At 71.6% G+C, this 57671-nt stretch carries 48 protein-coding genes and 2 pseudogenes (1 of these 50 running past the window's edge); 26 read left to right on the top strand and 24 right to left on the bottom strand.

The genetic code is table 11. The annotated features are described in order from the left end of the window. From ACFWP3_RS18910 to ACFWP3_RS18900, 3 genes are all read left to right on the top strand, one after another. Positions 1-126, top strand: the final stretch of a protein-coding gene (locus ACFWP3_RS18910) for a hypothetical protein (RefSeq protein WP_384222212.1). It extends 132 nt beyond the left edge of the window; only the last 126 of its 258 coding nucleotides appear in the window; the start codon falls outside the window, past its left edge; its stop codon occupies positions 124-126. 412 nt (positions 127-538) lie between these two features. Continuing rightward, the gene (locus ACFWP3_RS18905; protein ID WP_384222209.1) at positions 539-2098 is read left to right on the top strand and encodes a hypothetical protein; all 1560 of its coding nucleotides are present in this window, start codon (positions 539-541) and stop codon (positions 2096-2098) included. After that, positions 2095-2478, top strand: a complete 384-nt coding sequence (locus tag ACFWP3_RS18900) for a hypothetical protein (RefSeq protein WP_384222207.1) — start codon at positions 2095-2097, stop codon at positions 2476-2478. The genes ACFWP3_RS18905 and ACFWP3_RS18900 overlap by 4 nt, the downstream gene beginning before the upstream one ends. Here ACFWP3_RS18900 and ACFWP3_RS18895 read toward each other — a convergent pair. After that, a complete protein-coding gene (locus ACFWP3_RS18895) occupies positions 2447-3139 on the bottom strand; it encodes an NUDIX hydrolase (protein ID WP_384222260.1) in 693 nt (230 codons plus the stop codon). The genes ACFWP3_RS18900 and ACFWP3_RS18895 overlap by 32 nt on opposite strands. After that, positions 3139-4320 (bottom strand): pyridoxal-dependent decarboxylase, encoded by a 1182-nt coding sequence (locus ACFWP3_RS18890; RefSeq protein ID WP_384222204.1) that lies wholly within the window; start codon positions 4318-4320, stop codon positions 3139-3141. The genes ACFWP3_RS18895 and ACFWP3_RS18890 overlap by 1 nt, the downstream gene beginning before the upstream one ends. Before the next feature lie 1441 nt (positions 4321-5761). Between ACFWP3_RS18890 and ACFWP3_RS18885 the strand changes: the two genes are divergently transcribed. The 5 genes from ACFWP3_RS18885 (at position 5762) to ACFWP3_RS18865 (ending at position 13273) form a co-directional block, all read left to right on the top strand. Beyond that, on the top strand, positions 5762-7204 hold the full coding sequence (locus ACFWP3_RS18885) for an MFS transporter (protein WP_384222202.1): 1443 nt from the start codon (positions 5762-5764) through the stop codon (positions 7202-7204). Positions 7205-7368: 164 nt separating this feature from the next. After that, positions 7369-7707, top strand: a complete 339-nt coding sequence (locus tag ACFWP3_RS18880; protein WP_384222199.1) for an SH3 domain-containing protein — start codon at positions 7369-7371, stop codon at positions 7705-7707. A 563-nt stretch (positions 7708-8270) separates the two neighbouring features. Next, entirely contained in the window at positions 8271-9986 is a 1716-nt protein-coding gene (locus ACFWP3_RS18875) for a collagen binding domain-containing protein (protein WP_384222196.1), read from the top strand. Between the two features lie 144 nt (positions 9987-10130). Beyond that, the gene (locus ACFWP3_RS18870) at positions 10131-11345 is read left to right on the top strand and encodes an MFS transporter (RefSeq protein WP_384222258.1); all 1215 of its coding nucleotides are present in this window, start codon (positions 10131-10133) and stop codon (positions 11343-11345) included. Between the two features lie 35 nt (positions 11346-11380). Next, positions 11381-13273 carry a hypothetical protein gene (locus tag ACFWP3_RS18865; RefSeq protein WP_384222194.1) on the top strand — a complete coding sequence of 631 codons (1893 nt, stop codon included), beginning with the start codon at positions 11381-11383 and terminating at the stop codon, positions 13271-13273. A 40-nt stretch (positions 13274-13313) separates the two neighbouring features. Here the strand turns inward: ACFWP3_RS18865 and ACFWP3_RS18860 are convergent, their stop codons facing one another. Beyond that, entirely contained in the window at positions 13314-14069 is a 756-nt protein-coding gene (locus ACFWP3_RS18860; protein ID WP_384222191.1) for a hypothetical protein, read from the bottom strand. A gap of 288 nt (positions 14070-14357) precedes the next feature. On the opposite strand from ACFWP3_RS18860, the gene ACFWP3_RS18855 reads away from it, so the two are divergent. Both ACFWP3_RS18855 and ACFWP3_RS18850 read left to right on the top strand, forming a co-directional pair. Then, the gene (locus tag ACFWP3_RS18855) at positions 14358-15629 is read left to right on the top strand and encodes a competence protein CoiA (RefSeq protein WP_384222190.1); all 1272 of its coding nucleotides are present in this window, start codon (positions 14358-14360) and stop codon (positions 15627-15629) included. Between the two features lie 130 nt (positions 15630-15759). Continuing rightward, positions 15760-16029, top strand: a pseudogene (locus ACFWP3_RS18850) (WhiB family transcriptional regulator); the annotation flags it as partial. A gap of 203 nt (positions 16030-16232) precedes the next feature. On the opposite strand, the gene ACFWP3_RS18845 reads toward ACFWP3_RS18850, so the two are convergent. The 4 genes from ACFWP3_RS18845 to ACFWP3_RS18830 all read right to left on the bottom strand — a co-directional run bounded on the left by ACFWP3_RS18845 (position 16233) and on the right by ACFWP3_RS18830 (position 20116). Next, the gene (locus ACFWP3_RS18845; protein WP_384222187.1) at positions 16233-16658 is read right to left on the bottom strand and encodes a DUF6009 family protein; all 426 of its coding nucleotides are present in this window, start codon (positions 16656-16658) and stop codon (positions 16233-16235) included. A gap of 339 nt (positions 16659-16997) precedes the next feature. Beyond that, on the bottom strand, positions 16998-18515 hold the full coding sequence (locus ACFWP3_RS18840; RefSeq protein ID WP_384222185.1) for a phage/plasmid primase, P4 family: 1518 nt from the start codon (positions 18513-18515) through the stop codon (positions 16998-17000). Positions 18516-18518: 3 nt separating this feature from the next. After that, complete coding sequence (locus ACFWP3_RS18835; RefSeq protein WP_384222183.1) at positions 18519-19589, bottom strand: bifunctional DNA primase/polymerase; 1071 nt, start codon at positions 19587-19589, stop codon at positions 18519-18521. 98 nt (positions 19590-19687) lie between these two features. Then, positions 19688-20116, bottom strand: a complete 429-nt coding sequence (locus ACFWP3_RS18830; RefSeq protein WP_384222180.1) for a hypothetical protein — start codon at positions 20114-20116, stop codon at positions 19688-19690. Positions 20117-20722: 606 nt separating this feature from the next. Here ACFWP3_RS18830 and ACFWP3_RS18825 point away from each other — a divergent pair. The 4 genes from ACFWP3_RS18825 to ACFWP3_RS18810 all read left to right on the top strand — a co-directional run bounded on the left by ACFWP3_RS18825 (position 20723) and on the right by ACFWP3_RS18810 (position 24570). Continuing rightward, positions 20723-20956 (top strand): hypothetical protein, encoded by a 234-nt coding sequence (locus ACFWP3_RS18825; RefSeq protein ID WP_384222177.1) that lies wholly within the window; start codon positions 20723-20725, stop codon positions 20954-20956. Then, a complete protein-coding gene (locus tag ACFWP3_RS18820) occupies positions 20953-22419 on the top strand; it encodes a hypothetical protein (protein WP_384222174.1) in 1467 nt (488 codons plus the stop codon). The genes ACFWP3_RS18825 and ACFWP3_RS18820 overlap by 4 nt, the downstream gene beginning before the upstream one ends. A gap of 148 nt (positions 22420-22567) precedes the next feature. Then, a complete protein-coding gene (locus ACFWP3_RS18815) occupies positions 22568-23668 on the top strand; it encodes a hypothetical protein (protein WP_384222172.1) in 1101 nt (366 codons plus the stop codon). 104 nt (positions 23669-23772) lie between these two features. Further along, complete coding sequence (locus ACFWP3_RS18810; RefSeq protein ID WP_384222169.1) at positions 23773-24570, top strand: hypothetical protein; 798 nt, start codon at positions 23773-23775, stop codon at positions 24568-24570. A 95-nt stretch (positions 24571-24665) separates the two neighbouring features. Here ACFWP3_RS18810 and ACFWP3_RS18805 read toward each other — a convergent pair whose 3' ends face one another. From ACFWP3_RS18805 to ACFWP3_RS18795, 3 genes are all read right to left on the bottom strand, one after another. After that, positions 24666-25325 (bottom strand): hypothetical protein, encoded by a 660-nt coding sequence (locus tag ACFWP3_RS18805; RefSeq protein WP_384222166.1) that lies wholly within the window; start codon positions 25323-25325, stop codon positions 24666-24668. A gap of 1235 nt (positions 25326-26560) precedes the next feature. Then, the gene (locus ACFWP3_RS18800; protein ID WP_384222163.1) at positions 26561-26824 is read right to left on the bottom strand and encodes a DUF6225 family protein; all 264 of its coding nucleotides are present in this window, start codon (positions 26822-26824) and stop codon (positions 26561-26563) included. 240 nt (positions 26825-27064) lie between these two features. Further along, the gene (locus tag ACFWP3_RS18795) at positions 27065-27349 is read right to left on the bottom strand and encodes a hypothetical protein (protein WP_384222160.1); all 285 of its coding nucleotides are present in this window, start codon (positions 27347-27349) and stop codon (positions 27065-27067) included. A 192-nt stretch (positions 27350-27541) separates the two neighbouring features. Here ACFWP3_RS18795 and ACFWP3_RS18790 point away from each other — a divergent pair, with 192 nt between their 5' ends. Next, positions 27542-28402, top strand: coding sequence for a hypothetical protein (locus ACFWP3_RS18790; protein ID WP_384222157.1), 861 nt, complete (start codon positions 27542-27544; stop codon positions 28400-28402). A 121-nt stretch (positions 28403-28523) separates the two neighbouring features. On the opposite strand, the gene ACFWP3_RS18785 is transcribed toward ACFWP3_RS18790, so the two are convergent. Further along, complete coding sequence (locus ACFWP3_RS18785; RefSeq protein WP_384222154.1) at positions 28524-29756, bottom strand: hypothetical protein; 1233 nt, start codon at positions 29754-29756, stop codon at positions 28524-28526. Positions 29757-29762: 6 nt separating this feature from the next. After that, the gene (locus ACFWP3_RS18780) at positions 29763-30155 is read right to left on the bottom strand and encodes a hypothetical protein (protein WP_384222152.1); all 393 of its coding nucleotides are present in this window, start codon (positions 30153-30155) and stop codon (positions 29763-29765) included. 409 nt (positions 30156-30564) lie between these two features. Between ACFWP3_RS18780 and ACFWP3_RS18775 the strand changes: the two genes are divergently transcribed. After that, positions 30565-30957 (top strand): hypothetical protein, encoded by a 393-nt coding sequence (locus ACFWP3_RS18775; protein WP_384222149.1) that lies wholly within the window; start codon positions 30565-30567, stop codon positions 30955-30957. Positions 30958-30967: 10 nt separating this feature from the next. Here the strand turns inward: ACFWP3_RS18775 and ACFWP3_RS18770 are convergent, their stop codons facing one another. Continuing rightward, on the bottom strand, positions 30968-31258 hold the full coding sequence (locus ACFWP3_RS18770; RefSeq protein WP_384222147.1) for a hypothetical protein: 291 nt from the start codon (positions 31256-31258) through the stop codon (positions 30968-30970). A gap of 330 nt (positions 31259-31588) precedes the next feature. Beyond that, positions 31589-32425 carry a hypothetical protein gene (locus ACFWP3_RS18765; protein ID WP_384222144.1) on the bottom strand — a complete coding sequence of 279 codons (837 nt, stop codon included), beginning with the start codon at positions 32423-32425 and terminating at the stop codon, positions 31589-31591. 538 nt (positions 32426-32963) lie between these two features. Here ACFWP3_RS18765 and ACFWP3_RS18760 point away from each other — a divergent pair. Beyond that, complete coding sequence (locus ACFWP3_RS18760) at positions 32964-33980, top strand: LuxR C-terminal-related transcriptional regulator (RefSeq protein ID WP_384222141.1); 1017 nt, start codon at positions 32964-32966, stop codon at positions 33978-33980. Positions 33981-34088: 108 nt separating this feature from the next. Here ACFWP3_RS18760 and ACFWP3_RS18755 read toward each other — a convergent pair whose 3' ends face one another. From ACFWP3_RS18755 to ACFWP3_RS18735, 5 genes are all read right to left on the bottom strand, one after another. Next, positions 34089-34460: a hypothetical protein gene (locus tag ACFWP3_RS18755; RefSeq protein WP_384222138.1), complete on the bottom strand. Its 372-nt coding sequence runs from the start codon at positions 34458-34460 to the stop codon at positions 34089-34091. Between the two features lie 226 nt (positions 34461-34686). Then, positions 34687-35640: a hypothetical protein gene (locus tag ACFWP3_RS18750; protein WP_384222135.1), complete on the bottom strand. Its 954-nt coding sequence runs from the start codon at positions 35638-35640 to the stop codon at positions 34687-34689. A gap of 4 nt (positions 35641-35644) precedes the next feature. Next, the gene (locus ACFWP3_RS18745; protein WP_384222256.1) at positions 35645-38431 is read right to left on the bottom strand and encodes a DEAD/DEAH box helicase; all 2787 of its coding nucleotides are present in this window, start codon (positions 38429-38431) and stop codon (positions 35645-35647) included. Positions 38432-38685: 254 nt separating this feature from the next. Continuing rightward, positions 38686-39825, bottom strand: coding sequence for a protein-L-isoaspartate(D-aspartate) O-methyltransferase (locus tag ACFWP3_RS18740; RefSeq protein ID WP_384222253.1), 1140 nt, complete (start codon positions 39823-39825; stop codon positions 38686-38688). Positions 39826-39868: 43 nt separating this feature from the next. Beyond that, positions 39869-40744 carry a radical SAM protein gene (locus ACFWP3_RS18735; protein ID WP_384222133.1) on the bottom strand — a complete coding sequence of 292 codons (876 nt, stop codon included), beginning with the start codon at positions 40742-40744 and terminating at the stop codon, positions 39869-39871. Between the two features lie 337 nt (positions 40745-41081). Here ACFWP3_RS18735 and ACFWP3_RS18730 point away from each other — a divergent pair, with 337 nt between their 5' ends. The 4 genes from ACFWP3_RS18730 to ACFWP3_RS18715 all read left to right on the top strand — a co-directional run bounded on the left by ACFWP3_RS18730 (position 41082) and on the right by ACFWP3_RS18715 (position 44197). Further along, on the top strand, positions 41082-41771 hold the full coding sequence (locus ACFWP3_RS18730; RefSeq protein ID WP_384222131.1) for a hypothetical protein: 690 nt from the start codon (positions 41082-41084) through the stop codon (positions 41769-41771). Between the two features lie 392 nt (positions 41772-42163). Continuing rightward, positions 42164-42631: a hypothetical protein gene (locus ACFWP3_RS18725; protein ID WP_384222129.1), complete on the top strand. Its 468-nt coding sequence runs from the start codon at positions 42164-42166 to the stop codon at positions 42629-42631. Positions 42632-42949: 318 nt separating this feature from the next. Then, entirely contained in the window at positions 42950-43360 is a 411-nt protein-coding gene (locus ACFWP3_RS18720; RefSeq protein ID WP_384222126.1) for a hypothetical protein, read from the top strand. Between the two features lie 357 nt (positions 43361-43717). Then, a complete protein-coding gene (locus ACFWP3_RS18715; RefSeq protein WP_384222124.1) occupies positions 43718-44197 on the top strand; it encodes an NUDIX domain-containing protein in 480 nt (159 codons plus the stop codon). Between the two features lie 46 nt (positions 44198-44243). On the opposite strand, the gene ACFWP3_RS18710 is transcribed toward ACFWP3_RS18715, so the two are convergent. Together ACFWP3_RS18710 and ACFWP3_RS18705 are read right to left on the bottom strand one after the other, a co-directional pair. After that, positions 44244-45257: an XRE family transcriptional regulator gene (locus ACFWP3_RS18710; RefSeq protein ID WP_384222250.1), complete on the bottom strand. Its 1014-nt coding sequence runs from the start codon at positions 45255-45257 to the stop codon at positions 44244-44246. Between the two features lie 135 nt (positions 45258-45392). Beyond that, a pseudogene (locus ACFWP3_RS18705) lies at positions 45393-45530 on the bottom strand (helix-turn-helix domain-containing protein); the annotation flags it as partial. A 232-nt stretch (positions 45531-45762) separates the two neighbouring features. On the opposite strand from ACFWP3_RS18705, the gene ACFWP3_RS18700 reads away from it, so the two are divergent. Together ACFWP3_RS18700 and ACFWP3_RS18695 are read left to right on the top strand one after the other, a co-directional pair. Further along, positions 45763-46674 (top strand): NAD-dependent epimerase/dehydratase family protein, encoded by a 912-nt coding sequence (locus ACFWP3_RS18700; protein ID WP_384222121.1) that lies wholly within the window; start codon positions 45763-45765, stop codon positions 46672-46674. Between the two features lie 99 nt (positions 46675-46773). After that, entirely contained in the window at positions 46774-48078 is a 1305-nt protein-coding gene (locus ACFWP3_RS18695; RefSeq protein ID WP_384222119.1) for a UDP-N-acetylglucosamine 1-carboxyvinyltransferase, read from the top strand. Between the two features lie 116 nt (positions 48079-48194). Here ACFWP3_RS18695 and ACFWP3_RS18690 read toward each other — a convergent pair whose 3' ends face one another. Both ACFWP3_RS18690 and ACFWP3_RS18685 read right to left on the bottom strand, forming a co-directional pair. Further along, positions 48195-48422 carry a hypothetical protein gene (locus ACFWP3_RS18690; protein WP_384222116.1) on the bottom strand — a complete coding sequence of 76 codons (228 nt, stop codon included), beginning with the start codon at positions 48420-48422 and terminating at the stop codon, positions 48195-48197. 100 nt (positions 48423-48522) lie between these two features. Then, positions 48523-48864 (bottom strand): hypothetical protein, encoded by a 342-nt coding sequence (locus tag ACFWP3_RS18685; RefSeq protein ID WP_384222114.1) that lies wholly within the window; start codon positions 48862-48864, stop codon positions 48523-48525. 131 nt (positions 48865-48995) lie between these two features. Between ACFWP3_RS18685 and ACFWP3_RS18680 the strand changes: the two genes are divergently transcribed. The 3 genes from ACFWP3_RS18680 to ACFWP3_RS18670 all read left to right on the top strand — a co-directional run bounded on the left by ACFWP3_RS18680 (position 48996) and on the right by ACFWP3_RS18670 (position 54463). Then, complete coding sequence (locus tag ACFWP3_RS18680) at positions 48996-49976, top strand: TnsA-like heteromeric transposase endonuclease subunit (protein ID WP_384222248.1); 981 nt, start codon at positions 48996-48998, stop codon at positions 49974-49976. Between the two features lie 330 nt (positions 49977-50306). Beyond that, a complete protein-coding gene (locus tag ACFWP3_RS18675; RefSeq protein WP_384222112.1) occupies positions 50307-53180 on the top strand; it encodes an SNF2-related protein in 2874 nt (957 codons plus the stop codon). After that, the gene (locus tag ACFWP3_RS18670; protein ID WP_384222110.1) at positions 53177-54463 is read left to right on the top strand and encodes an SWIM zinc finger family protein; all 1287 of its coding nucleotides are present in this window, start codon (positions 53177-53179) and stop codon (positions 54461-54463) included. The genes ACFWP3_RS18675 and ACFWP3_RS18670 overlap by 4 nt, the downstream gene beginning before the upstream one ends. Before the next feature lie 117 nt (positions 54464-54580). On the opposite strand, the gene ACFWP3_RS18665 is transcribed toward ACFWP3_RS18670, so the two are convergent. Beyond that, positions 54581-57178: a DEAD/DEAH box helicase family protein gene (locus ACFWP3_RS18665; RefSeq protein WP_384222108.1), complete on the bottom strand. Its 2598-nt coding sequence runs from the start codon at positions 57176-57178 to the stop codon at positions 54581-54583. Positions 57179-57671 lie beyond the last annotated feature (493 nt).

Here is a 57671-nt window from a genome sequence, read left to right as displayed (position 1 = left end):
GATCTGCCCCACCGTGAACTCGCCCGTGGCGGTGGCCGCCTTCACCAGCTCGATCGCGGCTTCGGGATCGTCCGCGAACGAGGTGAGGAAGTCCCCGCTGATCGCGGGGAGCGCCATGGCGGCTGACTGCGAGGGGGTCGGAAGCGCGATCGTGCCCGGTGCGCGATGGCCGTCCGTGTCCGGGCCGATGACGGCATCGGCGAGGACCTGATCAGCCTCGGCCGCCGCGCAGCGGGCCTCGAAGGTGCGCTGTCGCGGGCAGGGCGCCTGCCTGCCGCTGTTCCGGGCGAACTTCACCGGATCCGGCGCCGCGCCGCCGCGGGCGACCCGACTGCGCGAGCAGGCCGTCCGTCAGGGCGGACCGGGGCGGGTGCGTCCCGCAGGGCGGGACGGATCCGCCGCTGCCGCGCCGGGTGCTCCCGCCCTGCGGGAGATACGGGCTGCCTGACGTACGGCGTTCATGACCGCGGGCATGCTGCGGCGAGCCGCCGTCCCCGGACCTGCGCGGCGCCCCCACCGCCGAGCAGAAAGTCCCTCGATGAGCGAGCCCACCTCCCCTCTGCCCGAGGCCCTGTCCTCTCGCCTGGCCGCCGCCGGACCCGGTGCCGTCGCTCTGGTCGAGACCGGCCCTGTTCTCGATCCGCTCACCTGGGAGGAAGCACCGGTGCCCGTGGTGGGGGAGACCGGCCTGGCCCGGACGCCGTCGGCGGGGGAGGGCGTATCAGTCCTGCAGGTCTGCCGGGGGCGGCGCGAGGCTCTGCTGAGGTGGCTGGAGCTGGACAGCGCAACGGGACAACTGGCCCTCGTCAGTACCGGCGAGGGCCCCTTCGAGCACACGCCCGGTGAGCTGGCGGCGCGCCTGCTGCAGGATTCCGCGTCCGGCGACGCCGACCTGGTCGAGGCGATGGGCCACTGGCTCGCGCGCCGCTTCGGCCCGCGACCGCAGAGCCCGGAGGCGGGATGGGCGGCCGCGGCCGCCGCCTGGACCTGCCACATGCGTGCACTGGCCGAGCTCCCACTGACCGCTGTGCTCACCGCAGCCCGGGACCGCGCCGGCGACGACAGCCCGGACACCGGCGAGCTCATCATGCGCACCAGCCTGACGCTCACCGACCTGATCGACCGGATGAACGCACCGCACCGCACCCGGGCCGACCTGGTCGCGGACTGGCGAACCCTCCAGCCTCTGGCCGCGACCATCCCCGCACTGAGGGCGGGAGCCGACTGGCTGCTGGACCAGATCGCGCTGCGCGACGCTCCCGCGCAGCAGATGCGCGCCGTCCTCGAGCCCGACATCAGCGACCACCAGCGCGACCACCGAGCGGCCGGCAGTTCCGTCCCGGCTCTCGACGCGGCCCGCACCTCCCAGCTGGCACAGGCCCGCCACACCGTCCGCTCCTACACCGCCGCCTTCTACTCCGGCCGCACCGAGGAAGCCGAGCTGCTGCGCAACGCGTTCCCCGCGCCAGCCCGCTCGCTTCATGCCAGCGCCCAGGCACAGGCATGGCGGCAGGCCTCGCTCACCGCCCGCCACGCCCTGGACGCGGTCGCGGCCCGCCGCGCCGCCGCGAGTGCCGAGGACGACACGGCGTACTTCGCCGACCCGGAACGCCTCCATGCCGAGTCCGCCTACCTGAGTACCTGGCAGGGCAGGCTCGACCTGGTCCACGACGCTCTGGGCCGCCTGGCCTCGCCCGTAGCGCTTCCCCACGAGGTGTCGGAAGACCTGCGTGCGATCGCGGCCCAGGTGCCCGGGCGCCGTCTGGCCGAGGCCTTCGGAACCCGTGAGCGGGCGCTGGCGGCTCTGGACGGGCAGATCGGCTATCTGCAGCAGGAGCCCACCCCGGAGCACCGGCGCAAGTCGACGCGCGGCGAGCTTGCTCTGCTGACGGCAGTCCGGGACAGCGCCGTTCCCCGCCTGCCCGCGGGGGAGGAGCACGGCAAGTCAGGCCTGGACGAGGACGCGATCCGGCGGAGGGTGGAGCAGATCATGGACGCCGCCAGGGCGCCCCTCGTCCCGCAGGCGCCCCCGACGGCCGCCCTCCAGGACCACGGTGTGAACCTGCAACAGCCCGGCACGATCGGCATGCAGCCGTGACGGGCGTCCTGACTCTGCTGGCGAAGCTGGTGGCGCCGCTGGCCCGGCGCGGCCTGCCCCGCCTCGCCCTGTCCGTCATGGCGCTGACGGTATCCGCGGCCGCGCTGACGGCTTCGAGTGCCGTACTGATGGCAGGCCGGGGCCTCGTTGCGGTGCGGCCCGACGCGGGCACCGGCGGCACGCCCGCCGTTGTTGGGCTGCTGGCGGTGGTCACCGTGGCGGCCGCGCTGCTGGCCATGGCGGGGAAGGCGGGACTGGCTGTGTTCGCCGTCCTCACCCCGTGCGCCGCCTGCGCCGACCTCGCGGCCCGCTACCGGGCCGCGCCCCGCCTGGTAGCTGCTCGGCCGGTCATGCGGCAAGTCCCGCGCGGCGGGCCCTGAAGAGCGTGGCGATGGTGAAGGCGTCCGTGATCCGGCCGCTTCCTGCCATCTGTTCGGCCTCCGCGAAGGCGACGGTCCGCGCGCGCCGGATCCCCACGCGGCTCTCCAGCTCGCCGACCGAGTCGATCCGCGCGGCGTACAGCTCGACCTCGCTGGCCAGGATTCCGGTGTCGGGATGGAGAGTTCCCAGGCTGATCAGCTCCCGGGGCGTGGCGCCGACTTCCTCCTGGCACTCCCTGGCGGCGTTCTCCTCGCCGTCGAGCCCGGCACTTCCGCCGCCGCGGGGTATCTCCCAGTGCCAGGACCGGGTGGCATGCCGGAAGTGCTCGATGAGGACCACCGCCCCCTCGCCGACCAGCGGCAGCACCGCCACCCCCGGTTCGTTACGGGGAGCGAGCATGCGCAGGTAGCGGTCCGGCGTTCCGTCGGGGAAGACGACCGCGTCCTGCAGCAGCATCCACCACTGGTCCCGGTAGACGACCTGCCCCTCGGGCGTCGGCCAGCGAGCGATGCTGATGCTCCCCTCCCCGGGCGGGGTGAGGAACCAGTCCGGCCGGACATCGCGCAGGTGCGCGTAGGCGGACTCCGGGGTGTGGTCCATCCTGTCCCCCACCGTCGCCGGCAGCGCGAGCAGGGAAGAGGGAACCGGCACGGCAGGCATCATGCGGCAGCCTCCCAGCGGGCGGCGGCCAGGTCGGCGGCGAGCTCGTCGACCGCCGCCCGGGTGACGTGGCCGACCGCGACCAGGTGGGCCATCGGCCCCGAGCACGCCAGATGCCACTTCTTCACGATCCAGGCGGGCGGCCGGTCGAAGGTGACCGTCAGCGAACCGGGCACCCGCTCGGGGCGGACCCCGGCCTCCTCAAGGCGCTCCACCGCGTACGCGGCGACCTCCTGACAGCGCATCACCAGAGCCGCCATGCCGCTGCGCCCCAGAGACCGAAGCCGCGCCCACAGCAGCAGCGACGTCAGGCCGGAGCGCGAGCAGGCCAGGGTGCGGTCGGACGTCCCGACGTACTCGCCGCCCATGACCTGCGGCATCCACTCGCGCCGGGACAGGGAAATCCCGGCGGGCACCGGCAGACCGAGGATCTTGTGCCCGGAGATGTTCAGGCTGTCGGCGCCGTGGCCGAACCCCCAGCGGGGCTGAGGACTGGTGTGCGCGGCGATGAGCCCGCCGGCGGCCGCGTCGACGTGCACATGGACCGGACCGGCCGCGGCGGCCGCGCCGCGCAGCAGCACGATGTCGTCGACCGCGCCGCGCATCGTCGTCCCGCAGGTCGCCGCCACGATCGCTCCGGCGGCCGTGCCCCGGCGCAGCAGGACCTGCAGGCGCAGATCGGCTGCGTCCATCGCTCCGTCGGGCAGCGACGCCACGGTCACCAGCTCCATGCGCAGCAGCTCGCACGCGCGGCCGACGCTGTAGTGCGCCTGGTCGGAGGCGTACACGGGGGCATCGGGCAGGCGGCGGCGGGCAGCGGCCAGCCCGTGCAGGAGTGCCTCGCTGGAGGAGGACGCCACGTACCCGTAGACGTCGGACGGCAGGGCGCCCGCGAGCCGGCTGATGTACTCCAGCACGGCGAGCTCGTAGGGCTTGGCGCCGATGTCGGAGGCATCGGCGCAGTCCGGGTCTCCGACGTTGTTGAACAGCATCCCGAGCAGCGGCGCGAGCTCCTCCAGCGAGAAGTCCAGGTTCCCGGGAAAGCCGAGCACCTGCCTCTTCTCGCCGCGCATGACACCGGCCAGCGCATGGAGCCGGCCGACGTCCGCGGCTGTGTCCGACGGCAGGTCCTCGATGGCCAGATCCGCATCCAGCGGGATCGGGGCAGGATGTGCGCTCACGTCAGCGGCTCCACGCAGGTCGACGGCAAAGGGGGCATCCCATCTACGCCCGGCCCGCGCCGTCGTGGGCGTCATGGCGGCCGCGGGCACCGCCGGGCGGGAGAACGGCGCGCGCCAACACCGTGCGGCTCCCGCCCCGCGGGAGACCCCACCCCCGAGAGTGCCGCGCCGCCGGCGGCCGCCATGCGAACACCCACAGGACGGCCTGCCCGAGCGGCGGCCGCAGGCACCAGCGCCCGCCCGGGCCCGTACGACGGGACACCGGGTGAAGTCACCGACCCGGCAGACGGGACAGGCCACCGGCCGCCCGCGATACGGCCGCACTCCGCACCAGCATCGGCCTGGTCAACCTGGCCGGCTGAGCCACTCGCTGCAGCCCGCTACCCGACGATGGCAGCGGACACCGGTCGTGCCCGGGCCGCCCCCCAGACACAGGGGCGGATGACGGTGGAGCAGGCCCTGCAGTTCGACGAATCCCTCTGGCGCCGCTTCACCGCACTCCACGAAACCGGACACGCCATCGTCGCCCTGGCCACTGGCGAGGCCTCCGTCTCCACCTGCGTGATCGCCCCGGCCAAGACCACGTCCGGGGATGACGCCTCCGCGTACACGGAGCTCAGCTGGGACTCGCCCGATGCCTACCGCATCCTGCTCTACGGTGGAGCCGCCGCCCAGATGCGGTGGCTCCACGAGCAGCAGCTGTGGACCCCGTTGAGGGAGTCCGCGGTGGCAACCCTGGCGGGCCACGACTACCAGGCGCTCGCGGCAACAGGGGCGACTCCCGCCCAGCTCCGGCAGGCACAGACCACCGCCCGGGACCTGCGTGACCGCCACTGGCCGGCCATCCTCGCCGCCGGCGCGCTCCTGGAGAAGAACGGCACGGTCACCGGCGAGGACCTCGCCGCGCTGCTCCACCGGATCCCGGCAGCCGCGCAGACGCAGCTGCCGCCACCGGCCCCCTCCTCAGCCACTTCATGGACCGGGCCCGGCAGATCGCGGCAGAGTCACAGCAGCGCGCCTCACACACCCCGCAGACCACCACACCGCTGGCACACGCCCAGACCGAATCCCTCGGCAGCCAGCAGCAGCCTGGCCACAGCCACCACCGGTAGCAGCCAGCACCCTGCCGCCCTCTCCGCCACGACCTTCCCGGGCACCGGGGTCACCGCTGTCCGGGGCGGGCGAGCCCAACCGCCGGTGCCACCTGGCGGACCGGCCCGGCCGGTGGCAGCACCAGATGCTGGGACACAGGCACCACAGCCGCCCGCAGGCAGGGAAGCGCCGTTGAAGCCCGGCCACGGCCCTGTTGGGCTTGCCGACACAGCGGATGAGCCCCCCGCCCCCGCTGCCGCCGCCCGCACGCCGCGCGCCAGCCATGAGCGACCCGGCGTGCGGGCGGCCTCACTCGACAGACCCCCACCCGCACCCAGGCAGGCAGCTGATGGCCCACGCGCAGGTCCGCGACGTCCCCCGCACCGCCTCGGCACGCGGGCCCTTCCCGAAGGCGTCGGACTACCGCCGCCGGGTCCACCCGACACCCGCTCCAGCCCACGCCGTTGAGCACCCGGCCCCGGCCCCGGCCCCGGCCCCGGCCCCGGCCCCGGCACGGGGGCCCTTCCCGAAGGCGTCCGACTACCGCCGACCCACCCACCCCCAGCCCACACCGGCACCTACGCCCGCTCCGGCCCCCCTGCCTGCGCCCACCGGCACTCCGCCGTCCTTCCGCGCCGTGCTGCGCCACCGATATTGCAGCCGCCTGCTGATCGCCTCCGTCACCGGCCGCCTGTCACTGGGCATGGCACCCGTCGCACTGATCCTCGCGGCGCAGGCCGACGGCCACTCCCTGGCCACCGCGAGCATCCTGGCCGCGCTCTACGGCATCGCCCCCGCACTGGGACTGCCGCTGCTGGGCCGCCTCGCCGACCACCGCGGACTGCCCTTTCCCATCTACCTCGGAGCGGGCCTGGTCGCCGCAGCACTGACCGTGCTCGCCCTCGCCGGCACCGCCAACCTCCCGCTGACCGCCGTGTGCGTCCTGCTGGCGGGCGCCGGATGCCCGCCCCTGGAAGGCGGACTGCGCTCCCTGTGGCCCACCGTGCTCCCCGACGACGCCCATGTCCGCACCGCCTACACCCTGGACTCCTCCACCCAGGAGATCGTCTACGTCACCGGCCCCGCCCTGGCCATCGCCCTGGCGGGCGCGGTCTCCCCGGCCGCCGCCCTGGCCCTGGCCGCCGCGGCGACGCTCGCCGGATCTCTCGCCTTCGCCACCGCCCACCCCGCCCGCACCTGGCGCGCCGAAGCCCGCAGCTCCGACCGGCTCGGCGCGCTGCGGCCGCCCGCCATGCGCCCGCTGCTGGCCGCCCTGGTCTTCCTCGGAGCCACCGTCGGCGCCCTCGACGTCGCCGGGATCGCCTCCGCCGAGCAGCAGAAAGCGGCCTGGCTGGCAGGCGCCCTGCCCGCGACGTTCTCCGCCGCCGGGATCCTCGGCGGCATCGTCTTCGCCCGCTTCCAGCCCGCAACGGCCCCGCGCCCCCGCCACCTGGCCCTCATCGCCGCCCTGTACGCGGCCTGCTGGCTCCCGCTGCTTGCCCCGCTGCCCGCCCCGCTGCTCTTGGCCGCGGCCATGCTCCCGGGCGCCCTGTTCGTGCCGCTGCTCACGGTGGCCAGCCTCACCCTGACCTCGCTGGCCCCGCCCGGCACCTCCACCGAAGCCGTCGGCTGGCTCTCCAGCGCCATGCGCCTGGGCCTGGCAGCCGGCACCGCCCTCGCCGGGCCCCTCGGCGGCCACTTCGCCGTACCGCTGCTCGCGGCCGCCCTGTGCACGCTGCTGCTCAGCACCCGCCTGTCCCTGCGCCCCGCGGCCGCCGCAGTCACGGCCTGACCGGCCCCCGAAGCGGCCCGGTCCCGCGTGCCGGGACCACACCCCAGATGCCCGTGCCGAGCCCTGACACCGCGCCCCCCGCGCGCCGTTCGGCCCCGCGGCGGGCCCGCAGGCTCCCCGTGAACAACCTCCCCGCACCCTTCTCACCCAGGAGAGACATCACCATGAAGATGCGCACCCGCGTGGCCGCGACCGCCTCCGTCGCTCTCGCGCTGACCGCCGGCGGCCTGGCCACCGCGACCTCCGCCAGCGCGGCCAGCGGCTGCTACATCACCGCCTCCGCCGCCAACGTCCGCTCCTCCCCGTCGACGAGCGCCCGCATCAACGGCGTCGCCTACCGCGGCTGGACCTGCTCGACCTGGGACTCCGCGTACTCCAAGGGCCAGTACTGGTACAAGGTGAAGATCAACAGGACGGGTGTGACCGGGTGGGTCCGCAACGACCTGATGCACCACCCCGACGAGGACATCCGCACCTGCATCCCCGAGCTGCCCTGCCGCTGACCACAACGCACGTCTCCGCCCAGCAGCATGATCTCCCACCCGCCCCTGCATCGTGAGGCCCGCTCCCCGTCCGGAGCGGGCCTCACGTCCGTATGCCGACGGACCAGGCCCCGGTCCGTGGGACGGACCGGCACCCACGGCACCCGCGGGTTCCTCCCGCCTCCGAGACCGTCCGGCCAACTCCTTTCCCACCCCTAGGGATAAGCGGAATATGCCCCTTTATGTCCCTGGCGGAGTGGTGGCGTCCCTGCTGAGATCACTGCTGTCCGACCACACACGATCCTCTTCCCGAAGGAGTCCCCCCATGACCGAGCGCCCGCTGAAGTCCCGCCCGTACCGCTCGATCCGCCCGTACGCCGCGGCCCGCCCGTGTCTGACCGGCGGCCTCGGCGAGACGCTCTCCGCGCGCCCCTGCTAGCCGGCCGCCGACGCCCGTAGCGACCACGGCGCGTCCCACCCCTCAGCGCCCGCCCGGGCCCTCCGTCCAGCCAGCCCGGGCGGGCGCTGTCGCGTCCGGACCGCCCACCCCTCCTCCCAGCCAGCACAAGGAGCCCCCTCTCCCCATGCACGTACCTCTCGCCCGCGCGACCACGCGCCTGACTGCCATCACCATCACCATCGCCGCCGCCGCAGCAGGCACCCTGTCCTGGTCGGCGGCGGCCGCCCCCGCCCAGGCCGACAAGTACGGCCCCGGCTACGCCATCCCCGACAGCGACGGCCATGCCGCCACCTCCCACATCGGCGCCTACGGCCCCCCGGGCATGACGGTCCACGGCCAGTGGGAGACCTACTGCGCCGACCCCGAGCGCAAGGGCCCCGACGCCGCGGGCGGATACACCGGACCGGCCACCGTCGAGCACTGGACCTCCTCCGTCACCGGCAAGCAGGTCCCCGACGCACACCTCGCCTACGCCTCCTACATCGTCGGCAAGTACGGCCAGACCACGGACGCCGCCCAGGCGGCTGCTGTCGACGCGGTCGTCTACGAGTGGCTGGCCGGCGGCACCTACGGCATCGACGGCACCCGCGGCAAGCAGCGCCTCGGCTACCCGAACGTCTCACCCACCGCCCGGACCCTTGCCACCGGCTACCTGGAGGAGGCCAAGAAGTACGCGGGCCCCTACCGCCTGACCCTCACCTCGAAGGTCACCGAGACCCCGGCGGGAAGGAAGGTCGCGGTCACGGCCACCGTCACCGCCACGCTCTCCGGAACCAAGGTCCCCGGGGTGAAGGTCCACCTCACCGAGTCCGGCACCGGCGGCGAGAAGGGACAGGTCACCACCGGCCAGGACGGCACCGCCACCTGGGAGTTCACCGCCGACGCCAAGGGCACCACCACCGTGGGCGCCGAAGCCGACGGACTGCCCGGCTCCCAGCTCAAGGTCCTGGCCCCCCGCGACAGCACCGCCCAGCGGATGCTCCTGGCAGGCGACACCACCACGGCCAAGGACCAGACGGCCATCAAGGTCACCGCCGCGCCGGGCGGCGTCACCATCCGCAAGAAGGACCCAGGCGGCGAGGCCCTGGCAGGCACCTCCTTCCAACTCCTCGACCCGGCCACCGGCAAGAAGGTCGCCGAGGGCAAGACCGGCGCCGACGGCACCCTGGTCTTCGACAACCTCGCCCCGGGCACCTACCGGCTGCGCGAGACCGACAGCGGCAGCCCCCTGCACGCCACGGTGCCCGACCAGGACATCACCATCACCGAGGGCAAGACCGCGACCGCCACCATCGTCGACCCCTTCAAGCAGGGCGAGCTGCTGGTCAAGAAGGTCGACAAGGCCACCGGCAAGCCCCTGGCCGGAGCAGTCATCGCCATCAACACCGACACCGTCGACGCCTCCGGCAAGCACACCAAGGGCAAGGAGGTCACCCGGCTCACCACCGGCAAGGACGGCACCGCCAAGGTCAAGCTCGACGTGACCCTCAAGAACGGCACCACCTACTGGGCCACCGAGGCCAAGCCGCCCGCCGGCTACGAGGCGGACGCCGCCGCCCAGCAGTTCACCGCCACGCCCGGAGCCCAGGTCACCGTCACCCTCGCCGACACCAAGACGCCCACCCCGAGCAGCCCGCCTCCCACCACACCGCCTCCCACCACCCCGCCGCCCGCGGCCAAGCCCCCGGCCGCCCAGCCCCCGGCCCCCTCCGCACAGCTCGCTCACACCGGAGCCTCCACCACCTGGCTGATCGCAGCCGGCGGCGCGCTCCTTGCGGCCGGAGGCACAGCCGTATGGGCCGGAAACCGGCGCCGCACCGCCCGCACCAACAGCAGCTGACCCCACCCCCGGCTTCGGGCCCCGCACACCGGGGTGGGGCCCGAAGCCACCCGCAGGGCACCAGGGAGGCCACCCCTCCCAGCCACTACGCCCACCGGAAGCGACCCCGCTCACCACCCCACCGGAGCCACCCCGTTGTCCCAGATGACCCTCACCGGCCGCCGCCCGGCCCCGGCCCCGCCCACGGCCCTCACAGACGTGATGGCCACCCCGCACGTCGCCCGGCTCCTCGCCGGCACGCTCCTGGGACGCCTGCCCAACGGCATGGCCCCCGCCGCGCTCGTCCTCCTCGTCACCCGCTCCGGCGGCTCCGTGGCCTTCGGCGGCATCCTCAGCGCCCTCTACATCCTCGCCTCCGCCCTCTCCCAGCCGGTCAAGGGCCGCCTGCTGGACCGCCACGGACAGACCACGGTCTCTGGCCCAGCCGCCCTCATCAACGCAGCGAGCCTGCTCACCCTCGCGTTCGTCAGCGCCCGAACCCAACCGGCGCTCGCCACCGCCCTCGTCGCCCTCGCGGGAACCTGCACACCTCCGCTGGAAGCCGGCCTGCGCGCGCTGTGGTCGAGCGTGCTGCCCGACCCCGGCCAGCGCCGCGTCGCTCTCGCCGCCGACACCGGCAGCCAAGGCCTGCTGTTCGTCGCCGGGCCGATGCTGGCCGCCTTCCTGGCCAGCCAGTACGGCACCGGAGCCGCACTGGCCGCGACCGCCGCAACCGGGCTCACCGGCTCCCTCATCGTCCTGACCTCCGCACCCTCACGGCACTGGAGAGCCCCGGCCCGGCACCCGGCCTCCCGCAGCACCCTGGCCAACCCCGCCCTGCTGCGGCTCCTGCTGGCCCTGACCGGCATCGGCGTCGCCACCGGGGCCGTGACCGTATGGGCCGTCGCCATGGCCGAGCAGCACGCCACCGACATGCTCACCGGCCTCATCCCCGGCGCCTACGCCGCCGGCTCCCTCCTCGGCGGCCTCCTCTACGGCCGACGGCCCTGGCCGGGGAACACCACCGCCCATCTCCTCGCCGGAACCGCCGCCTTCACCGTCGCCTGGCTACCCCTGCTCACCCTGCCCGGCCCCGGCCCGGCCGTCGCTCTCGTCCTCCTGCCCGGCCTCTTCCTCCCCGTCGTGATCACCAGTGCCTTCCTCACCGCCGACCGCCTCGCACCCGCGGGCAACCTCACCGAGACCTGCGCCTGGATGATCCTCGCCCTCGGCGTAGGCACCGCCTCCGGCACCGCCCTGGGAGGCGCGCTCGCCACCCACCCACTCCCCGGGGCCGCACTGCCCCTGGCCGGAGCCGCCGCAGCCCTGACCGTCCTCTCCACCACCCGGCGCCACCGCGCCCCGACCACCACCCGCTGAAAGGCCCGAACGAACCCCGGAGAGAAGGACAACCCGTGCCCGACACCAGCCGCCTGTACGCCCTCACCAGCACCTACACCGGACCCTGGTGGCCGTCCGAGCCCGGCCCCTCCTTCCTCATCAACGACCCCGTCATGGCCATGCGCTGGTACCTCGACAACGAGCGAGAACAGAACCTCGCCGTCGCCCTGCGCAGCAGCACCGACGACGACGGCGCCACCTGGAACCCCCTGCCGCCCGGTGAGCTGTGGGCCCACACCCTCCAGCACCTCGACGACACCGCCCAGACGGCGGACGAGTCCGGCCAACGAGACGCGGCCGCCCTGCGCGCGCAGGTGGAGACCGACGCAGCCACATGGATCGACCACCGTATCCGCTTCGTCGAGCCCGACGACCCCTCCCCGTACCGCCCGGCCACTCCGGCCCTCTTCTCCTGGCAACGAGGGGGCGACGTGTGGGCACTGGCCCTCGGTACCGTCCCCCCGGACCCCGTCCTGGACCAGCTCGTCGCCAGGTACACCGACCCACAGCGCGAAGGCCCCGTCCAGGCGCGCGCCGCGGCCCGCGAGACCCTCGCGGCCCTCGCGACCGCGAGATCACCCGCCGACGCCGCTGTCCCCGAACTCCTCCAGGCCTACCAGCGACTGGAACTGCTGACGTTCACCGCCGGCCAGCTCACCTACCTCACTCATGCCGCACAGGACCGCCTGCTGGGCGAACTGGCCACGCGCCTGCCCGAGACCGCCGAGGCCATCGCCTCCCACCCCGACCCGCAGCACCCCGTCCACCAGGCCACCCGCACCTACCTGCACCAGCTGGCGCGGCTGGGCCCCCACCCCGCTCCCGAGACCCGGGAGCTGTGCGAGAGCCGCGACAGGCTCGCCGCCGCCACCGGCGCAGGCCTCGAAGCAGCGCCGCCCGTCCCCGCCGAGCAGTCCGCGCTGCCCGGATATCCGCAGCTGATGAGCGACATCGAGGCCGCGGCCGCCTGGCGGGCACGCTCGCCCAAGGCCCGCCACGACGCCGAGATGTACATGGAAGACCTCGTCCGCGCGCACACCCGCCTGGTCGCCGCCCACGCCACGGCGGCCGCACAGGGGGTGCACTGGCTCGGCGGCCGCCCTCGCGATCCCGACGAGGCCGCCGCCCTCCAGACCCGTGACTACTTCGTGGGGCAGCTCGAAAGGATGAACGCCCACCACAGCGTGCTGATGCACGGTGCCGTCCTGGCCGAGGCCGAGGCAGCCGCCGAACAGGCCAGACACCAGGCCGTCGTAGCGGCCGCCCAGGCCACCCTGCCGCGCACGCCCCGGACCACCGTCGCCGAGACCGAAGCCGACCACGAGGCGTTCATGGCTCACGTCACCACGGCCGAGGCACGCGTCGACCAGGCACTCGGCGAGCAGCGCCAACACGCCCGGGACGCCCTGCACCGGCACTTCCCCAAGGCGGGCGGGAGCTACGGCATGCACGTACGCACACGGCTCCTGGACCGCTCCGGCCTCGGGCTGGACGCCTACAACCGGGCCTACCAGGCGATGGGCCAGACCGGCCGGCGCCTGGATCAACTGGAGCGCCGGATGGCCGGCGGAGCAGTGGAGTTCGGCCAAGAACGGGTCACTCCAGAGCAGGTCGCCGAGGCCGCGAAGCGGCACAGCGATGCCAAGCAGCACTTCGAGGACCTCGGTGTGAGCCTCCCGGCCACCCTCGCAGCCCTCAACGCCCTCGACCGGGCGAGAGAGCTGCCCCCGTCCGGCCCGGCCGGGACGGCAGCCCGGTCCGCACAGATCACCGCCCAGTCACGCGAGCGCACCCTGCAGGCCCACACCCCGCCCGGACCCGGCAGCGCGGCCCACACGACGCAGCAGCCCCGGCCGGACCAGAGCGGCCACCTCCCGCAGAACGCCCCGCGCCCAGGCATGCGCTGAGGAGGACGGCTCCGCGACCGGGGCCGGGGCGCGGATGGTGTCAGACCGCTGCCGGAGCGGGATCTGCTGCCTGCACCTCGCCGGCGGGCACCGAGGTGTCCTCGGGCTTGGGCCAGGTGTAGAGCACCATGTCCTTCTGCTTGTCCTTCTCGAGCCCGTCGGTTTTGACGAGCCGGTCCAGGGCGTTGCGGATCGTCTGGACCGACGTTGCGCGCTCGGGATGCGCTGCCTCCAGCTCGCTCTGGATCTCGCTGACCTTCTTCGGCTCACCAGGGTGCTTGGCCAGGATGGCGGCGATGAGTTTGCCGAGAGTGGGCTCCGCCGAGGCGGTCTTCGTGGCCGCGGCCGCGGCCGGCTTGGCGGCCTGCTTCTTGGCTGCTGCGGTCTTCTTGGCCGGAGCCTCACCAGTCTTCGCAGCCGCGCCCCGCCCTGCCGTGACCTTCCCGGCAGCACCCTTCTTGGCAGCGGTCTTCTTGGCCGGGGCCGCCTTCTTCACCGGCGCCGTGCCGACGTCTTCGGGCTTCTCCGCCCGCGGCGGCGGCACGGCCGCGGCCTCCGTCACAGCGTCCGGCGTGGGGCTGGCCGCCACCGGCTGGGCCGCCTCCGGCAGCGCGGACTCGCCTTCGGAGCCCAACGGCGTGCGCTCCAGAGCCGAGAGGAGCCACTTCTCGTCTGCCTGGAGCTGCTCCACACGTCCGGCGAGGGTCGCCTGCTCGGCCTGGTTGGCTTCGAGGGCAGCTGCCAGGTGTTGCGCGTATGAGTTCTGGATCGAGGTGTCGACAGGCCCGTTGGCCAAGGCAGTCACGCTCCTTCTGAAGGGCTGTGCGTCGGTGCCGGATGCTACTCGGCCCAGTCAGGGGTGGTTGATGTATCCCACTTCCTCACGCCTGCGTGGGTGTATGCCCAGGGTCTGCCGGTTGCCCCGAACCCGTGCAGCTCTGCACTCTCCTGGCAGGGGGTAGCCCGTTGCAGGTGTTCCGCCGGACGCCACCAGCATGACCTCTGCGGCCCTTTCGCTCCCGGCCCGCGGGACAGTCGCGGGAGGGCTCGGCCGCAGGTCACCCGGCCCGCTGAGACTGGGCGGATGAGCGTGGACCAGCCCCAGGAACAGGCCGTTGCACTGCGAGCCTTCCAACAGGAGAAGCGCCAGGTGTGGGCGCGTGACCGGGATACCGGGGCCCTGCTGTATCTGCCGGACGGCAGGGCCGACGGGGAGGTCAGCCCGGGTGTGACATGGCGGTCGCGTACGGCGGAGGGCAGGCTCCTGTGCCCGATACCCGGCTGCGGGCCGTTCGCGCGGGTGGTCGCCAGCCCTTCGCGGCGGCACCACTTCGCCCACCGCTCCGGAGCCGACCACGCCAGGGGCACCGGCCCGGAGACCTTGTGGCACCTGAGCGCGAAGGAACTGCTGGCCCGGTGGGCCGCCGAGGAGCCGACCCTGCGCGGGTGGCGGGTCCACATCGACGACACGCCCATCACCGTGCCCGACGGATGGCGGCGGCCCGACGTCCTGGCCGTCTCGCCGGACGGTGCCACGCGCGTCGCCTTCGAGGTCCAGTACTCCGAGCTCACCGGCGAGCAGTGGCGCGAGCGGCACGGCTTCTACGCCCGGGCCGGGGTCGTCGACATCTGGCTCTTCGCCCACCACGGGCCCCAGTGGCGCAGCCGGGCGGCCACCGGCTCCGCGCGCCGGGCGGAACTCGCCCACCACGACCCGCGATGGGCCGCAGCTGTCGGGCTGAGAGGCCTGCACCAGGCCATGCTCCAGGACGGCGTCACTCCGTTGTGGCTCGACCCGACTGCCCGGACGGTGGGAACCGCCACCGCGCTGTTTGCGCCCGCCGCGCCTCCGTGCGGTCGGCCCAGCCGCCTCGTCCGCGATCCGGCTCTCTACGTCCTGCCCCCGCAGCAGGACTTCCGCGCCTGCTACGTCGAGGCCGACCCCCTGGAGGAGTGCCGCATCGACCTAGCGGCCGGCGAACTCCTCACCCCGGCCCGCGTCCGGCAGCGTCTGGAGCACGAGAGGCTGCTCGGCGACCAAGCGGCGGCCCGGGAGCGGCTGGCTGCCCTGCAGGAGCAGCGCAGCCGGGACAACGAGGTCCGCCGTCAACAGGAGCAGCAGCGGCGGCGGGAGAAGGCGGAGGCGTACGCCGCCGAACAGGAGGAAGCGCAACGGCAGGCGGACCTGCGCGCGAGTCAGGAGCAACGCCGCCGCGACGAGGAGCGGGCCGCGGCCCTGGCACGGCAGCAGATCCCGCTGCTGGACCAGTACCCCCTCCTGTTCAACGAGGGTCCGGCGCCGGCGCCTCCGCGCAAGCGCGGCTGGTGGCCGATCAGGCGACGACGGCAGAGGTGACCTGCAGCAACACCACGGGCACATGTGCCAGGCCCGCAGTGGGGGCCAGCGGCGAAACACATCAGCGGAACGCCCTCACCACGACTTAGGGTCGTCATGGGGAGAGCGTCTCGACGGGGGAGGAGCAAGGGTGCTGAGCAGGGAAGACCACTGGGGGGAGAACGCAGTCTGCCGGAGTGCCGATCCGGAAGAGCTGTTCGTCCAGGGCCCGGGCCAGAACCGTGCCAAGGCCGTGTGCACCGGATGCCCGGTCCGCACCGAGTGCCTGACCGAAGCCCTCGACAACCGTATCGAGTTCGGCGTGTGGGGCGGCATGACCGAACGCGAGCGCCGGGCACTGCTGCGCCGCCGCCCCAACGTCACGTCCTGGCGCAAGGTCCTTGAGAGCGCTCCTGATGAGCAGGGGCAGCCGCAGGCGAGCTGAGGGGCTCACCAGACTCGTGGGGTAGAGCCCCGGCCACGGGCGGCCCCTCCTCGTCTGGGCTGGTCAGAGCGTTGCCGCTCTCTGGGAAGGGGCTGAAGGGGCCGAGGGCGTGCAATCCTCCCCGGGGATGGTTCAACGGCGGCAGTGGCTGAAGGGGCCGGGTTCCGCCAAAAGTGCGGTCAGAACAGCATGCCGTCGGAAGGGCCGGACTCCGCATTGCCGGAATCGGGCTTGCTCGCGCGCCGGCCCCGGGCGCGGTCGGTGAGTTCGCCCTTGGCTCCAGGCCGCAGTGTCCGTGGGTCCACGGCCTCGTGCGGGGTCGCGTCCTGGTACTGCCCGCCGGGTTCGCTTCGGTCGTTGTCCTTGACGTAGAAGACGCGCCGCCGGTAGCGCCGTGACGGCTCCGTGGGCTCTGCGGTCTCCTCGAGCTCGGCGTACCCCACGATGCGTCCTGCCCTCATCGATCCGCGCGGCTTGCCCGTCCGGTTCCGGGTCTTCTCGAACATCCAGCGGACGTAGTCGTACTTGGTGTCGACGGTCTCCCAGCCCTCGACCCAGACGATGTTCACCTCCTGGGAGAGGCTCGTCGCCCCTGCGTCGGACATCGGTGTCACTCCCGGATACGTCAGTTCGTGGCGGGGGCCCGGCACAGGGGCCGTGAAAGGGGCTGACTCGCGCCCTGCACCCCTGCCGCCCTCTTGTGAGGAAAACAGCAGGTCAGAGAGGTTCTCAGGCGTCATTGGAAGGCTCGCAGGGGCTGAAAGGGGCCGACTTCTTAGATTGTTGAGCTGCAAAGGTGGGACTAGTAGTTGGAGGAGATTCCTCAAAGTCGGCCCCTTTCAGCCCCTGCGGGAGGGTCTGGAAGGGCTCTGACCTGCGGTTCTCTGAGGGCAGCACGGGGGGTGCGGACAGCCCCTGCGCCGGCCCCTGGATGAGCCCCTGCCTCATGCTCCAGTCCTCTCGTCCGCGCCAGGGGCCAGCAGCCCGAGGCCGGGGAAGTAGCGCTGCCCGTTGGACTTGGGCAGCTCTCCGGAGGGAATGTTCAGCTTCTGCCGGACGGCGCCACCGAGGTCCCGAGGGGACACGGGCGTCAGGCCCTCCGACTGGCACCATGCCCGGTAGGCCTTCCCCAGATGCGGCTGGAGCACGCGGTACTCGCTGCCGATCACGCAGCAGTCCTTGAGGAACCGGCCGACGGAGTCCTCCGACTCCTCGTAGTCCTGCGTGGCCAGCCTCACCCGCTGGGGGCCGTTGAGCTGGAGATCCTTGCCGTTGAAGTACTGCTTTGCTCCGTCGATTAGCCACTGCAGGATGCCGGGCCCCTCGCTCTCCACCAGCCGGTGGCCGAGGTTGTCGACGACCAGCTCGCTGGGGACGATGCGGTTGAACTCGATGATGCGCATCCGTCGCCAGAAGCCGAATCCGCCAGCCTGTACGACAGGTCTGTGGTTGCCGACGAGCCACAGCTTGTGCGTGGGCGCGAAGCTGTAGAAGTTCTCGTACATGCGGCGTGCCTTGATGCGGTCGCCGCCGGTGAGCAGCTTGAACTTGGCCTCGTCGAACCTGGAGCCCTGGTTGATCTCCGAGCACACCACCAGCCGCCGCCCCTGGAGGTCGGCCAGCTCGGTCGGGTGGTCGGCGTAGGGGGAAGCCATGAGGAAGTTCGGAGGTGCGGAGTCGGCGTACTCCCCGAGCAGCGACAGAAGGACGTCGACCAGCACGGACTTGCCGTTCTGGCCCAGGCCGTAGAGGAAGGCCAGGATCTGCGCGGCCTGATCGCCGGAGATCGAGTACCCGCACAGGCTCTGCAGGTAGGTCTTCATCTCCTCTCCGGCGTCGTCGTCGCCGAAGGTGTCGGTCAGGAAGCGGTTCCACATGGGTGTGGGCATGACCCGCGGCGTGACGGCGGTCGCGTGGGTGTGGCTCTGCGAGGGGGAGGCGGGCACCATCCCGCCCGTGCGCAGGTCGACCACGCCGCCAGGGGTGCACAAGGCGTACGGATCTGAGTCCAGCTCCTCGGGCTCCAGGGTGAGCTCTGGCAGCGTCTCGGCCATCTTCACCAAGGCGGCCGCCCCTGCGGCACTGAGGGCGCGCTTGCGGTAGCGAGCCATCTCGCCGTCCGGGTAGCGCACGTTCTCATCGGTCCGGGGATCCCTGCGCGGCATGCTGTTCGCCAGCTGCATGGCGGAGTACCGGATGCCGGTGGTGTTGCTGTCCGGGAGCCACCGGTAGTCCGCCCACCGGTACCAGCCCATGTCGCGCACGTACCGGTAGTAGTCGCCGTACACGGACAGGAACAGGTGGGCCATGCCCCAGTCGGTGAGGCTGTCGGGAAGCAGGAGCTGAGGCTGCGCGAGCGCAGTCCCAGCCGTCAGCTGGTGGCTGGCACGGCCCGGCTGGTAGGACGCGTCGCCTGGGACCCGGCTCGTTGGTACGGCCGAGCTGGCGCTTGTGTAGCTCATGACTCAGCGGTCTTTCGTCGGGTTCAGGGGGCGTCGCTGCCCAGCGACCAGACCGGACTGGATGATCCGGTGCGCTTCTCGTTCACGGTTCGGGCGAGCCTGCACAGCTGCCTCGATGAGGGCGTTCCGGGCTTCCGCATCGCTCGGCACCAAGCCGGCCGCGACCAGACCCCCCATGGTGAAGGCAGCCTTGTTGAGCTTGCTGCTCCAGCCGCTGCCCTCCGACAGCCGCTCGCACTCGGCCACCTGCGCGAGTGCCGTAGTCACCACCGCGCTGGCCCATGCGGACTCCGACTGCGGAGCCGCGATCCGCCGGGCAAGGTTCGGCACCCGGGCCGCGCGCGGTCGGGGAGCGGAGCCAAGTAGGTGGCCGGTGCGCTGGAGGGCACCGGCCAGCCAGCTCGGCAGCAGGGCGGGAACCCGGACGTCGCCGAGCGCCCGGTATACCCCGGCGCCGGTACGGGTCCCTGGGGCCACGATGTAGCCGCCCTGAGCACGCACGTCCAACTGCCAGCCCAGTGCCCGTCCGTCGTGGTCGCCGCCCGCGGAGCTGGCCCAGCGGGTGTTGCGGGGAGCGGTGAACCAGAGGTGTAGGCCGCCGGACGGCGTCTGTACCGTCAGCGTCCGCATGTCCTCCACCGTCTCAGGCCCCCCGGCCAGGCGGGCCAGAAGCATGAGGGTGTCCAGCCCGGTGCGTACCTGGCGCGCGTCCTCCGCCGAGACGTCGAAGCCGGGAAGCACGCGATCTGCCTCCACCGGGCCGTCGACGTGGCAGTCCACGTCGACCACCACGAGACCGGCCGCCCCCGTGGAGACCCCCACGCCGGGGACCGGCTGCTCGCTCCACCATCGGGCGATTCGCTCGGGCTCGACCGTGGCGGCATAGAAGCCGTGGCACCAGCGCCCCTGTTCGATGCAAGGGCACCCGGCCGCGGCATGAGGCACGTACTGGGTGCTCGACAGCCGGCACCGGCCGCAGCCGGGCCGGGGCGTCTTGTGGCCAGCGCGCAGAGGGAAGACCGGCCACCCCCGCCGGGCGCACCAGGCGGCGACTTCGCTTGCCCTACTCTCCACGGCCGCCCGCCTTCCCGTACGGCAGCGCGCCGCCGCTGCTGGCTCCGGCGCCGGGAGCGCCTTCGGGCCGAAAGGCCGTCGTCGCGGGCGAAGAGTGGTCAGCCGACCAGAGCGGGAACGCTCGCAAGGTCACCATCCCCTTCCTCAGCCACGACCTTCAGCATGGACGTGGCCCACCGGCCGAGGGGGATCAGGACCAGGGGCTCGGGCGCCTCCACGTCCTGGTGCATCCAGTCCGCGACCGCCTCCAGGGCGTGCTGCGCCTCCACCCGGTTGCCGTCGACCACCAGGGTCGTCCGCGCCTCGACGGAGCCAGCCTCCAGCATCTGCCGCGCCAGCGCCATCACCTGGTGGTCGCGCGCGAGAGCCTCCTCGGTCCGTGCGCCGGCCTTCGTCCTGCGGTTCGTGGAGCGGTTGGCACTCAGGGTGGTCGCACAGAGCGCCAGGACGGCGTCAACGGCCTGCAGTTCCTCGGCGGCGGGCATCAGCCCGATCCGATGCAGGTTGCGCAGAGTCTGCGTTCCCACCCCGGCGCGCGCAGCGACCCACCGCTGCGACCGCGGCCGCATCAACTCAGCCAAGTCCAACATCACAAAAGCCCTTGATCTGCGAGCAGCCGCTACCGGCCGACCGTGAAACGAACAGGCCCGAGAGTGAGTGACCCTCTGCCACCTGAAGCTGCGCGTCACTTAACTCCAGAAACGCATGTCTGGTCAAACAACACGCGGTAGATGAGCACACAAGTCCTGCGGGGATGAGGAACCGGCAGGTCAAAATACTTCAATCCGCAGGAAAAGCGGCAACTGGATGCCGGTGGGCTCTCCTGGAAGGCAGGTTGCGGTCAGTCGGCAAGTGGATGACCGTCACCCGGGCAATCAAGATCAAATGCCACCGCCCGGCCCGAGACACCGCCGGAACCGGCGCCCATCGAGAGCAAGATCCGGCCTGCCCCAACCGGTGCCCGGCCCGCTCCCGTTCCCGCCCTGCGCAACCGGAAGTACATCAACCCGCCCCCTCGTCCCGCCTGACGGGACGAGGGGGCCGCCAGGGCTCCCGGTCGGCACACCTCTGAGCACACTCGCCGTGAAGGACAGTGCCAAAGGCGCCTCGGACCCGATCGGAAAGCCCTCCTCTTGATTCACCACACCCCCGAAGCCATCCAGGCCGAGATGCAGGAGCGGCTGCGCGTCGCCGGCCATCAGCGCCTCGTCGCGGCCGCGGCTGCGGAGCGCCGCCGCCAGCGCCGTGCCCGCCGCGCCGCCCGTCCCGGCTGGATGCGTCGCGCGGTGCGGACCCTGCGCCGGGCCGCGGCCGAGGGCCTTCGCGTGAACGACAGCATCAAGCAGCAGGAAGGCGCGCCCCGATGACCACCCGCTCCCACGACAACCCCCGGCTGGCCCCCGGTGCCGGCCAGGCCCGGAGGAGCGCACGCCGCCGCGGCGGGCGCCGGGCCCTCGCCGCAGGCCTGGGCGCAGTCGTCCTCGCTGCCGCGCTCACGGCCTGCGCGAGCAACACCGCCCCCGGCTCCGGCAGCAAGAAGAAGTCCACGGCGGCACCGAGCACGAAGGCGAAAGCCCCGAAGGGCCCGTTCGCGCCCTCGATCCTCGAACAGGCATGGAAGAGCGCGCCGGTCACCGGTGACCTCCTGCGTACCAAGCTGCTGGGCAGCTGGCGCACCGACACCGCGCTCTACGTCGGCCGCGGCACCGGCATCACCGTCCTCGACCCGGTCACCGGAAAGCAGTTGGGCACCATCGAGCCGCCCGAGCCCGGGATGAGCCCCTGCGGCATGAGCGACGGCCTGAGCAAGGACGGCCTGGGCGCGCTCGCCTGGCTCAAGGGCGACCCCGACAGCGCCAAGGCCACCTGCGACCACATCACGCTCATCGACACCCGCAACCACAACACCGCCCGGTGGACGACCACCGTCAGCGCCGAGCTCTTGGGGGGCAAGCCGCTGACCGACGACACCACCCGCCTCGGCTTCACCGGTGACGTCCTCGCCGTCATGACCGGCAACACCGTCGTGGGCCTGCGCTCCGACAAGACCACCGCCTGGACCTGGAAGAACCCCGGCGTCCGGCCCGACACCTACGTCCTGAACTGGGACATGGCCATCGGCCCCGACCGCATCGCCGTCCTGCTCGGCACCGAGCACGGCGCCACCTGGAGCTACGACATCGCCACCCTCGACGCGAACGGCAAGCAGCTCTCCGCCACGCCCGAACCGATGCCCACGCCCAAGGACGGGAGCATCGACCTGGTCTCGGCCGCACCCATGACCGCACTGGTCCGCCCGGAATCCTTCGACCACACCACACCGCCCGAGCTGGTGACCTTCACCCGCGAGGGCGCCGTCGCCCGGCGCATCAAGCTGGCCACACAGGACGGGCCCGCGACCATCAGCCAGTTCAACCTGCTGGGCCGGGCGGAGAGGTACAACATCCAGCTCACCGACACCACCGCCTACGTCGCCGCCGGCGACAGCCTGAGCATGGACGGCGCCCCCACCCAGGTCGCCGCCTTCGACCTGGCCACCGGAGCCCACCGCTGGACCCGCCCCGTCGGCGAGGCCGCACAGCCCCGCTTCGCCGGCGCGGACGACGACACCGTCTACGTCCTCGGCGGCAAGAGCATCTCCGACATGGAGCTCTACGCCTACTCGGCCAAGACCGGCGACCGCACCAAGATCAGCACCGTCAAGGCACCCGACAGCCTGTTCATGCTGAGCTCCGCGATCATCGACTACGCCTCCGGCAGCCTCGCCACGATCACCACCGGCTCAAGTCCCGGCCCCGGCGTCTTCATGTTCCGCGCCCCCTCCAGCTGACCCCCCAGCGCCAGCCGCGCCACGGGGCCCGCGGGCACCTGCAGCCTCCTGCGCCCCGCGGCGTTTCCGGGGGGCCACCGCAACAACCCCGCCCGCTCGGCGGGATGCCTTCAACAGCACGTACCCGCAAGGACCTTGGGCCAAGCCGGTGTCATGCGCAACGTCCAGCGGCCAGCGACCGCCGCACCCTACCCACCTTCCGGAGACCGACATTCCCGCCATACGCAAGACCCTCGCCGCCACCGCTGTCGCCGCCGCCGTCCTCGCGGGCACCGCCGCCTGCGGCACCGCCGAGAACCTCACCGCCGCGCAGAAGCTCGACCAGTCCGTCGACAAGCTCGGCCGACAGAAGGCCATCTCCCTCGAACTCGGCCTCGACACCGACGCCGCCACCCTCAAGAAGCTGGACTCCGGCTCCGCCCCCGGCAAGGAGATGCCCGACCAGGTCGCCCAGCTCCTGGCCGGCGCCCGTGTGTCAGTCTCCGTGCAGTCGAAGAAGCCGCTCCAGGACTCCTCCGACACCGACATCACCGGCATGGCGGTGAAGGTCTCCGGCCCGGACGGCGACCTGCTGGAGTACCGCCAGGTCGGCGACTGGGCCTACCTGCGCGCCGGGGTGAAGGCGCTCGAGAAGGCCGCCGGCAGCAAGCTCCCCGCTCCCAGCCAGCTGCCCCCGGACGCCACCGCGCTCAAGGAGATCCTCGGCGGCGGCTGGGTGAAGATGCCCGCCGACAGCCTCACCAAGGATGCCCCGGGCAAGGACACCGGCCCCTCCAGCGACCCCGCCGCCGACGCCCGGAAGAAGAAGGCCATCAAGGGCCTGCAGGACCTGATCACCCGCGAGGTTCAGCTCAAGGACACCGGAACCAAGGACGGCGCCGACCACATCACCGCCACCGCCTCCTTCAAGACCCTGCTCACCGGCCTGGTCGACGAACTCCGCCCGCTGGCGGGAGACCTCCCGCCAGGCGCCAACCTGCCGACCAGCCAGGACCTCAAGGACGCCCCGGACAAGCCCGTCACCGCCGACTTCGCCATCAAGAACGGTGCCCTGAGCACGGTATCGGTGGACCTCGCCCCGCTCGCTGACACGGCCAAGAGCAACAAGTTCGCCCTGGTGCTTCGCGTCGGCAAGGGCGAACAGGCCACCGCTCCCGACCAAGCCGCCCAGATCGACCCGGGCGCCCTGTCTCAGCAGCTGCTGGGCGGCCTCGCCCCCCAGCACATCACCGGCGACGGATCCGTCTGATCCAGCCCAACCGCCGCGCCGGGTGCGGCACCCCCGCACCCGGCTGGCCCCGCACACGCAGCACGGTCCTGACCCCAGGCATGCCTGACCACAAAGAGGCCCCCATGACGCGTCTGTTCGACCGGCAACTCGCCCAGCCCCAGCCGCCCTCGCTTTACGACTTCCTGCAGACCGTGCAGGCAACCGGTGACGACAGCCCCCGAGCGATGAGAGTCCGCAGGCTGCTGGCCTCCCCGGAAGCGGCGCGTCTGGCCCGCCAGGTCCGGCCCGGCGGCACCGGCTTGTCCGTACGCGAACTCCACGGTGCCCGCGTCGTCGCCGCCGAAGCGGTCCACGACAAGGTCTCCCGTACCCCGGCACCGGAGCTGTTCGCACGCCTGCGCCACCAATCCGTTCTTCCCCGGCACCAGCTCACGTTCATCGAAGCCCAAAAGCTCAACTCGCTGGGACCGGTCACAGCCATCGGCTGGCTCGTCACCAGCCGCCCGACCGAGCACGGGTACGCCATGGAGGCCTACTTCTCGACCGAATGGGGCAGGGGCAAGCTCTTCTCGCCCCTTGCCGCCTTCCACTTCGCCCTGGACCACAACGGCCGCTACCGACCCGAGGCCGGCAGCGACCTCCCGCACGTCGCGATGGCCACCCCGGAGGATCCTCAGCGGCCTGGGCTCCTCCCCGAGATCCTCGACCCCATCGCACAGAGCCTCTTGGGCACCACGGCCACGCTCCTGACCACGCTGGCCGTCCTCGACAAGGCCGTGCACCTGCCGGAGACCATCCCGGACCCGGCGCAGTCCGCCGCCTACCGGCGCCGAGCCGGCCAGGCCCTGGTGTCGTACCGCAGGATCTCCGCCGACACCCCGGCACTGCTCGATCTCATCGCCCCTCATCCCGCCGCCTAACCTGTCACGGCAGGCGCCCGGGCCGCGCCTGCCGTGACATCAACTGCCGCGCCCCGGCCTCGGCAGGACCACGCCGCCGGACCGGACCGCGGCAGCTACGGCACCTGCCACGCCAGCGGGTCCTTGTAGTAGCCCTGGGAGTAGGTCACCTTCCCCACCTTCGCGCCCGCGGGGATCAGGTACGGCGCGCACATGCTCCGGCTCTCGCCCTCCTTGAAGACCGACTCCAGGTCCTCATCCGTGCAGTCCGCCGGACGGCTGCTCAGGTCCCCGAAGACCAGCAGCCGGGTCGCCTTGATGCCGTCGGTCGTCTCCGCGCCGATGTTCGTCATGACCATCGGGCCTTTGACCGGCTCCCCGCCCACGTGCCGGGCCTCCACGTACACCCACGCCACCTTCTGGCCCGCGAACTTGCCGTCCTCACCCAGCCCCTGCAGATCCTCCGGCTTGCCCTCCACGACCCTCTGCGGAGTGATCAGGAACTTGCCCGTCGTGCCCCACCGGGTGATCTCCTGCTCCTCCTGGCTGGGCTGGCCGAGCACGAGCTCCTGCGCCCCTGCCGCGCCGCCGGGCCGGGCGCTCTTCGCGGCCCCGCCCGGCGAGCCGCCCGCAGTGGGGCCACACCCCACCGCGAGAGCCAGACCGCCAAGGAGAGCCGCCGCCACCAGGGGGCGGTACCGCCGGGACCGAACACTGCGCTGCATCGTCATCGCTTCCTGCCATCCGAACACGGAGAACCACTGGGTCGCGGCCATCGTGGGCACCGCGCCCCAGCCCAGCCCGCGCCCGCCATTACTCCTCCCGCCCCGCGGGCACGAAGCATCCAGTGGCTCACTCCGCGTCCCGCCTCACGGGCCCGCCCCGGCCGCACGGCGCCGACACCACCCCCGCGGCCGCGAGCAGACTTCCCGCACCACGCAACGCCCAGCGGGCCCGCGTCCCACCCCACGGGAGGTGTCGCTGCCGGACCGCGCCGGAGCCCACCGCCGGCCCTACGCTGCCTCGAGGGGCCCGGCACCCCAACCACTGGCAGCGGGAGGACTCTTGGACACCAGCATGCTGCGCACCCCCCTGATCGCGCAGACTGTCGAGGCGCTCGTCGAGGACGGCGGCGGACTCATCACCTACGAGCAGGGCATGGGCGGACGGGAGACGCTCGTCGCGGCGGCAGCTGCTCTCGCGGCCCGCAACGGATCCCCGCTGACCATCGTGGAGTCAGTGGTCCTGCACGAGGAAACCCGCGCGGCGATCGCCGCGCTCCAGCCCGGCGTGCAGTGCACAGTCATCTCCGCCCGGGACGCCGCGCTCCAGCCGCCTCCCGCCCCCGGCAGCGTCCTGGCCGTCCACGCCGATCTGCTCAGGGACCCGATCGCCCGCGAGCCTCTGCTCGAACTGGCGCGAGCCGCTGACCACCTCCTGGTGGCCCCGCCACGACTACAGCGACCCCAGCCTCGACAGCCTCGCCGGCACCGCCTACCGACTGGACCAGCCGTCGTTCATCGCCGCCGCGAACAAAGCCTCCACCCGCTGGGCCCAGACGTTCACCCCCACCTACGTCCCGCCGCCGGAGGGGCAGCGCGACGGACGCCTGACACGCCAAGGGACAGCCGGAGGCGACAGAATCGACCTCACCGAGCACGTCGAGCGCAAACAGCGCTTGATCGCCCAGCTGAACCAGCGGACTGCCGACAGCCCGGCCCCGGAGGTCCCGGACAATGTCGAGTACTTCGACCTTGCCGACCTCGAGGCGGCCATGCACGCGGACACCGGTCAGCTTCTCGCTCAGGCAGAGGAGAGGGCATCAGCCGTTCAGCGTGCGGCCGACCAGCGGGCCACAGAGGCGCGCGACCGTCTGCTCCGAGGCGACCAGGAAAGTGCGGCGGAGCCTTCCCGACCCCCTGCTGTCGCTCGGCACGACCAGCGGCAGGCCGCAGCCCACCAGCACCAGGCCCCCGGCGGGCGGACGCCTGGCCAGTAGCACCGCCCAGGACTACTCCACGTCGAGGTAGTACGCACCCGCAGCGGCGTCGGCGAAGAGGGTGAACCGGACCTGAGGCGGGACTGTCTTGCTGCCGTCTGCCAGCTCCACGGGCTCGGCGTTGACCAGCACGAACTCCTCGTACCCGCCGACGAAGTCACCCGGCCCGTCAGCCACCCCGACATGGATTGGGGTCTCGTCGGGAACTGCGGTGAGAGCGTTCCGCAGCTGCCCTGCCGTCCACACCTGCGGCACGTGATCGAACATCTCAGCCATGGCCAGAGGCTAGGGCGCCCACAGCCCGGTCATGGCGCGCCGCGCCGGTGAGAGCAGCTCATCAGCTCCGAAGCCGGGTCGCCTCGGCGCCCGCGGCGGCCAGGCCGTACGCTGGCAGGGCCGATGGCCAGGGTTTCTGGTCCCGTGGGGCCCGCCGAGTGAGATCCGGGTCCCACAGTCGTTTCCAGACCAGTGCGGGTTCCGCGCGCGCCTGACTGCCTGCGCCGCGCGTGGTTGGCCTTACTCGCCGTCCGTCCCGTCCTCGCCCGGCAGGCGCACGAGCCAGTAGTCCACCTGTGCCGACGGATGAGAGCGGCGTGCCGTCCACGCAAGGCCGTCCACGTCGTGGCCCCAGCTCTCCAGGAGTTCGGACGCCCATGCCTTGGCGGAGTCCTCCGCGTCGGCGTCCAGCCTGTCCTCCATCACGGCGGTGTGATCGCTGTCGCCGACGCGGTGCAGTACCCACGCCGCGTGTTCGCTGCCTTCCATCGCGTACGCGAGGATCAGCTTGCCCTCATCCTGCACCGTGGCCTCCAAGCCCGAAGGTGTTCCGTATCGGGGCCAACCATGCCATCGGGTACTGACATCGCTGCTCGGGCCGCAGACCCCTTGCATGACGCAACGCCACCGCGCCAGTCCTGGAATTCACCGGCGCGCGAGCAGCTCGGCGGCGGACAATCACCCGGAACGACAGGAGGCGGCCCGATGGTTGCGGACATGAAATTCGAGGACGGCACCTGCCTCAGGCTGCGGGCGCCCGAGCAGCACGGCGCCCCGGCCCTGGGACTGCTGCCCGGCCTGGGCGCGCACCGCCTGGCCGTCCGCATGGAAGCCGAGCCGCTCCATGTCGCCGACGGCGTCAACCACCTCGCGCTTGCCGGTGAACTCCGCGCGGCCGAAGGCATCGGCTGGATCGGCTCCATCCTGCCCACCCTCGTACCGCTGCGCACCAAGGCCTCCACCGTGGCAGTCGAACTCGTCGTCCCCGTCACCTCCGCCCAGCTCCTCGCCTTGGAAGAGCACCGCGACGGCCGCGACCTCTCTGTGGTCGTGGACCTGCAGGGCTCCCTGCCGCAGAGCACCGCGCACCCCGTCGCCCACTTGCAGGAGACCCAGCAGGTCGCCGCGAGCACCTGGGAGCGGCAGCTCGAGAGCGTGGGCCTGACCGCCTCGTTCACCATCACCGTCCCGCTGCCGATGGCATCCGGCCCGATCCGGAAGGCCGCCGAGCATCTGCGCACCGCGGACCGGCAGATCACGGCAGGCGAGTACATGGACGCGATCCGCGAGACCCGCCTCGCCCTGACGCTGATGCGGGCCCTGGGTGTCTGGCCCGCAGGCGGCACCAAGAAGCGGGATGACCAGGACCAGGCCGACCGGTACGGGCTTCTCCAGGACCGAATCGCCGCGCAGGCCGACGGCTACGCCGACATCATCCAGGCGGCCTTCAGCCAGGCCAGCGGGCCCCAGCACAACGACGGCGCCATCGCCTCGGCCGCATGGACCCGAGCCGATGCCGTCACCCTCAATGCCCTGGCGGCCGCCCTGCTGCACCGGATCAGCAGCGAGACCGAATAGACGCGACAGCCTGCCCGAGCCGGCCGAAGCTGCGCCGCCGTCCCGAAGCAGTCCGCCCCGCAGCGGAGCCGGCCGTCGACAAGGTCCTCGCCCCGGGCGTGCGCCTGTGCATGCTGTCGCCCTACCGCAGTCGAGGTGACTGGGGTGACGGGGTCTGCTGGGGCGCCCGCAGGCTCTCGAACACCTCCCGAGCCGGCGCAGGCAAGGAGGCGGCGACGCGCTGGCGGCTTGCCTCCTGGAGCCTGGCGGCCATGGCCGCGATGTCCGCCTCCCGGCCCGCGAGCGGATCACCGTCCCCGGCCCGGCGCGGTCTCTGGCCCGGCCGCAGCTCACCGATCTCGTCGAACCGCGCCGCGTACTGCGCACTGGCCTGGCCCCAGTACTCGGGCGCGATGGCCGCATCGATCGGCTGGTCGAACTCGGCGGTGTGCGTGGCCCACGGTGTCTGCGGAGATCGCCAGGACATGCCGGTCAGCTCCACCTCGATTCCCGGCGAGTCGGTGTAGGAGACCCAGGTCGCCCGCAGATCGTGCCGCGGCGCCTCCTGGCCGGGCGCCAGCCGAACCCGGAACGCGACGTGAGTGGCCTCTTCCGCAGGCGCCGGATCGAAGACCTGCTCGTGCGCCATGTCCTCGAACGCGGCCCTCAAAGTGGTGTGCCAGCCGGCGGCGTACGGGAGGCTGCCGTGCCCAATGTGGTCCAGTAGCTGCTCGGCCCGCTCGCCCGCGTCCCGCCGCTCGTCGTTCATCACCCGGCGCAGCTCGTCCGGCAGCACCAGCCGGAGCCCACCGTGCAGTTCAGCGGCCGCCGGGTCCGGCCCCTGCGCCCGGGCTTGCCGGTACGCCGACGCCCACTGGGCCCCCAGCACCTCCAGCCGCTCCCCGTACCGGTACTCGGCCGCGCCGTGCCCGTCCAGCCCGTTCACCCTGTTCTGGTAGGCGTTGCGGGCCCGTTGCGCCATCACCACGGGGGCATCGAAGTAGCGGGCCCACTCCTCCGGCGGCCGGTTGTGGATGTTGCGCTCCGGGGCAGGTGCGGCATACCGGTTCCACCAGCGTGCCCCGTCCTGGGTCCTGCCGCCGTGGTCGATCCACGCCGTCGGGTGCGCCGCGTACAGCGCGTCCATCATCACGGAGGCCAGGTTGCGACGCTGGAACCCCGGCTCGACCTTCAGCATCCACACCGACAGAGCCTGTCCGTCCGGGTGGACCAGGAAGTCCAGCCGCCCGGCCTGCACGCCGCCCACCAGCGCCAGCACACGCCGGGGCGTCCACCCAGGGTAGGCATCGGTATACCAGTCGGTCAGCCACAGGGCGGTTCCCGCGTTGTCGAGCTGCGCCTCGGCCCCCGCCATAGCGGCCTACTCCCGCGTTGTGGGCAGCCCCACCGCGGCGACGAGGCGGCCGCTGGCTCCCCGGACGCCCGGCAGCGTCGACACCGCAGCGGCCACCGCCTTCTCCACCTGCTCCGAAGCTGCCGCAGCCGGTAGACCCGCAATCGCGCCCGGCTCGACCTCAAGCCCTACCTGCACGGTCAGCAATGCGCTCTGCCCGTCAGACACAGGCCCGGGGGAGGGATGGGCGACCAGCTGAGCGGTGCACGAGACCTCTCCCGCACGGTGGGGCTGCGTGATGGGTCCGAAGATCACCTCTGCCGCGCCACTGAGCAGCTGCATCAGCCGGGCCACCTCAACGGCGGGGCCGGTCAGCTTCACCTCCGTGAACGCCGGACCGGGCGAGGGCATGTCACTCATCACTGCTCCTGCGATCGTCCAACCCCGCCCCCTTCGGGCCGGGTTACCCAAAGGGGGCGACGACCTGCGCCCCCGCAGTCAGTCTCGCAGGGTGCCGTGGCCGCTCCGAGGTGAGTCTGCCGCGCTTTCGGGCCAGGCGGCGCGACGTCGGCCACCGGATGCCAGGCCCAGGCATCCCGACCGTGCCGCGCGTTCCGCCAGACGGGAAACGACCGCGCGCCCGGCTATCCGCCGAAGAGGGCCGCAGCGACAGGCGGCCGTGAACCGTGTCCCGTCGGGCGGACCGGTGGACCACCCCGGGAGGCCCCCGCTCCCGCCTGGCGGAACAGCTTCCCTCTCCCTCGCCCACGGCCGATGCCACCGACGCAGTCTCGTGGCGTACAGGAACGAGGCCGTGGGGAGGGCGAGGGTGTCACCAGCCCGCAAGAAGAAGAACCCCGAACCCCACGCCACGGGCGGTATCCACGGGACACAGCTCATGCTCACGGCCGAGTCCGACGACATCACGGCCATGCGCGAAGAGGGCGATCTGGGAGCGTACATGCGAGTCCTGATCAGCCCCGCCCCCGCAGCACCCGCCCCCACCCCCGAGGGCTACCGCGATCCGGCCCACATCCCAGGGGCCTGGCCGGCGCCCCGCCCCCTGCCTCCGGGGCACGTGCGGGCCCCGGGAGAGCCCGCCTACTGCGCCTGCCTCCAGTGCCAAGCCCTCGGGGAGCACGTCGAGTCAGACGCATGCGCGTGCCCGTCCTGCGCCCACCGCAAGTCGCAGCTGCTGGCCGCCCGCTGCGTCGCGGAGTAACGGCGCCCGCCTACGGCACGGACGCTGCCAGGGCGGGGTCCCCAGGGCGCGGTTCCGGCAGCCCTTGAACGACGCCGGCGGCCGTCCAGCCGCCGCCCGCCCCCTGGACGGCCAGACCATGCCCGGCCAGGCCCTCCAGGTGCTTGGCCACCGTGCGCTGCGCGAACCCAGCCGCCTGGCAGAGCTCCTCCACCACGATCTCCCGCCCGGCGGCCTTCAGCGCGCTCCACGTGCGCTGCGCGGGCTGGCCGAGGCCTCCGTCCGCTTTGCTCGCGAAGACCGACGCCTCCGGCTCGTGCACCGGACCGTCAGAGGTGGCCCTCCCCTGCGAGGGCAACGCCGTGCTGCCCGAGCCGTCCGAACCCGGGGCCGGATTACCCGCGACCGAGGGCGACCTCTGGGCGGCCCGGTCCGCGCCGGACCTGCTCACCGGCCGAGGCGTCCGGTTCACACGGCGGTGCCTGCGGCCCTTCTCACGCTTGCCCACGTCGGCTCCTCCAGCGACTTGCACTCGGCTCCTGATCTCAACGAGCCTGCCAGCCCGCGGAACCGACATGGGCCCAGGCGGCCCGGAGAATCACTGACACGGCTCATCACGAGGGCCTGCGACATGACCTTGCGGCGGCTGCCGTCAGCTGGAGCCGGTCAGCTCGTACCGGTAGTCGAGGAGCGTCGCCGGTCCGGCATTGCTCAGGAGCACGACGCCCGTGCCCTGAAACGTGCTGACCACCACGGGGCGGGACGTCTTGTTGTACACCCGTTCCTGAGGTCCGGGGGTGATCAAGAGGCTGGGATCGGTCACGCGGCTGTCCTGGGTGTGCGCCAAGGGCACGATCGCCACAACGCCGCTCTCGGTCCGCAGCGCGTAGACCCTGCTGCTGCCCGGGGGGACAGGCCGGAAGGAAACCTGTGCCTGCGGGCCCAGATTGGAGCCGCGCTCGGCGTACTTCTTGAGGATGCTCTTCGCGCTCTCGTTCTCATGGGAGAGCTGCGCGCCTTCCCTCGCCCCGCCCGTTGCGAAGAGGTCCTCGACCGCCGCGCCCGCCTTGCTCGGCGCCAACGGTCCCACCGCCGTGCCCGCGTCGGCCGTGAGAGCGAGGCCCTGTTTGACCTCCACGGCCGGCATGGGCTTCTCCGGGTAGTTTGCGGCAACCTTCTTCCACGTGTTCGCCGTGTCGGGGGACTTCTCGAAGACCATGAGTTGGCGCGAGGTCCCCTCGGTGATGGCTTCAGCCGCGAACCAGTTTCCCCCCTCGGGTATGTAGAAATTCCGCTGTGTGAAATAGAAGGGCTTGTCGTACTCCTGCTTATCCTTCTCGCTGAGCGTGCCGTACTGCTCGTACTGAGCCTTGCTCCGCGCGTACAGCTGGCCGGCCTCCACGCTGGAAATAAGCTCCGCGTCCCGTGCTGCGTTCGCCCGGTTGTTGACGTCCTGGTAGTGGTCGACGATGGCGTTCGCCTCAGCCACGGTCACCACGCCAACAGGAGCCGCCGGGGCGCTGGAACTGGGAGGAGCAGCAGTCGGCTCTCCGGTTCTGCCCGAGGGTCCCCCGCAGGCGGAAGCCAGCGTCAGGCAGGCTGCGACCACGGCGCCGACAGCAACGGCCCGCGATGCGCGGGAGCGACGCAGGGAAGTGTCGGACATGGAGAGCTCATTCCTGTGGAGAGGCCGGTGCCGTCCAACCTGATGCACCGCCGGCTCCTCGAACCGGCCCAGCACCCGGATTGCCCGGCAGGCGGGAAGCCGCCTGCCCCCCGAGTCCTTCCTGGGGGATCCGTCCGCCGCACGGCAGTCCTCTGCGCCCGGACGAACAGCTCCCAGCAGCCCGCCAGGAACGCAGCCGTCACCGTTTGGACCGCCGTATCCAACGGAAATGGGAACACCTGACATTTCGTGCGTCGCAGGTGGTGGGAGGTGCGGGGGTGAGATCAATCTGATTTCCGAACGCGGCCAGCCTTCTGGATACTGAGTTCACCTGTGCTTCAGGAAGGTGAGGGGGGAATTCGTGACAGACCAGGAAATACCTTATGCTGGAACGACTCCGACCCGGATGTGCGACGTCGAGACGGAGACTTACCGACGGGCGCTTCGAGGCGAGCTCCTCCAGGAAGACGAGCCCGGCCTCAGCAGTCTTCTGGCCAGGGGGGTCCTGGTTGCCAACCCCTTCCACCACGGGATCTACGTTCCAGCGCCCCCGCGTTACCTGGAGACTCAGCTCCACGCGAGCGTGCTCAGGAGCCTGACCGCCACAGTTGAGGAGTTCGCCCAGATTCCCGCCTTCGTACGAGAGCTCGAAGCGGAACAGCAGCGACACGGCGAATCCCTCAGTCCGGCTGCTTCCGTACACCTGCGCAGCGTGGACGCCGTGAATGCCGAGATGATCCGTACCACGATGGGCGCCCGGCGCGAGATCCTCACTGCCCAGCCGGGATTCCGGCCGACGAAGGTCCTCAAAGGGGCTCTGAGCCGGCATATGGAGCCCGCGAAGCGCGGTGTGACGGTTCGTACGATCTACCGGGCCAGTGAGCGCAGCAATGTGGTTCAGAGCCAGTGGGTTGCCGATGTGACGGCTGCTGGCGCGGAGGTTCGGACCCTGAGTGAGAGCTTCCCCCGGCTGATCCTCGTTGATCGGGCGCACGCCTTCTTCGAGGCCTTCGACGAAGAGGGCGTCCTGATCCCGAAGACTGCCTGGTACAGCCAGGACCGGGCAGTCTGCGAGGTGCTGGCGCTGTACTTCTACACGGGATGGGAGCGGGCAGATCCGTGGCTGCCCGACGCGAAGGACGGGCACGCCGGGCACGCTGGGGGCGCAGGGGCAGAGCACAAGACGACGAAGCTCCAACGCACGATCTTGCGCAGCATCGTCGCCGGCCGAGGCTACGACCAGATCGGGAAGGATCTCGGGGTGAGTGAGCGGACGGTGACTGTGCACGTCTCGAAGCTCAGGACCGCGCTCGGCTTCAAGACAGTGCCCCAGCTGACCCACTGGTGGGCGACCTCACCGGAACGGCTGCTCTCGTAGACGGCACACGACGGTGAACCGGCGCAGAGCGGTGACGCTCGCTGCCCGGCGCTTCAAGATGCCCGAAGGCCGGTGCCGCAGCTGCCCGCCGGGTCGGGCACCACGTTCCTACGAGACGACCCGTACGACGTGGGGCGCCACTACATGGGCGACGTGATGGACTCGTCGCTCGTACGTCCAGGCGGCCGGATCAAGGCGAGGGCCGCGGGCTCCGATGCCAGCCGGGAGGGGAAGCTCGAAGCGCGTGCAGACGGCACACCCGCGGACAGGACCGGGATCCGCTTCGTGCACGTCGATCCGGTGGTCGCACAAATTGACCAGGGCCACGAGCATCATCGCCGCAGTGATGCCGGGCTGCTCCGGATCCTCCGCGTCCCCGGACCCGGCCGCGAACCGCTCACGTGCCCGCTCGAACGACCCCTGTAAGACGGTGCCGAGCGAGCAGCACTGGCCCAGGATTTCAGGTTGGTAGACGACCACGGCACGAATGTAGGCAGGGCCGCACGGCGGCCGGGGGCGAATCGTGGAACCGGCCTGAGCCGCTTTGGCCTCGCCGATCGTGACGATGCGAACTCGCACCGGAATCAGTGTCGGTGCGAGTGCTGTCAGTCCGGAAGGATGAGGAGGGCATCCGGCCCGCTTCCGTCCGACGGCTACTCAGCAACCCGGAGTTGAACGACGTCCTGTCACCATGCGGCCAGGACGATCAGCCGCGAGGCGCCGCTGCTTTGCCGGGGTTCCGGAAGGCCTCCAGCCTGGTCGCGTCCTGCTCGGGCGTCAGCTGTCCAACTGGGTCGACGAGCGGGTTGCGGCGGCGGCGCAGGGCCTGGCTCAGCAGATCAGCCGCGCGGGTGGCAGCACCGCGGGCCAGGACTTGGTAGCCGGGATCACCAAGGTCGGGCAGTGACGCGGAGCCCGTTGGCTCGGGCGACGGCCTGGGTAGGGCCGGGAGGGGCGGAGCGGCGTGCCATTGGCGCCGGTAGTAGAGATCGCGGGCGTCCGCCGCGGGAGTCGGGAGGCTCTCGGGCCGGTGGTACGGCTGTGCGCTGGGGTGCTCGGGGTCGTCCACCAGGGCGAAGAAGTCGGTGGGGGCACATCCGCCCAGCAGAAGCAGGGTGAGGGGCTCGTGGTCCAGGGTCCGGGCGTAGCACTCGATGAGGGCGGCGATGTGGTCGCAGACGCTCTTGCGGCTGCGACAGGGGCAGTCGGAGTTGCTGATCTCGCTGAGCGTGGGGAGCAGGCTCACACCAAGGCTGAAGGCGAGGTCGATGATGTGGAGCATCGCGTCGTGGCTGGTGGAGGCGGCGAGGTGGTGGGCGTGGGGGCGGGTGGCGGCGGCGAGCAGGAGCCACTTCTCGCCCGGCAGGCGGGGCCAGAACACGTCGAGTGTGCGCGAGCGGGCGTAGCCAGCGCCGGGATGGGCGGGCTGCACATCCTCGACGGGAATGAGGCCGTCGAGCCGACCAGGCCACACGGTCAGGTCGGTGATCGTCTCGACGAACGGCATCCCGGCGTTCATGCGCTGCTCGTCGCGGCGCTGCTGCATCAGCTCCCCGTACCAGGCCTCGCGGACACGGTGATCGTCCCCGGCGGTGACGGTGGTCGGGCGGTGCACGTAGACGGTGCCGTGGAGCTCGTTGTAGGTGTGGAAGAGGACCATCGGTTCAGTGCCTCCGAAGCGCGACAAGGTCGGCGAGCTGGTCATCGCCCAGCTCGGTCAGGCCCAGCTGTTCGGCGCCCAGGACCATGTTGGCGGTTTCCCGTTTGGCGGCCAGGAGCTGGAGGACTTTCTCCTCCAGGGTGCCTTCGGCGACGAAGCGGTGGATCTGGACCGGCCGGGTCTGTCCGATGCGGTAGGCGCGGTCTGCGGCCTGGTCCATCACAGCCGGGTTCCACCACTGGTCGATCTGCAGGACGTGCTCCGCGCGAGTCAGTGTCAGGCCACTGCCGGCCGCACGCAGCGAGAGCAGGAAGACGGGGAACTCACCGTCCTGGAACCGCTGAACGAGCTGATCACGCTGTCCGGTGGGAGTCTTCCCGGTCAGTACCTGGTGAGGGATGCCGCGCCGGTTGAGGTGGCTGGCCAGCAAGTCGAGTACCTGCGTGTACTGGCTGAACACCAGCACGGACTGCCCCTCGGCGAGGATCTGATCCAGGAGGGTGTCCAGGAGGTCGATCTTTCCGGAGCGCCCCGCGATGACCGGATCGGATTCCTTGAGGTACTGGGCCGGGTGGTTGCAGATCTGCCGCAGCGAGGTGAGCAGCTTCAGCACCAGGCCGCGCCTGTTGATGCCGTCAGCTGCCCGGATCTGCTGCAGGGCCTCGCGCGTGACAGCCTCGTACAGGGCGGCCTGCTCGCGGCTGAGCGGCACGAACGCGTCCGTGTCGGTCTTGGGCGGCAGTTCGGGGGCGATGCCGGGGTCGGTCTTCCTGCGGCGCAGGACCAGCGGGGAGATCAGCGCGGCGAGGCGGGCGGCGGCCGCCGTGTCGCGGCCGGCCTCGATCGGGCGGGCGAAGTGCTCGCGGAACGCGGGCCATGAGCCGAGCAGGCCGCTGGTCGCCCAGTCCAGCAGCGCCCACAGGTCCGCGAGGGAGTTCTCCATGGGGGTGCCGGTCAGCGCGACCCTGCTGCGGCTGTCGATCTCCCGCAGCACCCCGGCGGCGCCTGATAGGGCGTTCTTGACCGCCTGGGCCTCATCCGCTGCCAGGAGCGACCACGGGGTGTGGGCGAGGCGGTCGGTGGAGCGGCGCAAGGTGGCGTAGGTGGTCAGGACGATCGCGTCGGTGGGCAGGAGCTCGAGGCTGCGGGCGGGACCGTGGAAGCGGCGGACCGGCACGGTGGGGGCGAAGCGCGCGATCTCCCGCTCCCACGCACCGAGCATGGTGGCCGGACACACCACCAGCGTCGGCCCGGCGGTGGCCGCACTCTCCTGGTTCAGCAGGTGCAGAGCGATCAGCATGAGCGTCTTGCCCAGGCCCATGTCATCCGCCAAGACTCCGCCACCAACCGGTCCGGTGGTCAGATGGTGGAGCCAGGCGAGCCCGCGGCGCTGGTAGTGGCGCAGTTCCGTCTTGAGCCCGGCCGGCGCCGCCACCTCGGTGTCCGCGGCGCCGGTCAGAGAGGTGCGCAGGTCGGCCAGCCAGCCGGTGGGATGGACCTCGACGCGCTCCTCGCCGATCTGTGCGGCGCCGGTCAACGCGCAGACCAGGGCCTCGCCGGCGCTGACCTGCCCGAGGCGGCGTTCGCGGACACGCCGCAGCAGGGCTGCATCGACGCGCACCCAGCGGTTGCGCAGCCGTACGAACGGCCTGCGGGCCTCCGCGAGGACGTCCATCTCGGCGTCCGTCAGATCGTCGTCGTCCACGGCGGCGCGCCACTGGAACTCCAGCAGCTGCTCCGGGCCGAAGAGGCGGTTGGGCGCGACAGCCTCGGGGCGCGGGGCGATGACGGTGCGCCCGGTCAGGGCGCGGACCATGTCGCGGGGCCAGTGGACGGCGCAGTCCGCCCGGGCCAGGCGCGCGACCGCATCGCCGAGCAGCTCGTCGATCTCGGTCTCGTCCAGTTCCAGAGCCCCGCACCGTCCCGGGTCGTCGAGGAGGCGGGCGAGCGGCGGCCAGGTGCGGGCGGCGCGGCGCAGGGCGAGCAGGGACTCCATCTGCCGGGTGGCGTCCGGTGTTCCGGGCGCGGGCACGGCACGCCACAGGGATTCGGCGTCCTCGACCCGGTGCCCGCCGGCGGCGTCGTGGACCTGGACGACCGCGCGGACCGCGGTCTCACTGTCGTCGGCGTCGAGCTCCAGCCGCAACGACAGCCGTACGCCGAGCGCGGCCTGGCCGGCCATGCGGGGGCCGGCCAGCCGCAGGTGCGGTACGTGCCGGGCGGGACGGTCGGCGAACGCGGCCCGGCCGGTGACCACCACCGCGCCGGGGGAGCGGGGCAGGAAGTCAGCCATCGCGTCGAGATACGCGGACAGCAGATGACCGGGGTCGCTCATGGTCGGCCCACGGCCCGGGGAAGAGTGCGAGAGCGCGCGTGCGTGTGCTTCCGGCGGCATGGCCGCCAGCAGTGCGTCGAGCTGGTTCTGCCACGGCTCGGGATCGGTGGTCTTCCACGCGTCGTACCCGCGCGCGGTGAGCGTCGGAGCCAGCCGGCCGTCGGCCACCAGTTGCAGCGCCGTCAGGGCTGCGGCACCCCAGAACCGGCACGCCTCGTGTCCGTGGTCATGGGTTCGGCAGTGCACCAGCAGCGGCCAGGCATCTTCCAGCCCGAGGCTGTAGTACGGGACGCTCCCGGTCTTGGCCTTGCCGCCGGACCAGCGCACAACGGTGGTGCCGTGCTCACTGAGCCGTGCCTGGGGCGGCACGGCGAGCTGGTCGGCCGGGCCCATCGCCGCGGCCGGACGCCAGAACACGAAGCGGCCATCGCGCGGCGGATCCGCGGGTACGAACATCGCCGGGTAGTCCGTGAGCTGATACCGACCCAACGACCCTTTCCCTTCTTCCATGTTGCGCCACCAGCGCCTTTCCCAGCCTGGCAGTACCTGCCGGCACCCCCCGCGCCCCGGCGGCGATTACGTCCGAACGAGTGAATGGTGTGGCCGGAAGGCTATGCGAGCGGGTATCCGGCGCTGCACGACGGTCAACTGCCGAGTTGGGAACGGGCAGAGCGGTATCTCGGGCAAGGGCAGCAACCGGCCAGCGGCGTCTACAGGGTGGTTGACCACCGGCCGCGGGACAGCGTGGTCTGTCCGTCGGGAGTGATTGTGACGCGGGCCCCGGTCACTGGCAGCTCCCCGCCGATGATGAGGCGGTCGAGGATGCCGGTCAGCAGGTCCCACAGGCGGCGGGAGCCGCCTTGGTGGACCGTCGGCAGGTCCCGGGCTTTCGTGGTGCTGGCGCGGGCCCAGGAGCCGTCGGGGTGGGCCATCCACACGGTGCGGCCGCCGTCTTCGTGCTGCTCGGTGCGGTGTTCGATGCCGGGCGCTTCCAGCTCCAGGGTGGCCTGCACGGCCCAGGAGTCCGGGACGTAGGTGAGCGGGTAGCGGCTGACGGATCTCTCCCCGTCCTCGTCCGCGGCCTTCCATACCTCGGCGGCCGCCACGGCGTCGTCGTAGTCGTCGCCGTGGCGGGTGCGCATGAAGGTGGCCTGGTCGGAGGAGATGAAACCGCGGGCGCCGCCGTCCGGCGTCTTGTCGGCGACGAGGATTATCGCGGTGCCAGTGATGGTGGTGACCAGCCGGCCCCCGGGGCGCAGCGCGGTTAGCCACGAAGCGGGCACGGGCCGGACTGAGACGGTGGACACGATGCGGTCGACGTCGGCGGGCAGCGTCTGGGTGATGTCGCAGACGCCGGTGCGCGGGTGCAGGCCGATGCCGGCCAGCCGGTCGGTCGCGACCTCCACGAGGTAGGGGTCGACGTCCACGCTCGTCACGAGCTGGTCGTCGCCCAGGCGTCTGCAGGCGAGGGCGGTGCCGTACCCGGTGCCGGTGGTCACCAGGGTGCGGGAGCCGTCTGCGAGCATCGCGTGCCGGTACATGGTGGCCATCAGGCTGGGCAGGGTCGAGGACGAGGTCGGCCACCTGCCGTACGGCACCACCGTGCCCGGCTGGACCCGGTCGGCGTGATCGGCGCCGATCCGGGTCACGAGCGTCTGGTTGCGGTAGGCAGCCTTGAACCAGGCCGAGGGGTCGGCAGGCCCGTTGCGGGCCACCCGGCCGCCTGTGCCACGCTCCCACCAGTTCGGCACGAACAGGTGCCGGGGAGTGGAGGCGATCGGCTTCCACCACGGTGACTCCGGCCGAAGGTGCCCGTCGGCAAGACGGCGTGCGTGGATCTCCCAGTCCAGGTCCAAGTCCCTGCGCGTCCTTCCGTGTCCGCTCGGTCGAAGGTCAGGAATCGTCGGCCGGCCCGCACGGCCCGGAGTTGTCCGGTCCGCACGCGCTGTCGTCATTCGGCGCGCAGTCGGGAGGGCACAGGGCCGCCCCGGCGCGACGCGGGATGCTCGCGGTCACCTCGGCCCACCGGTCGCTGGCCAGCACCGACGCCAGGCTCGTGTTCTTGACGCTGCCCGCGGTGAGGAATCGCCCCATCTCGCACACCGACACGTTCCCGTTCGGAAGGACGGCCGCCTTCTGGCCCCCGCACCGCCCGCACAGCGACGCGGTGGAGGGGATCGCTGTGCCCGCGGCGTTACCGACGGCCCGCACGTCGCTGACGTGGACCTCGTGGACGCCGAGGGCTTGCATCTCGGCGCGGGCCCGTTCAGCGCGCTCGTGGTCACCCCTGTCGAGGACGGCGACCTTCAGCCTGATGCCGCGCCTGACGGCCTCGGCGATGTTGGCGCGCGTCGCCTTGTGTGAACCGGTCCGGCCGGTGACCGCGTCGTGCTCGGCCGCGAGGCTGCTGTGGTACGTCGTTGCCAGGCGCACGTTGGGGTGCTCGAACAGCCGCCAGTGGTCGCTGCGGATCTGGAGGAGATTGCTGTAGACCCGGACGCGGAGTCCTGCGTCGACGGCCCGCTGCAGCATCCGAGCGAACGCTGGATGGAGGGTGGGTTCGCCTCCGATGAGCTGGATGTCCTTGGCGCCGAGGGTGGCGGCTTCGTCGATGGTCCGGTTCCAGTCCTCCTCGGTCATGCTGCCGTGGTCCCGGGTCGGCCCCGAGCCCGCGTAGCAGAGCGCGGGGCATGTGAGCTGGCAGCGGCCGGTGATCTCCAGCGCCAGGAACCGCAGCGTGGTGGTGGGCGCCTCCGGAGCAATCGTCATGACGCGATCGTAGGCCGCGTGCCGTCAACCCGTCCGCTGTTGACGCTACTTGACTCGGCGGCGCAGCCGGGCTCCTCGGTCGCGGGGCTTGTCCCTGCGCGGGCTCAGCGATGACCAGCTCGTCGCCGGGCCCGCGAGGGCCTCCCCACCCAGGCGTCCCAGCCGGCCTTGGTGGTAAGCCGACGTCCCGCCCCGCGGTCCGCCGGACGATGTTGTTGCCCGCCCGGCGGGAGGGCCCACGGTGAGGAGGCCAGATCGGGCAGCCTGGGGCCAGCACCGGCCTAGTCTCGGCTCGCTGCCCCGATGGACGGGCGCACCGCGATAGGGAGCCGACACCATGACCAACCAGCCGGCCGACGGGACCAGTACGGACCCCACCCGCCTGACGCTGCGCGTCGAGCACACCGCTCCGCTCGTCGACGGTTCCGGGCTGGACCTCTGGCAGGTGCAGATACAGGCTGACGGGGACCCCGTAGGGAGCCTGCGAGCCGTCCGCGGACTGTACGGGGGCGCCCGGCAGGACGAGACCGATGAGTGGGGCGAGACGTGCTCCGTCATGGAAGGCGTGCCCTCCATCGACCTGGCGGCAGCGGCGGAGCAGGACTGGTTCCCCGAGCAGGACGAGCATCTGGCCGAGCTTCGCTCCCGGCTGTCCGCATGGGGAGGATCCTGCGCCGTGGTCGCCGAGCAGCTGCTGAGCGATGAAGCAGTGGGGCTGAGGGAATTCGGATCCCGCAGTGTGCTCGTCTTCGACCAGCTCTCCCTGTCGGCACCCTGGAATGACCCCGTCACCGCTGCTTGCGTGATCTCCTCGGTGACCGGCCGGGCGGCCAGTGGTGATTTCCTGCTGGTCTTCCCCGCAGGGACGGCCACGAGAGGAGCCGATGCCGCCCTCCTGGAAGAGGCAGGACGCCTGCTGTGGGCGGAGCAGTACTCCGACGACCTGTACTGCCTCGACCTCAAGTTCGACCATGGAGAGGGCCTCGCAGAGGCCTGGGAGCTGCTCCTCGCCCGGGTCCCAAGCTGACCCGCTGCGCTCCGCAGGAGCGGTCGCCGCAGGACGTCACCACCATCTGGCGCGCCCGGACGGCGAAACAGAAGTCGCCGGACCGGGCCGAAGACCGGGAGCTCGCCGATCTTGAGAGTGCCCCGGCCCTGGCTCCATCGCCGGCGGCAGGCCTTCGCCACCGCCGCGACACGTGTCGCGCACAAGGATGTCGCTCCCGACGGCAGGGCAATGAAGCCTGCCTACCGAGTTCCTCCCCACGGGCCAAAGCGAGCTGCTGCACTCCTCGTGACTGCGCTGCGTACCGCGATCGCTCGATCGCGGTGGTGCACACACAGCCCCCACCTCGCCCCATGAACCCTCTCCAGACGCCGCAGAGATCGACGTAGCCACCCGAAGGGAAAATGGCCTCCGTGACCGTATCCAGCTCCGATGACGCCAGTAGCTCGTCGCCGGCCAAGGGCGCGCACCCGATTCACTCATGGCAATCCGACGAGATCGACAGCCTCAACAGCCCTGTGGGCGTCGTGGGGACCCTGCTGTCAGCCTTCGTCTTCGCCTGCCTCTTCACGTACACCCTGGCGCACTACCGATCCTGGGAGGGCATGGCAGCGTTCATGTTGTCCGTGCTTCTGGCACTCCTGGGAGCCCTTGCCGTCGTCCCCTACAGCCTGACGAACAGCGCAGGACGGGCGGGACTGGGGCAACGCATCTTCATGTGGGGAGCCGGCGCGGTTCTCGCCGGCCTCCAGCTGTCCGCTGCGGTACTCGATGACGCGACCTTCTCCATGTCGGCGCTGATCGGAGTGGTCGCTGCCCTCACGATCCCCAGCTTCGGGGAAATCCTGGCCATAGGGGCCGCGGCCGAAGAGGCTTACTAGACGCCGTCACCCCAGTACCCTCCGGCCCTGGCCGACTTCGCACAGGAGACACTCGACCTCGGCTGACCTACAACGACAGCGGGGCCGTGCAGGATCACCCTGCCCGGCCCCGCTGCCGTTGCCGGCTGCTCATCGGCGGAAGCGGATACGCGGCCACACGCGAACTCGTGGCCGTCCAGCAGGACGGTCTCCAGCTCTACCGGCCGCGCAGAACGAACGGGGCGGTCTCCATCCACTCCAGCACCATCAGTGGCTGCGACGGCCTGAAACCCGACCCCAGTGGTTGCGATCATCGCAATCTATTGCGATGATCGCAACATGCATCCGATTCTTGAACTCGCCGCCCTGATCCACCCGATGCCCGAACCGGGCACCCCCGACCCGGACGACATCCTTGCCGACGTGCGCGAGGACGTGGACCGCAAGCGCAAGAAGTACGCCGACGACCTCGAAGCCACCGCCTTCGGCACCGACACCGACCCGCTCATCGTGGCCCTCCAGAAGGAGCAGGCGCTCAAGGAAGCGGCAGACCGCCGCATCCGCACCCTCCTGGCCTACGCCCGGGAGTTCCACCCCGCGCGCCGCTACTCCCTCCACGAGCTCGGCGAAGCCTCCGGCTACACCTTCTCCGGCGTACGCACCGCATACGGCGACCCCGAAGTCACCCTCGTACAAGGCCAGATCGGCCGTACCCCACGGCGCGCCGCCGAAGAGCCGGGCCGGGCCTGATGCGCACAAATCCCTGCCCGGCCGCCGCCCGGACGCCCGCGACGCGCGTGGTTCTCGTCGGCCCCGGCAGGCCGGCGGCGGCGTGCGGGGGAGTGTTCTGAATGCCCGCCGCTGTGTGACCGTCAGCGATAGTTGGCGAGGCGAGCACCGCATCTGCGCTGGTCACGGCACTTCTGGTCGGTGGTAGTTGGCGAAGGCGGGTAGCGATAGTTGGCGACTCAGCGCCATCGGAGCGCCTGTCGTCGGCGAATCCCCAGGTCATGACGCCGAATGCCGCGCCTCGCCATCCGGCGCTGACATTCGCCAACTATCGCTGACGGTCACACGCTGGCCCTCTTCGCGTCCTAGGGTGGGGTCATGATTCCTGATTTTGTATCAGATCTGCGGAATGTGGTCGGTCCCGATTTCCTGTTGTGGTTGCCTGGGGTGGTCGGGGTTGTCGTCGACGAGGACCAGCGGGTGCTCCTGCAGCGTCGGTTTGCCGTGGGGCTGTGGACGCCGTTGAGCGGGATCCTGGAGCCCGGCGAAGCGGCGGCCGCCGGGGTGGTGCGGGAGGTGGCGGAGGAGACCGGAGTACAGGTGGTCGTGGAGCGCCTGGTGGCGGTGACGTCTTCCCCGCAGGTGCGGCACGGCAACGGTGACCTGGCACAGTACCTGGAGATCGTGTTTGCCTGCCGCCCGGCAGAGGCGGGTCAGTCGCCCCGGGTCTGTGATGACGAGTCCGTCGAAGTCGCTTGGTTCGCGCTGGACGCCCTGCCGCCGATGACCGAGCGGATGCGGGAACTCATCGCGCTCGTCGAGAAGGACGAGCCGCAGGCCTATTTCGCTGCCCCGTGACCGCGCACCGAACTAGCCCGTCGACACCAGGGAGGCGTCGGGCCGCTCAGGCGGGAACGGCCCCCGTGCGAACAGCGAACTCTCGCAGGCCCTGCACGCGTGCCGGGCCGTAGATCAGGCTCGACGTCAACGCCCGCACCGCCGGCCGACACACCTCCTGGGCCGCCTCCTCCTCGACGCGGCGCAGAGCAGCGAACGCCTGCTGGCCGTTGCCGAGTGCGTGCCACATGCGGGCCGTGTCGGTCCAGGCGCGGGCGCGGCGTTCAGGGCTCGGCATAAGGCCGATGTCCAGGCCCCGCGCGATCTCGACACCTTCGTCAGGGGTGCCGAGGGTGTTGTGGACGCCGATGCGGTAGACGGCGGCCTGAGCCTTGGTGGCCTCGACGGTGAAGAGCCCGCCGGGGGCCTGCGGGCGGCGCTCGACAGTCTCATCGGCCTCGTCGAGCAGAGCGAGCGCGGTGGCCCGGTCCCCGCCGGAGGCTGCCGAGTACGCCGCGGTGAGCAGCAGCGTCGTCCGTACGGCTCCGGTGCGCTCTTCGGCGGGGTCGAGCGCGGAGGCTTCGGTGGTGAGGAAGCGGACCGCGGAGGAGCACCTGCCGGACCGGCGCATGGTGATGGCCAGCACCCTGGCGGCTTCCCCGATGGGGATGGGCATGGCGCTGGCCCGTGCGGCGGCCAGAGCGCGATCGGCAGCGACCCATGCGGCGTCGGAGTGTTGTTTCGCGGCGAGTTCCGAGGCCAGGACGTAGGCGCGGGCGAGGATCGCACTGGCCTGCTGGCGGGCCTGACCCGCGGTCGCGTTCCTGGTCGCTTCGGCGGTGGCCAACAGGCCGGGCAGATAGGTGCCGAGGTCGTTGTAGCGGGCGGTGGTGAACGCCTCGCGCGCGGAGGCAGTCTTGGAGGCCAGCACCCGCAGCGACGCGGGGGCGGCGTTTGGAAGTCGGAACAGCACGTCGTCGAGGTCCGGGACCGCGGCGGCCGAGGCCGCTGCCGTGGCCCCCGTGCCGATGACGGCTGACGCCCCGGCGGCGAGCGCCCCCAGCAGGTTCCTGCGACGCATCGCGTCCTCCTCGTCCGACATCGGTAAGGTCCCCACGCTAGCGATCACCGGGTCCGCAGGAACAGGGAACCCGCTGACCTGCTCAGGCGGGATACGGAGCACCCGGGCTAAGAGCAGGCGGGTTTCGAGGTCCACACGCATCCGATTGCCCTCGATCCGCGAGATCGCCGACGCCGAGTAGCCGACGGCCCGAGCGACATCAACCTGCTTCAGCCGTAAGGCGTGGCGGGCACTGCGGAAAACCGCGCCCAGGTCAGTCGGGTTCGGGCCCATGACTACCTCCTGCGCATCGACGGTGCCGCACGACCGTAGTGCCTGGCGCCGCACGGCAACAGGGCGCGCGGATGCGCCCGGCGTGTGGACGCACACGGTGTGCGGATGGCGCACCCCGTGTGCGAGCAGAGCCGAAACAGCTCCCGGACGGGCACGGCGGGCGGGACGGTTGCGGCAGCAGACAGACGGCGCACAGACCGCCTCGCTGCTCCCAACTCCGCGGAGGCATCCCTTGAACCTCCTGATCACCGGCGGCGTCGGCTTCATCGGCTCGGCCCTTACCCAGGTCATGCGCAACGCAGGGCACACGGTTACCCCGCTCGACAACCTCTCGGTCACCTCTCGTCGTCCGAGCCCGAAGGACCTCCAGATCCGCGATGTCCGGTCGCTGACCGCGCGGGACCTGGACCGTGTGGACACGGTCGTGCACCTGGCCGCGCTCAAGTCCGTCCCGAAGAGCTTCGAGGTCGGAGGGTTCGAGCACAACGTCGCCGTCGACCGGCACATGCTCCACACCTTCACCAACTCGACCGCAAGGCGGCTGCTGCTGGCCTCCTCGTGCGAGGTCTACGGCGAGCAGGCCGGCCCGCTCGCCGAGAGCGCGCCGTACGCCCCCCGGTCCCCGTACGCGGCGGGCAAGGTGGCCACCGAGATGCTGGCCGACATCTACCGGCCCCGCTTGGAGGACGGCCGCCAGCTCGGCATCGTTCGGTTCTTCAACACCTTCGGCCCCCAGGAAGACCCTGACGCCGTCGTCCCCGCCTTTCTCGACGCCGTCGCCGAGGACCGTCCGCTGACAATCGACGGTGACGGCACGCAGGCCCGGGACCTGACCTACATCGACGACGCGGTCACCATGCTCACCCGCATCCTGGACACCCCCGAGCTCCTGCCCGTCGTCAACTGCGGCTCCGGCCACGCGGTTTCCATCCTCGACCTTGCCCACGCGGTCATCCGCGCAGCTGGTCGCGGCACCATCTCCCACACCGCCGCCCGCATCAACGAGATCGACTCGTTCACCGCCGACCTGAGCCTGTTCACCCGCACCTACGGGTCCGTCGACCGCATGCCCCTCGACGAGGCCCTGGCCATCAGCGTCCAGACCCGCGCACGCACCCTGACGGCGGCCGCACCCGGCCGATGAGCGCCACGAACTAGTCCGTGCTGCTCGCGGTCCCGGCCAGTCGGAGCGCCGGGACCGCGAGCCCCCTCCATCGCGCCCCACACCACCGGGGAGGTACCCGTGAACGATCAGACCGCCATGCCGCCACTCACCGACACCCGCGCCATCCGCGTCACCGGCGGCCACCGCCTGGAGGGCACGGCCTCGGTGCAGGGCAGCAAGAACGTCGCCCTCCACCTATACGCCGCCGCCCAGGTCGCCGACGAGCCGCTGGCCCTGACCGGTATTCCGCACATCCTGGACACCCAGGTCTGCGCGGAGATCCTCACCCGCACCGGCACCAGGGCCCGGATCGTCGGCGACCGATTCGAGACCGCCCCGGCCGCCGCCTGGTATCCCGTCATCCCGGACGAGCTGGGCCGGCGTATCCGCACGACCGCCGTCATGGCTGCCGGCCTGCTCGCCCGAGCTGGCCGGGTGCGCTTCCCGCTGCCGGGCGGTGACGCCTTCTGCCACCGCCTCATCGACCGGCACCTGGCCGCCATGGAGGCTGCCGGTGCCACCCTCGACGTCACCGGCACCCACGTCGAGGCCCGCCTGCCCGACCAGGGCCCAGCGTCGTTCACCACCGACGCGATGACCCACAAGTGGGGACCGAGCCTGGGGGCCACGGTCACCGCGATGCTGCTGGCCGCCCGCGCCTGCGGCACCTCCACCCTCCTCAACCCCAACGCCGAACCGGAGGTACTGGCGACCGCCGCGCTGCTTGAGGAAGGCGGGGTCGGCATCGAGTGGGAGGGCACCACCGCCCTCCACATCACCGGAACCGACCGCATCACCGGCGGAACCGTCCACGTTCCGCCGGACCGACTGGAGGCCGCCACGCTCGCCCTGGCCGCCGCTATCACCGGCGGAACCGTCCACCTCGACAACATCCCCGTCACCACGTTCCCCGCAGCCCTGGTGTCCATGCTCGCCGAGGCCGGAGTCGAGCTGGTCCCGGCGCACGGCGGCACCCTCGCCGGTTGCCCCGCTGGCCCCCAGCCCGTGCAGATGGCCACTGGCTCCGCCACCTGTACCGACGTCCAGCCCCAGCTGACCGCATTCCTCACCCAGGCCCCGGGGATCTCCCGCATCGAGGAGCGGATCTACACCGCACGGGCCACCCACGTCGCCCCCCTGCGCGCCTTCGGCGCCGACGTCACCGCCGACGGCCCGACCATCACCGTGCACGGACCGTCCCCCCTCACCGCGGCCCGCGTGGCTGGCCAGGACATCCGGGCCGCCGCCGCCCTCGTGATCGCAGCACTCGCGGCCGAAGGCACCTCGACCATCCAAGGCAAGTACCACCTGCACCGCGGCTACGGCAACCTGCTGCCCAAGCTCACGGCGCTAGGAGCCAAGTTGGAGGTCGTACAGGAGTAGGTGTCCGAGGCCCCCGCGGGGTTCCCTGGCGTAAGGCGGCAACCGGGCTTCAGCCGCCCTGGCTCTCCATGATCAGAGCAGTGACGTCGGTGTACTCCGGTGGCAGGTGACCGCCGTCAGCGGCGGGCCTCTGCAGCCGCCTTGCGCTTGGCCTCGACCTCGGGCGGAAGCGGGAGAACCGGCACGGCGGCCGGGTTGGTCGGCCCCTCGTCATGAACGCCATCGGGTCCGGCGACGGCCGACCAACGGCTGACCTCCCGGGCCTGATGCGCGGAGACCTCCCACAGCGAGTGGCCCACCCCCATCGTGTCCGCACCGCCCATGTCGAACCAGTTGATCCGCATGTACCCGCCGTACAGGGCCAGCGAGCGCTGTCGACATCCACTCCACCGCCCGCGGGTCGACGTCGGCGGCCCACCCGTCGCAGTGCGGATGCGTCTTGTACTAGAAGTAGCCGAAGCCCTCCTGCCGGGCGAAGTCGGGCAGAGGACCGGACGCCGGCACACGGCCGCTGCCGTCGCTCGTGAGGTACATCTCTCGCGCCGCGCACCCGGGATCGTCGCAGGACACCTCACTGTCCGACAGCCGCAGCCACAGCGCCACTGTCACGTTCTGCCCGTTCTCGGTGGGCGCCGACCACAGTCGCTGACGACACTGCGACGCCTCGTGATCGCGGAACCGCCAACTCTCGGGGAGGTCATGCGACAGGCGATGCAGGTAGTGGCCGACCAGGCGCCATGCCTCCTCGGCTGACGGAGTGATCGCGTGGGCGGTCTCGATGGTCATGCGCGGATTCTAGAGTCCGTGGAGGGGCCCTCGACGGCGTACGCCGAGACAGGGCAGACCCCTGCACCGTGGATTCAGCGAAGCACGGCGTAGCGGGAAGGCGGATCTGCCAGCATGAAACGGTGACACGAATGAAGCCCCACCAGCTGCTCGACGGCGTGCAGATCGGACTGCGGTTCGAGGAAGGGCGAGCGGCACAGTGGATGCCGCTGAGAGACGTCGACGTCCACGAGCTGGCCCGCGCAGAACCATGGCGACGCCACCTCACCCACCGCGGCGAGCAACTTCATCTCGGGCAGTACGCCGCGATCAGCACCGGCCAGGGGCCGGTAGCCAAGGACGGCATCTGGGAATGCATGGAGCTGGCGGACTTCGACCCCACGGTGCGGTCCATGATCGGCCAGCCCTTCAAACTCCGCGCCGAGGAAGGCCCCGGGAAAGCCGGCTACATCCCCGACCTGATGCTGATCGGTAACGACGGCAAGGTCACCATCGTCGACAGCTCCCCGACGGCCGGTGAGCTATGTCCCTCGGAGCGGGTGCTGGACTGGGCCGAGGAAGTCATCCGCGCCCGGGGCTGGACCTACGAATGGTGGACGGGCCCCAAGGACGCACAGCACTACACCAACATCAAAGCCCTGCGCGGCTTCTGCCGACCCATGCACCAGACCCAGCAGGCACTGATCGAACCCATCCTCGCCCTGTGTGCCGACACCGAACTCCCCATCGCCGCAGTGGAGGAGAACCTCGCAAGCGAGAGGATGCCCAAGCCCATGGTGCGGGGAGTGATCCAGCACCTGCTGTGGTGGGGCGACCTGACAACCGACCTGTACCGCCCGATCACCACAGGCACCCGAGTATGTACCGACGCGGTGGCCCGCAGGCCCGCACCGGAGCAGTGGGATGTCGGGACCCGCCTGATCCTCGGGCACGACCGCGGGACCGTCGTGCACCGCAGCGGCGACCAGCTCGCCGTCGACCTGGACCCCTCCCTGTTCGGGCAAGGCGAACGCGACTTCAGCCGCCAGGACCTCACCGAGCAGGCCACCGCCCTCCCCACCGCCTACCAGCACCCGCTCTTCCCGACCCAGCCCTTCACCGTGCCCCGCTGACCGACATCCCCCAGCCGCGCGCCACCGGCCAGTACGGAATCCCGACTCACGCCCCACGTTGCTCGAGCTCGGCCGTCGCCCAAGGGCAGCCGATCGCCTACTCCTCCTGGTTTCCGTCGCTGCGGCCCCGGCCACGGCCGATATCAGACACAGGCCAAGGTGGTGACGGGGTTTACGGAGGGCAGGCCGCTCGATGGGGTGGGGGTGGTTGCATTCCCGGCCGCCCCGTCTCTTCCCACCGCTACGCTCGGTGGGCGCGGGGCGCGGCCTCTTGCGGCCCGTGGTGAGGAGCAGGGGAGGCTGCAGTCCGTGGGATCCGTTCCGTCAGCCATGACGATGTCCGACGGTGGTCCGGCCGCGATGACGGTGGCGCGGATGGCCGCGCTGGCCGAGTGCGCCGCGGTGTTCATCCCGTCGGATCCTCCGAGAGAGGGGCGTGTGGCGTTCTGGCGCCGGGACGCAGCGGCTCCGCCAGGGGCCGGGGAGTGTCTGAGCGTGGTGCGCCCGCACGGCACCTCGGTACGCCGGCGGGAGGTGGCCGCCGCGGTGATGCCGGTGGCCGAGGCGCTGGCGGTTCTCACCCAGGCGCGCCGGATGCCGGGCGCGGATCCGGCGGCCGCGTTCTGGGGCGCGGCCACCGTACTCGCCCTGCAGCTGCTGGCCCGGGGCCGGCTCCTGCCCGGTGTGAGCCCCGCCGGGTTCGACGCGTGGCGGATCGGCCCGTACGACGGCGAGGACATGGTGCGGGTCAGGGAGCTTGCGGCCGCGATGCCCCCCGAGGCCCGGGCGGTGCCCGCCGAGGACGAGGCGGCGCTGCAGCTGCCGGCGGCCGAGCCTCTGCTGCGGGGATTTCTGGACACGGTCGCCGATGTGCTGGCCCGCACTCCGGCGGGCGCGCTGGCCGCAGGCGGTGAGGCCTGGACCGCGACCGCCCCGCAGAAGGTGCCGCACCAGCGCGAGTGGGCGGCCGGTGTCGCAGCCGGCCTCGACTCGGGGACCGCGGTCTCCCTGCGGATCGAACTGCCCGGCCCGGGCGACGGGAGCTACCCCTGGGACGGTGAGGACGACGGCGCGCAGGACGAGGTGCTGGCCGTCGTCCAGCTGCACCACCTTGCCGAGGCCGTGGTCGCCGACACCCGCGAAGTCTGGGCCGGCAAGTCGGACGCGGCCGCGCTGTTCGGTCCTTCGGACCGCGCGGAGGCGCTCCTGGCCCTGGGACGGGCCGCCCACGCCTGGCCGCCGCTGACGCGTCTCCTGGAAATGCGCGTACCGGCCGAACTCACCCTGTCCGACGCGGAGGTGTCCGACCTCCTCGGCGACGGCGCCGCCGCTCTGGCGGCAGCGGGCGTTCAGGTCCACTGGCCCAAGGAACTGGCCCGCCAGCTGCTGGCCCGCGCCGTCCTCGAACCGGCCGAAAAGACCGCATCCGACCTGCCGTCCCTGCTGTCGGCCGACGCCCTGCTCTCCTTCCGCTGGCAGATCACCCTCGGCGGCCGCGAACTCGACCCGGCCGAGCTGGAGCGCCTCGCCGAGGCGAAACGGCCCCTGGTGCGGCTACGCGACCAGTGGGTGCTCATCGACCCCGCCGTCCTGGCCCGCGCCCAGGACCGCAAGGCCCGCGACCTCACCCCCGTGGAGGCGCTGGGCACCGTCCTGGCCGGGAGCGCGGACATCGACGGCGAGCGGGTGGAGGTCACCGCGGGAGGCTGGCTGGCGGAGCTGAAGGAGCGCCTCGCCGACCCCGAGGCAGCAGCCCGCCGGACGCCGGTGCCGCAGCCCGCCGCTCTGGAAGCCACCTTGCGCGACTACCAGCTGCGGGGCCTGACCTGGCTGCACCAGATGACCTCACTCGGCCTCGGGGGCTGCCTCGCCGACGACATGGGCCTCGGCAAGACGATCACCCTCATCGCCCTGCACCTGCACCGCATCCAGGACCCGGCGACCGCCGGGCCGACCCTGGTGGTTTGTCCGACATCGCTGATGGGCAACTGGGCTCGCGAGATCGAACGGTTCGCACCCGGAACCCCTGTGCGCCGCTACCACGGCACCAAGCGCTCCCTGAACGGCGCCGACGAGGGCTTCGTGCTGACCACCTACGCCACCATGCGCCTGCGCGCGACAGAACTCGCCCAACCCCTCTGGGGGATGGTGGTGGCGGATGAGGCGCAGCATGTGAAGAACCCGTTCTCGGCGACCGCGAAGGCGCTGCGCACGCTGCGGACCCGTGCCAAGGTCGCACTCACCGGCACCCCGGTAGAGAACAATCTCTCCGAGCTCTGGGCCCTGCTCGACTGGACCACACCCGGGCTGCTGGGCCCCTTGAAGACGTTCCGTGACCAGTACGCCCGCGGTGCCGAGAGCGGCGAGGACCCCGAAGCCGCCGGCCGCCTGGCCGCGCTCGTCGCCCCGTTCCTGCTGCGCCGCAAGAAGTCCGACCCGGGGATCGCGCCCGAACTGCCGGCCAAGACCGAGACCGACCACCCGGTCACCCTCACCAAGGAGCAGGTAGCCCTCTACGAGGCGGTGGTCCGCGAGACGATGGCCGCCATCCGCGAGAGCGACGGCATCGCCCGCCGGGGCCTGGTCCTCAAACTCCTGGCCGCGCTGAAGCAGATCTCCAACCACCCCGCACAATTCCGGAAGGAAGAAGCCTCCGAGGCGAAGACCGCCGGCCGGTCCGGGAAGCTGGAACTCCTCGACGAACTGCTGGACACCATCCTCGCCGAGGACAACGCCGTCCTGATCTTCAGCCAGTACGTGACCATGGGCCACCTCATCCACGACCACCTGTCCCGCCGGGGCATCCGGGCCCAGTTCCTCCACGGCGCCACCCCCGTGGCCCGCCGCGAGGACATGGTGCGCGCCTTCCAGGCCGGCGAGGTCCCGGTGTTCCTGCTCTCCCTCAAGGCCGCCGGTACCGGCCTCAACCTCACCCGGGCCGGCCATGTCATCCACTACGACCGCTGGTGGAATCCGGCCGTCGAGGAACAGGCCACCGATCGTGCCTACCGCATCGGCCAGACCCAGCCCGTCCAGGTCCACCGCCTGATCGCCGAGGGCACCGTCGAGGACCGCATCGCCGAACTCCTCGAAACCAAGAGGGCTCTGGCGGACGCGGTGCTGGGCGGCGGGGAGAGCGCGTTCACCGAACTGAGCGATGCCGAACTCGCCGACTTCGTCCAGCTGAAGAAGGCAGGCCGATGACCCCCACACCAGCCCCCGACGACCGGCAACGGGACTTCCCGCCCCTGCCCACCGCCCGCGGCCGCCGCTCCTTCGCCGCCACCTGGTGGGGCAACGCCTGGGTCGAAGCCCTGGAAGGCCCGACCTGCTCCGCGACCGGCCGCCTCGCCCGCGGCCGGACCTACGCCCGCGGCGGAAACGTCGGCCAGATCACCGTCACCCCCGGCCGCGCCACCGCCCACGTACAGGGCAGCCAACCCCGCCCCTACCGCACCTCCATGGACATCCCCACTCTCACCCGCGACGCCTGGGACGTCCTCCTTGACGCGGCCGCAGCCCAAGCCGGCCACATCGCCGCCCTCCTCGACCGCGACATGCCCACCACCCTCGCCGACACCGCCGCCCAAGCCGGAGTGCACCTCCTGCCCCGGCCCTACGAACTGACCCCCCGCTGCTCCTGCCCCGACTGGGGCGACCCGTGCAAGCACGCCGCCGCCCTCTACTACCAGGTCGCCCGCCTCCTCGACCACGATCCCTTCGTCCTGCTCCTCCTGCGCGGACGCGGCGAGAGCGAACTCATGGCGGACGTCCACCGGCGCAACGCCGTTCACACCACGACCGCTCAGCCACCGCCCGGTGTGCCCGCCCGGGACGTTTTCGCAGCCGCCCGTGCCGGGCTCCCACCGCTGCCCGCACCACCACCCCCCGTCGACCACCCCGGCCCGGTACCCGAACTGACCTCCGCAAGCGCCCCTGCACCCGGACTCGATCCCGCCGCCCTGCGGTTCCTGGCCGCCGACACCGCTACCCGCGCCACCCAGATGCTGAACCAGGCCCTCGCACCCTCTCCCGGGCATCTGCAGGACCTCACCCCCGCCACCCTCAGCACCGAAGACGACCTCGTACGCCTCGCCGCCGCCGGACCCTCCGCCGAGATCTTCACGCGGCTGTGCTGGAGCGCGCACCGCACCCCGGCCTCTCTCACGCGGGCCGCCCGCGCCTGGCAATACGGCGGGGCTGCGGCCATGGAAATCCTCGACACGGCGTGGGACCCGGACCCGTCATACCTCCGCGCCGTACGCGAGGAGATCAAACGGTCCTGGGACGGAGAACGGGCCCCGGCGATTCGCATCACGGGGAACTGGCTCACGGTGAGCGGGCACGACGCCCAACTGCGCCTGGGCACCGGAGGACGCCTCTGGTACCCCTACCGCAAGAAGTACGCCACGTGGTGGCCGGCCGGGTTCCCAGACCGGGACGTCACGGCTGTGCTGAGCGCCCTGCTCGAACCGAGGGCCGAGTAGCTGGCGCACCACGGGCCAAGTACTCCAGATTGCGCTGAGTGCAACAAGGAGGCTTGCACTCAGCGCAACTCCAGCGCACCCAGCTCGCTTGCACTGAGTGCAACGCCCGGAGGGGCTCTATACCGCGCGGCGCTCCAGCTCGGCGCCCGCCCACGGCAGCCCATGGTCGGCGTACTGGCGAAGCACAGCCTCACTCAGCCCTTCCCGCCGCTCACGCGCCTTGTTCAAGCGCGCCAGCAGCCGCACTTCCACACCCTGGACCGTCACCGACCAGCCCGCCTCGACAGCATGCCGACCCCGCCCGTCGACCAACGGCCCGACCTCCTCGACATACCGCCGCGCAGCCTCCACGACCGCCTGCGCCCGATCTCCGCGCGTCCGCCGCTCCGAGGCTGCCCCCACGGGCTTCACGGGCATCACCACGCCCCGCACGGCCAGCATCCGGAGCTGCTGTTCATCCAGCTGCGCCCCACGCCGCAGCTGGTCACCCAGCCACGCCCCGAGATCCTCACCGCCGTATGGACGGCTACCCGCCACCAGCTCCTCGACCGACCCGCCATCGGCGACGTACCGGTCCAGCAGCACCAGGTGCCGCTGCCACGCCACGTCCCACGGCCCCTCGACCCGCCACGGCACCCCCAGCGCGTCCAACTCCCCCTCGCGGCCCGTCCCAGGCCGCCGAGCCTCGGTCATCAGCCGGCCGACGGCCACCTCCTGCCCGTCCACCTCGAACGTCTCGGCCTGCCGGGGCAACAGGTGCCCGCGTGCCCGGGCGTAGGCGACCAGACCAGCCCAGTTGACCTCCCGCGCGCTGCGCCGCGGCTCCCACTCGACGCCCAGCTTCTCCAGCCGTCCCAGGATGGCCTGTTCCAGCGAGCCCGCTCGCCGGGCACTGCGCCAGGTGTCCAGCTGCACGCCCAGCTCGACGGTGCCCTCAAGGTGCCGCCGGGGAACATTCAGGTGGCCTTCCCGCCCGTGGAAGCGCTCGGCAGCCTCCAGGGCGAAGGCGACGTCGTAGAAGTGCGAGGCCTCCACACGCAGCCGCACCAGCCGGGCCAGGTCCTTCGCCTCATGGCCCTCGAGCATGAACTGCACCAAGTCCAGCTTGGTCTCCTTCGCCGGCTGCCGGTCCTTCCCGTTCCCGGAGGCCTTCGCGGCGGCCAGGACGACATCCTCGTCCGCTCCACCGGCCGCGAGATCCTGCACCAGCTCGTCGCTGTGCGAGCGCAGCGCCCTGAGTAGCTTGACCAACGGGTCCCAGGCCTGCCCCAGCACGCTCTCCCGGTCGCCCGCCGCCTGGTACACGATCGGCACGATGATGGTCGCGACCTTCTCCGGCCGGCGCCCCTCGGCCGCTGCCTGCCGCCGCTCGGCCGCCGGGATCCGCAGGCACCGCCCCACCGCCTGGATCGACGGGATCGGCGACCGCGGATCGACCAAGGCGATCGCGTCCACCTCCGGCACGTCCATCCCCTCGCCCAGCAGCCGAACCGACGGCACCACGGCCAGGTCAACCGGCACGCCCGCGTCATCAACGGCCTTGGTCAGCCGCACCCACAACGCATCGTCCCGCTCCACCAGGGGAGAGTCCTGCGTCAGCGCCCGCGCCCACACCCGACCCGGAACCGCTTCACCCGCGGCCCGCAGCCGCCCGGCCTGGGCCGCCAGCGACCCCGCGAAGGCGCGCGCCTCCGGCACGAAGTGGTGGTACGTCAGCACCCGCCGCAGCCCGTACTCCTGGGCCGCCTGGAGAACCGCCGTCTGCTGCGCCGCGAGGTACAGACCGCGCGCCCGGGCGGACGTACGGCCCTCGGCGACGACCGCAGCCATGTACTCCGGGTCATCGACCTGGGCCACCACGATGCGCAGCCCGGCCACCAAGTCGAGATCCTGGGCCTCCAGCAGCGACACCTCGTGCACCACCCGCCCGAAGAGCTCAGGGTTGTCCATGCTGGCCAGGGGCTCGCCCGGGGCCACAACCGCGCCCTCGGTTACGCCATCCTCGAAGCCACCCGCGTCCAACTCCTCCTGCTGGTCCGGCTCCTCCTCCTGAACGCGATCACCCAGGGCACCGGACCCCAGCTCGGCGAGACTGCCCGCGCCGTACGGCCGCATCGAGTACACCCGAGGCGTCGCCGTCATCGTCAGCCGCCGGCGCGCCGGAATCCGCTCCTGGTCCAACACCATGCTCCAGCGATCCGAACCCGCGAGGTGGTGCGCCTCGTCCGCCACGATCAGCTCCCAGGGCGGCAAGGCGGGCACGCGGGCCAGCCGGAGAGCGTGAGCCTGCGCGATCCGGGGCACCGACGCGTACGTGGCGAACACGACCCCCGACCGGTGTCCCTGGATTTGCATCTGGTGCCACCAGAACGCGAGGGGTACGGGGCGCGTTGTCGCCCTTGCCCCGTACCGCGCGAGCACCGGATCGCCGGAGCTCAGGGAGCACACAGCCGCGATCGGGCCCCGCACGCCACCGTCGTCGACGAACGCCTGCAGGTTCTGCTTCAGCAGCCCCAGGGTCGGCTCCGCCACGAGTACCAGGCCCGTGCCACCCACCCGGCGGGCCGCCTCCGCCGCCAGACGGGTTTTCCCGGCCCCGCAGGACCACCGGATCTGAGCCCGACGGCACTCAGCAGGATCGTCCCTGGGCGACGCCTCCCACTCCCTCAGGAGTGCATCGATGCCGACCCGCTGATGCTGCTTCAACTCCTGCATCCGCCTGCTCTCCGCTCACTGTCCGACTTCCGGCACCACCCCAGCCAGCCCAGCAAGAAACATGCCTCACATTTTGGGGTTCCTAGATACCTGGTGCGTTCACCCGATAGTATCGAGAGATACCGCTCTGGCCGGGTACTTCCCAACGGCACGTCCACCCGTAAGGGTTGACCTACCGACAGGCGGCATCCATCCGACCGGTGTTGAGGCCGCGTAGCGGACTCAACACCCCCGATTCGAACAGGAGTCGAGCCCGAGCAAATCCCCTAATTTGAAGGGAAACTAGACAATCGAGCCCAGCCCCCGACCCCGTAGCCAGCCGTCTTTAGCCGGCACCACCGAGGAGCGGCAGAGACCGATATCAGCGCCACCAACTCCCGACCGACCGTCGGCTGTTGCCAGTCTGAGCCGCGTAGCGGATCAGAGTTGTGTCGCCGTCGGCGACCAAAGCCCCGCCACGTAGTGGCGGCGCGTCGTGTCTGCGGAGCAGACC

The sequence above is a fragment of the Streptomyces sp. NPDC058525 genome (assembly GCF_042719495.1).
GTDB lineage: Bacteria > Actinomycetota > Actinomycetes > Streptomycetales > Streptomycetaceae > Streptomyces.
Note: the sequence above shows the minus strand (reverse complement) of the source record. Positions and strands in the feature narration are given on the sequence as shown.

Coding starts and splice junctions, on each gene's coding strand:
- ACFWP3_RS18905 (WP_384222209.1), top strand. CDS start 539: ATGAGCGAGCCCACCTCCCCTCTGCCCGAGGCCCTGTCCTCTCGCCTG.
- ACFWP3_RS18895 (WP_384222260.1), bottom strand. CDS start 3,139: ATGCCTGCCGTGCCGGTTCCCTCTTCCCTGCTCGCGCTGCCGGCGACG.
- ACFWP3_RS18885 (WP_384222202.1), top strand. CDS start 5,762: ATGGCCCACGCGCAGGTCCGCGACGTCCCCCGCACCGCCTCGGCACGC.
- ACFWP3_RS18880 (WP_384222199.1), top strand. CDS start 7,369: ATGAAGATGCGCACCCGCGTGGCCGCGACCGCCTCCGTCGCTCTCGCG.
- ACFWP3_RS18875 (WP_384222196.1), top strand. CDS start 8,271: ATGCACGTACCTCTCGCCCGCGCGACCACGCGCCTGACTGCCATCACC.
- ACFWP3_RS18870 (WP_384222258.1), top strand. CDS start 10,131: ATGACCCTCACCGGCCGCCGCCCGGCCCCGGCCCCGCCCACGGCCCTC.
- ACFWP3_RS18855 (WP_384222190.1), top strand. CDS start 14,358: ATGAGCGTGGACCAGCCCCAGGAACAGGCCGTTGCACTGCGAGCCTTC.
- ACFWP3_RS18845 (WP_384222187.1), bottom strand. CDS start 16,658: ATGTCCGACGCAGGGGCGACGAGCCTCTCCCAGGAGGTGAACATCGTC.
- ACFWP3_RS18840 (WP_384222185.1), bottom strand. CDS start 18,515: ATGAGCTACACAAGCGCCAGCTCGGCCGTACCAACGAGCCGGGTCCCA.
- ACFWP3_RS18820 (WP_384222174.1), top strand. CDS start 20,953: ATGACCACCCGCTCCCACGACAACCCCCGGCTGGCCCCCGGTGCCGGC.
- ACFWP3_RS18810 (WP_384222169.1), top strand. CDS start 23,773: ATGACGCGTCTGTTCGACCGGCAACTCGCCCAGCCCCAGCCGCCCTCG.
- ACFWP3_RS18805 (WP_384222166.1), bottom strand. CDS start 25,325: ATGGCCGCGACCCAGTGGTTCTCCGTGTTCGGATGGCAGGAAGCGATG.
- ACFWP3_RS18800 (WP_384222163.1), bottom strand. CDS start 26,824: ATGGCTGAGATGTTCGATCACGTGCCGCAGGTGTGGACGGCAGGGCAG.
- ACFWP3_RS18790 (WP_384222157.1), top strand. CDS start 27,542: ATGAAATTCGAGGACGGCACCTGCCTCAGGCTGCGGGCGCCCGAGCAG.
- ACFWP3_RS18785 (WP_384222154.1), bottom strand. CDS start 29,756: ATGGCGGGGGCCGAGGCGCAGCTCGACAACGCGGGAACCGCCCTGTGG.
- ACFWP3_RS18780 (WP_384222152.1), bottom strand. CDS start 30,155: ATGAGTGACATGCCCTCGCCCGGTCCGGCGTTCACGGAGGTGAAGCTG.
- ACFWP3_RS18750 (WP_384222135.1), bottom strand. CDS start 35,640: ATGGTCCTCTTCCACACCTACAACGAGCTCCACGGCACCGTCTACGTG.
- ACFWP3_RS18745 (WP_384222256.1), bottom strand. CDS start 38,431: ATGTTCGTACCCGCGGATCCGCCGCGCGATGGCCGCTTCGTGTTCTGG.
- ACFWP3_RS18735 (WP_384222133.1), bottom strand. CDS start 40,744: ATGACGATTGCTCCGGAGGCGCCCACCACCACGCTGCGGTTCCTGGCG.
- ACFWP3_RS18730 (WP_384222131.1), top strand. CDS start 41,082: ATGACCAACCAGCCGGCCGACGGGACCAGTACGGACCCCACCCGCCTG.
- ACFWP3_RS18720 (WP_384222126.1), top strand. CDS start 42,950: ATGCATCCGATTCTTGAACTCGCCGCCCTGATCCACCCGATGCCCGAA.
- ACFWP3_RS18715 (WP_384222124.1), top strand. CDS start 43,718: ATGATTCCTGATTTTGTATCAGATCTGCGGAATGTGGTCGGTCCCGAT.
- ACFWP3_RS18710 (WP_384222250.1), bottom strand. CDS start 45,257: ATGCGTCGCAGGAACCTGCTGGGGGCGCTCGCCGCCGGGGCGTCAGCC.
- ACFWP3_RS18690 (WP_384222116.1), bottom strand. CDS start 48,422: ATGCGGATCAACTGGTTCGACATGGGCGGTGCGGACACGATGGGGGTG.
- ACFWP3_RS18685 (WP_384222114.1), bottom strand. CDS start 48,864: ATGACCATCGAGACCGCCCACGCGATCACTCCGTCAGCCGAGGAGGCA.
- ACFWP3_RS18680 (WP_384222248.1), top strand. CDS start 48,996: ATGAAGCCCCACCAGCTGCTCGACGGCGTGCAGATCGGACTGCGGTTC.
- ACFWP3_RS18675 (WP_384222112.1), top strand. CDS start 50,307: ATGACGATGTCCGACGGTGGTCCGGCCGCGATGACGGTGGCGCGGATG.
- ACFWP3_RS18670 (WP_384222110.1), top strand. CDS start 53,177: ATGACCCCCACACCAGCCCCCGACGACCGGCAACGGGACTTCCCGCCC.
- ACFWP3_RS18665 (WP_384222108.1), bottom strand. CDS start 57,178: ATGCAGGAGTTGAAGCAGCATCAGCGGGTCGGCATCGATGCACTCCTG.